The sequence below is a fragment of the Noviherbaspirillum phoenicis genome, assembly GCF_047237965.1.
In the GTDB taxonomy this organism is placed as follows: domain Bacteria; phylum Pseudomonadota; class Gammaproteobacteria; order Burkholderiales; family Burkholderiaceae_D; genus Noviherbaspirillum_A.
The window spans coordinates 397,147-451,695 of the sequence record NZ_JBDFLX010000002.1; the positions used below are offsets into that span (position 1 = coordinate 397,147).

The following is a 54,549-nucleotide window of genomic DNA, read 5'->3' on the forward strand; positions in this document are numbered from 1 at the left end:
TGGCGACAGGTCTTTCTCTACAGAACAGCCCGGCGGCATGGTCCGCCGGATTCAACGTTCATTGATCAGCGGAGGCAAGCATGTCCAGGGTTCTCGTTCTTTACTATTCCAGCTACGGCCATATCGAAACCATGGCGAACGCAGTCGCCGAAGGCGCGCGCGCCACCGGCGCGACGGTCGACGTCAAGCGGGTGCCCGAAACCGCGCCGGCGGAAGTGGCGAAGAACGCGCATTTCAAGCTCGACCAACCGGCGCCGGAAGCCAGGGTGGATGAACTGGAGAGTTATGACGCCATCATCATCGGCGCGCCAACCCGCTATGGCCGCATCCCGTCCCAGATGGCCAGCTTCCTCGACCAGACCGGCGGCCTGTGGGCGCGCGGCGCGCTCAACGGCAAGGTCGGCGGCGCCTTTACCTCCACCGCCACCCAGCACGGCGGCCAGGAAACCACGCTGTTTTCCATCATCACCAATCTGCTGCACTTCGGCATGACCGTGGTCGGCCTGCCGTACAGCTTCCAGGGCCAGATGACGATGGACGAGATCGTCGGCGGCAGTCCCTACGGCGCCACCACCATCGCCGGCGGCAAGGGCGAGCGCCAGCCCAGCCAGATCGAACTGGCGGGCGCGCGCTTTCAGGGCGAACTGATCGCCAAGACCGCCAACAAGCTGTTCGGCTGAACCAGGCGGGCAGACCGGAAGACAGCGCTCTTCCGGCCTGGGGCGGCAAGCGGCGGGCGTTGATTGCCGCTTGCCTACCGCCTCAGATATCTTCGTCCGCCGTGCTCTTTCCGCCCTTTTCCTTGGCTTCCACGTCGCCGCCCTGCACGACTGGATCTTCCCCGGGCACGGTTTCATGCACGATGGTGGGCTGGGCGGCGCGGTCTTCTTCGCCCGGCAGCGGCGGGGTGCGGTTCTCGGTGTCGCGGTTCATGGCAGTCTCCTGTTGATGGAATGGGAATCACTGTCCCGACTGTAGGCCGGCGCGCATCTGCTGCCTATCGGACAAGCAGCGGTTCGGCCGTCGGAATCGGCTGACAGACGGGTTCGCGGTTGTTGCGCCAAACGACGGCGAGGGCGAAATGGCTGAACCGGGGCGCTTCCTGCGGGCTCGACAGGGAGCGGCAATACCGCCGCAGGCGCTCTCCGGATCATTCGTCCGTTGCCGGGAGCAGCCGTTTCGTGGCGATGTCCGCCACAGGGAATTCCTCCATGAACGCAAGCTCTTCCGGCCGGCTCGCCATGCGCGGCACGCTTTACCTGGCCATGCTGGCCGCCGCGGCGTCGCTGGGCGGCAGCACGGTGCAGAACCTGCGCCGTGCGGCGCGCCTGACGCGGCTGAGCAGGCCGTTCCATGCCAGCCCGGAAGCGGCCGAGGCCAGCCTGCTGATCGTCGGCGACAGCACCGCGCTGGGCACCGGCGCCAGCACGCCGCAGGCCAGCCTGGCGGGCCGCATCGCCGCGCAGTATCCGCGGCTGCGCGTGCGCAACCTGGCCCGCGCCGGCGCGCGTTTCGCCGACATTGCCGGACAGTTGCACGATGCCGGGCGGCATGACCTGATCCTGGTGGCCGGCGGCGCCAATGACGTGATGCGCTTTACGCCGCGGCGGCGCCTGGCGCAGGACATCGACCTGACGCTGCATCGCGCAGCCTCCCAGGCGCAGCGCGTGATCCTGGTGCCTGCGCCGAACGTGGGCAATGCGCCATTCTTTCCGCGGCCGCTGTCGTGGCTGCTCTCGCACCGGGCGCGCCTGCTGCACCGGCTGGCGCGGGCCAGCGCCGGCGCGGTGGGCGCGGCCTATGTCGACCTGTACCGCGAGCAGGCCGCCGATCCGTTCGCCCGGGACCCGCAGAGGCTGATCGCGGCCGACCGTCTGCATCCGAGCGATGCCGGCTATGGCGTGTGGTTCGATGAACTGGAACGGCAGGCGCCCTTGTCGCAACTGCTCGGCATGCCTGCGCCGGATACGCGTCAGACGGCCTGGCCAGGCGACTTGTAGAGCGTCAGTTCCCAGCAGTCCTGCCGGCTGTCATGGCGCAGGATGTAGCTGGCCTGGTCGCTGGTGGATACCTTGAAGTAGATATAGTCGGACGCCGGCCAGCGGTCGACGACGTCGAGCACGGTGATCCTGTCGGCGCCAAGCCAGAAGGCAGCCGGCTCCAGCAGGCCCAGCGGGCCGGTGACGGTGTCAACCCTGAGCAGCATCGGTGGGCAGGTGGCTGGTCTTCATGACGGCATCATGCCTGCTGCGCGGCCTTCGATGCTTGATCCGGCGCGTGCCCAGTGCACTTGCATTGCCGGAAGCCGGGATCGGGCCGGCGCCTGACGGGGGCGTTGCCCGGTCATGGCGCTGCTTCCCGATCAGGCATGGCGATGCCCAGGCTTTTCAGGCGCCGGTAAAGCGTGCGCTCGCTCAAACCGAGCTGCCGGGCAAGCGCGCGCCGCGTTCCCGGGAAGCCGCGCGCCAGCCTGGCCAGTTCGGCATCCGGCATGCGCCTGCCCGACGGCGCCGGCAGGCCCGCCTGCGGCGCAGCCGGCGGCCCGCCCGCAATCAGCGCCGGCAGCTGCGGCAGGTCGATGACGCCGTCATCGGCAAACAGGCTGGCCCGCTCCAGCACATTGCGCAGTTCGCGGATATTGCCCGGCCAGTCATGGCCGGCCAGCCTTGCCAGGGCCTGCGGCGTGATGCGCAGCGGCCGCGACGACTGCGCCATGCGCTGCAGGAAGGAATCGACCAGCAGCGCAATGTCGCCGGCGCGGTCGCGCAGGGCGGGCAGCTCGATCGGAAAGGTGCTGATGCGGTAATACAGGTCCTGGCGGAAACGGCCGTCGGCCACCATCTCCCGCAGCGGCTTGTGAGTGGCGGCCACCAGGCGGAAGTCGGCATGCAGGGTTTCCACGCCGCCGACGCGGCGGAAAGTGCCGGTTTCGATCAGGCGCAGCAGCTTGACCTGCATGCCCAGCGGCACGTCGCCGATCTCGTCCAGGAACAGCGTGCCGCCGCGGGCGGTCTCGACCAGCCCGTGCTTGCGGCTTGCCGCGCCGGTGAAGGCGCCTTTCTCGTAGCCGAACAGTTCGCTTTCGAACAGCGTCTCGCTCAGCCCGGAGCAATCGACCACCACGAACGGCCCGCGCGAACGCTCGCTGGCCTCGTGCACCGCGCGCGCAAACAACTCCTTGCCGCTGCCGGATTCCCCCAGCAGCAGCACCGGCAGGCGCGATGGCGCCACCCGCTGCAGCGCTTCCAGCGCCTGCATGAAGCGTGGCGAACGTCCGACCAGGCCTTCGCTGCTGGCGCGGGCCGAGGCCTGGCGCACCGTCACCAGGTGCTCGACATAGCCGATCACATTGCCCGACTCATCCAGGATGGGACGCAGTTCCACGTTCACATGCTCCGGGCCGCGCGGCGTGTGATGGATGTGCAGCACCCGGTCCGGGCCGCGCTTTTCCAGCGCCTTCTTCATCGGGCAATGCTCGCCGGCCAGGTCGCACGGCCGGTCGTAGTGGTGGGACACCCGGAAACACTTTTCTCCGACCACGGACTGCCCCGCCAGGCCGAACTGGCGCCGGTAGGCCGTGTTCGACGCCAGGATGTTGTAGTCGGTGTCGAGCACGATGGCCGGCTGGGCTTCCTGGTCGAGGTAGGAAACGAGCGCCTGCACCTGGGTAACGGGAACGCTGGAAGTCATGGTCGGCATCCATTCGGGAAAGTGGGAAGGGCAGGCTGGCAGGGCGGGAAGCGCTGCCAGGCTTGTCTGCCAATTGCTGCCATTCTCTGCCATTTCAATGTCACTGTCAGTATCGCAACGCCGATGCCGGTTGGCGGACATAACACTTTAATCCTTCATATTCAATCACTTGGATTTAAAAATAACGATTTTCAGCGGCTGGCACGCTGCTTGCGGTACCGGTTGACATCAATGTCAGCGTAACGCTGGAGGACACATCATGAATGGCAACAGCATCCTGCAAGTGGAAGGCTTCTTCGACCCGCACACCTGGACCGTCAGCTACCTCGTGCTCGACCGCGAGACCCGGCAGTGCGCGCTGGTCGACAGCGTGCTGGACTACGACCCGAAATCCGGGCGCACCGGCCACGCCAGCGCCGACCGGCTGATTGCGCGGGTCGGGGAACTGGGCGCCAAGGTGCAGTGGATACTGGAAACCCATGTGCATGCCGATCATCTGTCGGCTGCGCCCTACCTGAAGGAAAGGCTGGGCGGCCGCGTCGGCATCGGCAGCCGGATCACCACCGTCCAGGACGTGTTCGGCAAGCTGTTCAACGCCGGCCCCGGCTTCGCCCACGACGGCAGCCAGTTCGATCACCTGTTCGAGGACGGCGAGGAGTTCCGCATAGGCGGCTTGCGGGCGAGGGCGATGCACACGCCCGGCCATACGCCGGCCTGCATGACCTATGTCGTCGGCGACGGCGTCGAGGACGCCGCCTTCGTCGGCGACACCCTGTTCATGCCGGACTACGGCACCGCCCGCTGCGACTTTCCCGGCGGCGATGCGCGCACCCTGTACCGCTCGATCAACAAGGTGCTCTCCCTGCCGCCGGCCACCCGGCTCTACATGTGCCACGACTACCAGCCCAACGGCCGCGAGGTGCAGTTCGTCAGCACCGTCGCCGAGGAGCGGGAAAAGAATATCCATGTGCGCGATGGCATCAGCGAGGAAGAATTCGTGGCGATGCGGACCAGGCGCGACGCCACGCTGGAGATGCCGGTGCTGATCCTGCCGTCGGTGCAGGTCAACATGCGCGCCGGGCACCTGCCCGAGCCGGAAGACAACGGCCGGCGCTACCTGAAGATACCGATCGACGCGCTATGAACAGCAAGCGCGCAGTTCTTTCATTCGATTCGCTTCCAGGCAGGAGACAACCATGGACATCCGCATACTGACTCCCGAACTTTCCGTGTCGCCGCAGATTGTGCCGGCGGACGTGCCGGCGCTGCAGGCGGCGGGCTACCGCGCGCTGGTCTGCAACCGCCCGGACGGCGAAGGCAACGACCAGCCGCTGTTTTCGGAAATCGAGGAAGCCGCCCGCGCCTGCGGCATCGAGGCGCATTACCTGCCGGCCGAGTCGGGCAAGGTCAGCGACCGGCAGGGCGCGGAATTCGGCGCGCTGTTGGCGCGGCTGCCCAAGCCGGTGCTCGCCTACTGCCGCACCGGCATGCGCTCGACCACGATGTGGGCGCTGTCGCAGTCGGGCAAGCGGCCGCTGTCGGAGATCATCGATGCCGCCAGCCATGCAGGCTTCGACCTGAAGGGCGTGGTGCGGCGCATCGCCAGTGGCGGGCGCACGCCGGTGGAGGTCAGCGAGGCCGAGCACGAGGTGGTGATCGTCGGCGGCGGCGCGGCCGGCATTGCGGCGGCCGCCAGCCTGCTGGCGCGCAGCCCGGGGCTGGACGTGGCCATCATCGACCCGGCCGACGTGCATTACTACCAGCCCGGCTGGACCCTGGTCGGCGGCGGCGTCTTCGATGTGCGCGACACGGTGCGCGCCATGGGCTCGCTGATCCCGCGGGGCGCGCACTGGATCAAGGCCGCGGTCGCCGCCTTCGAGCCGGAGCGCAATGCGGTGGTCCTCGACGGCTGCCGCGTCGTCCGCTACCGGCAACTGGTGGTGTGCCCGGGGCTGAAGCTGGACTGGCATGCGATCGACGGCCTGGCCGAGACGCTGGGCCACAACGGCGTCACCTCGAATTACCTGTACCACCTCGCACCCTATACCTGGGAACTGGTGCAGGGCCTGCGCGGCGGCCGGGCGCTGTTCACCCAGCCGCCGATGCCGATCAAGTGCGCCGGCGCGCCGCAGAAGGCGATGTACCTGGCCGCCGACCACTGGCGCCGCAACGGCCTTCTAGACAAGGTCGACATCGGCTTCTTCAATGCCGGCGCGGCCCTGTTCGGCGTGCCGGACTATGTGCCGGCGCTGATGGAATATGTGGAAGCCTACGGCATCGACCTCCATTTCACCCATGCGCTGACCGCGATCGACGGACCGGGCCGGGTGGCGACCTTCACCCGGACCGCGGCGGACGGCACGAAGGAACTGGTGCAGAAGCCGTTCGACATGATCCATGTGGTGCCGCCGCAGAAGGCGCCCGACTTCATCCGCGTCAGTCCGCTGGCGGATGCGGCCGGCTGGGTGGACATCGACCCGGCAACGATGCGGCACAAGCGCTATCCCAATGTGTTTGCGATGGGCGACGCCGGCAATACGCCCAACGCCAAGACCGCCGCGGCAGCCCGGGCACAGGCGCCGGTGGTGGCGCACAACCTGCTGGCGGCGCTGGGCCGCGCGAAGGGCGAGGCCCATTACAACGGCTACGGCTCCTGCCCGCTGACGGTTGAGCGCGGCAGGATCGTGCTCGCCGAATTCCTGTACGGCGGCAAGCTCGCGCCCAGCTTTCCATCGTGGCTGATCGACGGCACCCGGCCGTCGCGCCTGGCCTGGCTGCTCAAGGAGCGCATCCTGCCGCCGCTGTACTGGGAAGGCATGCTGAAGGGCCGCGAATGGATGGTGCAGCCCGAGCTGGTGGATGCCGCCGCGACCAGGCAAGCCGTCTCCTGAACCACTTTTGTCCAACCTGAAAGGAAGCTGCCATGAAAGCCAATGTCGGAAGCACGGACCGCGGCCTGCGCATCGTCGCCGGCCTGATCATCCTGTCGCTGTATTTCTTCCTCGGCGCAGGAACGCGCTGGCTGGCGCTGATTGGCCTGGTGCCGCTGGTCACCGGGCTGGCCGGCTGGTGTCCGCTGTACACCCTGCTGGGCATCCGCACCTGCCGCACGCCGTCGCGGCAGGGCTAGCTCGACATGCTGCCTGTGGCCAGTGCCGAGCCGTCCATCGCTGCCGGGGCCAAAGCCATCACTGCATATGGACGGCGCATTGCGCATTGCCGGAGTCGACCATGACGCTGTACCTGTTCCTGGGCCTGGTGACAGGCGCCATCCTCGCGCTGACCGGCGCCGGCGGCGGCATCCTGGCCGTGCCGCTGCTGGTGTTCGGCGCGCACATGAGCATGGCCCAGGCCGGGCCGATCGGCCTGCTGGCCGTGGGCATGGCGGCCAGCCTGGGCGCGGCGCTGGGCCTGCGCCAGGGGATCGTGCGCTACCGCGCCGCGCTGCTGATCTCCGGCGCCGGCATGCTGCTGTCCCCGGTTGGGCTGTGGCTGGCGGCAAGGGTGGACAACCGCTCGCTGACCATCCTGTTCGCTATCGTGCTGGCCATCGTCGCCTGGCGCGGCTTCCGCCAGGCCGGCGCCGCCGCCAGACCCGCCCTGCGCCATCCGCCCTGCCTGCGCGATGCCGCCAGCGGCCGCTTCATCTGGACCACGCCGTGCGCGCGCTCGCTGGCGATTGCCGGCGGCATCGCCGGCCTGCTGTCGGGCCTGCTGGGCGTCGGCGGCGGCTTCGTGATGGTGCCGGCGCTGCGCCGCACCACCGACCTGGAGATGGAGTCGGTGGTGGCCACCTCGCTGGCCGTGATCGCGCTGGTCTCGGCCAGCGGCGTGGCTTCCAGCATCGTGGCCGGGCGCCTGGCATGGGCGGCCGCCTTGCCCTTCTGCGCCGGCGCGCTGGCCGGCATGATGGGCGGCCGCATGGTCGCGGCCCGCATCGGCGGCGCCCATGTCCAGCGCGCCTTCGCCGCGGTGGCCGCGCTGGTCGCGCTCGGCATGGTGGCCAGGGTGGCGCTGTCGCTGCCGGCCTGAGCTGGCTGCTTCGGGCCGGCAGCCCGTCTCAGCGCGGCGCGGTGGCGGCCTTGCTGTCGACCACGCCGGGAATCTCTGTGGTCTGCCGGTCGAACTTGCCTTTCAGGTCGTCCACGCCGGACTGGGGCCTGGCCAGCGACTGCAGGTCGGCGCGTTCCCGGCGCTTCTTCCCGGTGTCGGTGCCAAGCGCCTTGTCGCGTTTTTCGACCAGGCCGGGCAGGATCTCGCCGTCGCGGCTGAAGGACCATGCCAGCATCGGGTCGCCCAGCGGCAGCTTGTCGCCGGGCTGTCCGGCCATGCCGGTGTTCCAGAAGTGCCAGGTCTTGCCGTAGCTGTTCATCTTGGTCTTCATCAGCGACTTTTCCGCCGCCCGCGGTATGCCCGGCGCCACCAGCTGGCCGGACAGGATCTCGCCGTTGTGCGGATGCCAGTACTTGCGCTCTTCGTCAGGCAGGGTGGCAAACAGCTTTTCCGAGATGATGTACTCGACGCCATGCATGTTGGCCTTGGCCGTATTGCCGTCGAACAGCACGCACTGGGCAAAGTCCTGGTTGACCTGGCGGCAGTAGTGATGGGCTTCCATCTGGGCCTGCGGCTGGTCCTTCATCGGGTGAAAGCCGACCAGGTAGATATCGAAGCCGCGCAGCGGCGCCTTGCCCTGCAGCAGCTTGGCGCCGGCTTCCAGGGTCCGGGTCCTGGCCGTCTTGGGCTCGCCGCTGACGGCGGTCGCGGGTTCGCTGCTTTCCTGCGCATGGACGGCAGGCGCCGCGATCAGCGCGGCGGCAAGGAAGAGGCGGGCGCTGCCGGCAAGGGGGCGGGGTGTGGTCATGTCATTGCATCCTGTAGTGGTCTGTCGGGGTTAAGTGATGCCGGGCGCTGGGCACGCTGGGTTGGGCCAAGCCATGCACCTGGCATTTCAATCTACAAAAATATATAATATAGACGAGTAAAAAATCAGCGTGCATGTGCCGCTGCCATGACCACGGTCAAGGGGAAACGATGACAAGCACCGCCAATATCGATATCGAGCAGCTGCGCCAGGCCGCCGGCCAGGTCTGCGGCCTGCTGAAGGTGCTGGCCAATCCGGACCGCCTGCTGCTGCTGTGCCAGATGACGCAGGGCGAGTACTGCGTCGGCGAACTCGAGGAAACGACCGGCATCCGGCAGCCCACCCTGTCGCAGCAGCTCACCGTGCTGCGCGACGAGGACATGGTCGCCACCCGGCGCGAGGGCAAGCAGATCTATTACCGCATTGCCAGCCAGGAAGCGCTGGCGGTGATGACGGTGCTTCATGCGCTCTACTGCGCACCGGAACAGGAAAAGGAGCAAGCATCATGAACATCGACTGGACCCATTTCACGCCATGGGCCTCGCTGGCCGGCGGCATCCTGATCGGCGTCGCGGCGGCGGTCTTCATCCTCTTCAACGGCCGCATCGCCGGCATCAGCGGCATCCTCGGCGGACTGCTGCGTCCGGCCAAAAACGACATCCTGTGGCGCCTTGCCTTCCTGGCCGGCCTTGTTCTTGCGCCGCTGCTCTACGCCATGGTCAGTCCGCTGCCTGACACCGTGGTGGATGCCGACGCCGGCATCCTGATCGCGGCCGGCCTGCTGGTGGGCATAGGCACCCGCTATGGCGCCGGCTGCACCAGCGGCCATGGCGTCTGCGGCATCGCCCGGCTGTCGCCGCGCTCGCTGGTGGCGATCGCCTGCTTCATGGCGGCCGGCTTCGCCACCGTGTTCATCGTTCGCCACCTGCTGGCCTGAGGAGATCGTCATGCAGATCGTCATCGCATTGTTCGCCGGCCTGGTGTTCGGCATCGGCCTGATCCTGTCCGGCATGACCAACCCGGCCAAGGTGATCGGCTTCCTCGACCTGGCCGGCGGCTGGGACCCGTCGCTGGCGCTGGTGATGGCGGGCGCCATCGCGGCCGCCTTCCTGCCGTTCCGCTTGGCCGGGCGCCGGTCGGGCGCGCTGCTCGGCGGACCGATGCGGCTGCCGGCGGCCACCCGGATCGACCGCCGCCTGGCGCTGGGCAGCCTGGCCTTCGGCGTGGGTTGGGGACTGGCCGGCTATTGTCCCGGCCCGGCGCTGGCCTCGCTGCTGTCGGGCGGCATCAAGCCGCTGGTCTTCGTGCTGGCGATGCTGGCCGGCATGGCCCTGTTCGAGTTGCTGGAATGGCGGCCGCGGGAAGGCCGGCAGAAGGTTGCCTGAGCGCTTGCCCGAGCGCCTGGCGCATCCGGCATGGTCCAACCCAACCACGGAGTTTTCATGCCGGAAATAATGAAGGTCGCTAGCCTGTTCGCACTGACCGCCCTGGCCGAGATCGTCGGCTGCTACCTCCCATGGCTGGTGCTGCGCGACGCCAGGACGCCCTGGCTGCTGCTGCCGGCCGCGGCATCGCTGGCGGCGTTCGCCTGGCTGCTGACGCTGCATCCCGCGGCGGCCGGCCGCACCTATGCGGCCTATGGCGGCGTGTACATCGTGGTCGCCCTGCTGTGGCTGCGGCTGGTCGATGGCATCGCCCTGAGCCGCTGGGACCTTGCCGGCGCGCTGCTGGCGCTGGGCGGCATGGCGGTGATCGCCTTGCAGCCGCAGTTGAAATGAGCGAATGACCGGATGACCGCGGATGGCCTGGCGCTCCGCCGTGCAGGCGCCGCCATGCTCCCGGCGCCGGGCCGGCTGATATACTGGCGCGCTTTGCGGCGGCGCCGGCAGGGTGGTGCGCGTCGCTTTCATCGACAGCCTGGGGTGAATACGATGCGGCACGGGAGGAAGCCTTCCTGGCAACAGGAGGGCGCGGAACCTGACTACCGGTTCTCGCTGGCCAACGAGAGAACCTTTCTGGCCTGGATCAGGACCGCGCTGTCCATCCTGGCCGGCGCGGTGCTGGTACACCAGTTCGCCAGCCGGCTGCAGCCCACGCGGCTGGTGCTGGCGGGGACGATACTCCTGTGCGCGCTGGCCGCGGGGCTGTGCGGCCTGGCCTATTTCCGCTGGCGGGCCAATGAAATCGCGATGCGCCATGCAGAGCCCTTGCCCTTTCCCCATGTGATTCCGCTGTTGTCCGTGTGCCTGTTCGCGCTGGGCGTCCTGGTCGGCCTGATGATCGCTTTCACCTGAGCGCCGCCGTATCGTGCCCGGCCATCGCGCCCTGCCTCCGTACGACCCCGGCCTTCAAGCCGAACGGACCGTGCTTGCCTGGAGCCGCACCGCCTTCGCCTTCCTGGTCAATGCGATGCTGTGGCTGCGTGCCGGCCTCGCCGATGGCGACAACGCGCTGCTGCTGTTCGGCGCCGTGCTGCTGGCGCTGGCGGCCGGCTTCCATGCCTGCGGCAGGCGGCGGGGCAGGGCATTGACCGCCGGCGGCAGGCCCGTTGCGGCGCATCCCGCGCTGATGCGCGCACTCGCGCTCGGCGCGGCGCTGGCCTGCCTGCTCGCGGCGCTGGCCAGCGCGCATTTCGGCAAGGGCTGACCGGGCATCGCCGGCGCTGGCCGTTGCTGGCTGGGTCCGGCTATTTCCGCGCCACCATGCCGACCAGCGCCGACATGCCGCTGTGCCGGCTGCCCTCGCTGAGCTGCGCATCATAGGACCGCATGTCGACGATGCGCAGGCCCGCGAAGGCCGTCTTGAGCATGTCCTCGGTGTACAGATGCGACAGCACGCCGGGGCCGCCGGTCTTGTATTCGAGCTGCCTGGGCGTGTAGCCCTGCAGCACCAGCAAGCCGCCCGGCTTCAGGGCCTTCACCATGTTGGCGAACAGCCTGTCGCGCATCGCCGGGTCGGCGAACTGCACGAAAATCGCCACCACGCAGTCATAGGCCTGCTCCCGCCAGGCCCAGTCGTCGCAACTCGCAACGTGGTAGGCGACGTCGACGCCGGCCTCACTGGCCAGGCGGCGCGCCTTGTCCACGCCCACCGGCGAAATGTCGAACGCGTCGACGGTCAGGCCTTGCCGGGCCAGCCAGACGCTGTTGCGTCCTTCGCCATCGGCCACCGCGAGCGCCTTCCCGCCCCGTTGCAAGAGGCCGGCCTGATCGGCGAGATAGGCATTGGGCTCGGTGCCGAACACGAAGTCCGGCTCGCTGTAGCGCTGGTCCCAGGTTGCGGCGGATTGAAAGAAGGGTGCATCTGTCATGGCGTCTCCAGGTGAGGTAGGCATTGCGGTCGCCAGCCCGGGCTCATGGGTGCATGCTGGCGGGCTCGTCCGGCGCTGTGCATCCCGGTTTTCCTTCGCGCCGGCGGCGATGAGGAAGTCTACGGCATGAGCACCGCTCCTGTTGCCTGCGTCACAGGCAAGCTGCCGGCATCCAGGACCTGCGCATCGCCGGCCACCCGAAGCGCTGCGCCGTCAGGCGAGTTTCCCCTTGCGGCCAGGGTACCGGGCCGCTCTCTGATATGACGCAAACCCGCGCGGCCGTGCTGCACAAGAATGGTCGTGGTGGATATGCCGGCCAGAACCGGCCCGTGGAACCTGGGGAATCGCGCCATGCCATCGCCTCCAAGCCGCCGCCGTGATGCCGGCGCCGCGCTGCTCTGCCTGCTTGGCCTGCTGCTGGCCGCCTGCGCGCTGGCCGCGCCGCCGCCGGTCACGCTGCTGGCCATCGACGGCCCGATCGGTCCGGCCAGCGCCGATTACGTGGTGCGCGGCATGGCCCGCGCCGCCAGCGACGGCAGCCAGCTGGTGATCCTGCAGATGGACACGCCCGGCGGGCTGGACACCTCGATGCGCGCCATCATCAAGGCCATCCTGGCCTCGCCGGTGCCGGTGGCGGGCCTGGTGGCGCCCGGCGGCGCGCGCGCCGCCAGCGCCGGCACCTATATCCTCTATGCCAGCCATATCGCGGCCATGGCGCCCGGCACCAACCTCGGCGCGGCCACGCCGGTGCAGATCGGCGCGCCGGGCATGGCGCCGGAAGGCGACAAGCCGGCCGGCGACGCCGGCAAGCCTGTATCGGCGCTGGCGCGCAAGCAGGTCAACGATGCCGCCGCCTATATCCGCGGCCTGGCGCAGCTGCGTGGGCGCAATGCCGACTGGGCCGAGCGCGCGGTGCGCGAGGCGGCCAGCCTGCCGGCCGAGGAGGCGCTGAAGCTGAGGGTGATCGATTACCTTGCCCCCGACAGCGAGGCGCTGATGCGGCAGCTCGACGGCAAGAAGGTCACCGTGCTCGGCCGGGAAAGGCAGCTGCACACCGGCGGCGCTGCGCTGGCCCGGCTTGAGCCCGACTGGCGCGTCCGTCTGCTCTCCACCATCACCAGCCCGACCATTGCGCTGCTGCTGTTGACCGTGGGCGTGTATGGACTGGTGTTCGAGTTCATCAGCCCGGGCGCGGTGGCGCCGGGCGTGGTCGGCGGGATCTGCCTGCTGCTCGCGCTATACGGCCTGCAGCTGCTGCCGGTGAACTACACCGGCCTGGCGCTGATCCTGCTGGCGCTGCTGCTGATGGTGGCCGAGGCCTTCCTGCCCAGCTTCGGCGTGCTGGGCATCGGCGGCGTCGCCGCCTTCGTCGCCGGTGCGCTGATGCTGATCGATACCGACCTGCCGGGCTATGGCCTGCCGCCCGCGCTGATCGCCGCGGTGGCGGTGGCAAGCGCGCTGCTGCTTGGCGCCCTCGCCACCGTGGCGCTGAAAACCCGGCGGCGGCCGCGCATGGCCGGGCTGGACGACATGGTCGGCGGCATCGCCGAGGTGGAAGCCGCGCCCGGCGCGCCGCACGGGAGCTGGGTGCGGCTGCGCGGCGAGACCTGGCGCGTGGCCAGCCCGGTGCCGCTGCGCCGTGGCCAAAGAGTGCGGGTGGTGGCGCGCCACGGCCTGCTGCTCGACGTGGTTCCGATCGACGACACACAAGGAGAATCGCCATGCCCGCCACCCTGAGCCTTGGCGCCGGCGCCATCGTCGTCCTGCTGCTGTTGCTGCTGGCCGTATCGATCCGGGTGCTGCGCGAATACGAGCGCGGCGTGGTGTTCCAGCTCGGCCGCTTCTGGGCGGTGAAGGGGCCGGGCCTGGTGATCCTGATCCCGGTGCTGCAGCAGATGGTGCGGGTCGACCTGCGCACCATCGTGCTCGACGTGCCGACCCAGGACGTGATCTCGCGCGACAACGTCTCGGTCAAGGTCAACGCGGTGCTGTATTTCCGCGTGGTCGATCCGGAAAAGGCCATCATCCAGGTCGCCAACTTCTTCGAGGCCACCAGCCAGCTGGCGCAGACCACGCTGCGCGCGGTGCTGGGCAAGCACGAGCTGGACGAGATGCTGGCCGAGCGCGAGCGCCTCAATATCGATATCCAGCAGGTGCTCGACGCCCAGACCGACGCCTGGGGCATCAAGGTGGCCAATGTCGAGATCAAGCACGTGGACCTGGATGAATCGATGGTGCGGGCGATTGCCCGCCAGGCCGAGGCCGAGCGCGAGCGACGCGCCAAGGTGATCCATGCCGAGGGCGAACTGCAGGCATCGGAAAAGCTGATGCAGGCCGCTGAGGTGCTGGCGCGCCAGCCGGGCGCGATGCAGCTGCGCTACATGCAGACGCTGGCCAACATCGCCGGCGACAAGTCGTCGACCATCGTGTTCCCGCTGCCGGTCGAGCTGCTGACCGGGATGGCGGAACAGGCCCGTAGGGCCGCAGCCCGGCCGACCGGTCCGGAACCGGGCGCTTGAGCAGCGCCGGCCGCGCCCTTGTCCACACGCCAACTGTCCGGCCCGCGCCTCCGGTAGGATACGGTTTCCTTTTTCTCTGGCGGCCACCGCGGCCGCCGCCGATTGCCGATGACAGAGCCAGACATTTCCCTTTCCGCCGGCGGGCAGGAAGACGCGCAGGACGCAGCCGGGTCCGCTGAACAGTATGTGAGCGCCGCCGGCGCGCGCCTGGTCAAGCTGGAAGGCCGGGTCTTCGTGCGCTTTGCCGGCGAGGTCGAAGCCGGCCTGCTGCGCATACCCTACGACCTGGTGCCGGCCTATGGCGTGCTGGCCAAGCCGACCAAATGGCGCAAGATGGACGACGACGCCCGGCTCGCGCTGGTGCGGGAACGGGTCACGCCGGAAGCCATGGAAGCGCTGCGCCGGCAGGCGGCGGCCTTCGTGCGCGAGATCGAGGAGCGCGCCGAGGAAGCCGGGCTGGACGCGATGCCCTACCTGCAGTCGCTGGCCGGGCAACAAAGCGCCGACCCGGCGGAATTCGTGTTCGACCGCATCCGCCAGCGCCTGGACCATGCGATCGAGCGGGCGCAGGAAGAGCGGCATGCCGCGCTGACCCGCGAGAGCATCAACCTGGCCGAGTATCCCGATTCCTTCGAGGTGGCGCGCCGCCTGCCGCGCAAGTTCATCGCCGTGCTGGGCCCGACCAACTCGGGCAAGACCCACAAGGCGATGGAGGCGCTGATCCATGCCAAGAGCGGCGTCTACCTGGCGCCGCTGCGCTTGCTGGCGCTGGAAAACTACGAGCGCATGCAGGCGGCCCGGCCGCACGGCAAGGAATTGAAGGTCAGCCTGATCACCGGCGAGGAGCGCCGCATCGAGGAAGGCGCGACCCATGTCGCCAGCACCGTCGAGATGCTGGACAGCCGCACCCGGGTCGAGGTCGCGGTGATCGACGAGATCCAGATGCTGGCCGACCGCGACCGCGGCGCGGCCTGGACCGCCGCCGTCTGCGGCGCGCCCGCCACCACGGTGTACCTGGTGGGCGCGCCGGAAGCGCGCAAGGCGATCGAGGCCCTGGCCGACCGCCTGGAATGCCCGCTCGAAATCCACCTGCTCAAGCGCAAGGCGCCGCTGACGATGGAAGGCCAGGCGGTCAGGAAGCTGCGCAACTTCCGCCGCGGCGACGCCGTGATCGCGTTTTCGCGGCGCGACGTGCTGATGTGGCGCGACATGATCGCCGAGACCGGCATGTCGGTCTCCACCGTCTACGGCAACCTGTCGCCCGAGGTGCGGCGCGCGCAGGCCCAGCGCTTCCGCGACGGCGAGGCCGACGTCGTGGTGGCGACCGACGCGCTGGCGATGGGCCTGAACATGCCGATTTCGCGGGTGGTGATGACGACTGCCGTCAAGTTCAACGGCGTCGAGGAGGAAGAGATTTCAGCGGCGCTGGCGCGCCAGATCGCCGGCCGCGCCGGCCGCTACGGCGTGCACGAGGAAGGCTTCGTCGCCGGCTACGACGAGGATACGCACCAGGTGATCGGCGCATTGCTGAAGGAAAAGCTGGCCCCGGTGCCCGCCACCAATTTCTCGGTCGCGCCGACGCTGGAGCATCTGCACCGGATTTCCTCCGTGACAGGCGAGCAGTCGCTGGTGCGGCTGTTGAAGCGCTTCGTGCACAACATCGACGTGCCGGACGGCTTCTTCTTTCCGCGCATCACCGAGGAGCAGTCGGAACGGGCGCTGTGGCTGGACACGCTGCCGCTGACCATCGCCGAAAAGTTCACCCTGTCCCTGGTGCCCATCGCCAGCCGCGTGCCGACGCTGCAGATGGCGTGGGAGGGCTGGGCCAGGGCATTGGCGAAGAAGCGGGCAATGAAGCTCGAAGTCGATCCGCGCGAGCTTGGGAGGCTGGGCCTGCAGGAGGTGGAAGACCAGTGCCGGCTCTATTCGGCCTATGCCTGGCTGGGCTATCGCCTGCCGGAGTACTTTCCCAGCATCGAGGAAGCGCAGTCGCTGGCGCGTGTTGCTTCCGAGCGGGTGGATGCGATGCTGCAGGCGCAGAATGCGGCGGTAAGGCGGCGGCAGGGGAAGAGGGGGAAGGGGTGGTAAGGGGGCTCTGCCGTTGCGGTTGCTTTTGACGTACGCGCAGCGACCGTTGCGGTTGCTTTTGAAGTGGCCGTTGTCGTTGCAGTTGCAGTTGTCGTTGCAGTTGCCGTTGTAGTTGCAGTTGCCATTGTAGTTGCGGTTGCCGTTGCAGTTAGGGTCCCCGTCTGTGTACCGCCGTGTCGGCGATGCCCGGAGCGGGAAAAGGTGCGGCGTCTGTTTGAGTCAAGCGCAGCTTGGCGAGTTTAGCCGCGCCCCGCTCCGGGCATCGACGGCACGGGAACCCCGCGTAGCGGGGCGGCACAGTCGGGGTCGCCTTTTCTTGCCTACTTCTTTTGGCGAAGCAAAAGAAGTAGGTCGCCTGCCGGGGCGAACACCCGGCCTGGTCATGACGACAGTGCAGTCGGCTTGTTTCACCAGGCGTAAAGACGTCACTGCGAAGCAGCAGTTGCTTTTGAAGTTTGAAGTTTGAAGTTTCAATACGAACGTCAACAACAACTACGACAGTGCTGCCCGTGCCTTGCCGGGTGACGCAATGCGGTTGCACTGCCGTGGAGACAAGCCGGGAGTCCGTCCCGGCGGCCGGGTCACTTTTTTTGCTTCGCTGTATAGACCGGGGACATAGGTTACACATGTGCCGGGACATGGGTAACAGATTTAATCGTGCTTTTCGGCATTGCGCAAGTCGATTTGGCCAAATCGCTGATGCGCAAAGTACAGGTCATAAATGCCGTCCTGGCCTGACAGGGCGCGGGCCGCAATACGATGCCTGTGCAAGGCGCTGGAGACGCGAAAGCTGCGCTTGTGGAACTTCACATGCCCGTTCCACCCGACGGTCTCCACCAGGTCTTCCTGCGGATAAACAATCTCTGGCAATCGCTCGGGATAGGCCAGACGGCTTTGCCGGAACCGGGTTACCGGCGTGGCCATGCCGATGGCTTCATGCGGCCGCTCGTTGTTGTAGATCATTCGCCAGCGGTCGAATGCGTTCTGGACCTCCTCAAGGTCAACGAAGTGACGCCCGTGCAGCACATCTGCCTTGAGCGTGCGATGGAAACGTTCGTCCTTGCCATTGGTCTGTGGATGAGCCGGACGACTGTGACTGATGCGAATGCCCAGCTGAATCAACCAGATGGTGAGCTTGGTGATGCCATGCTCGTGCTGCGACGGACTGCCCCATGGAGAACCGTTGTCAGCGTTGATCCGTACTGGCATGCCGTGATGGCGAAAGGCAGTTTCCAGAGCTGCCTGCACAGTGGCAGTGTCCGGGTTCAGGCAAGCCTGCAGGACGATGTTGTAGCGTGAATGATCATCCAGCACGGTCAGTGGATGACACGTGGCCTGGCCGGTCTGGAAATGGCCCTTGAAGTCGATCTGCCAGAGATCATTGGGCTGGGCATGCTCGAAGCGCTGCCAGGCGGTGCTGTTTGCGCTTGCCTTTTCTGAGATCAAGCCATGTCGATGCAGAATCCGGGTAATGGTGCTGGGGGTTGGCACCTGGATGTGACCCTGATTGAGCAGGCTGCGATGAATCTTGCGGCCGCCCCAGGTGGGGTGTTTCAGACGCACCTTCACTACCAGCTCTTCGTTTGCCTGGCTGGTACGCAGTGGCGTATTGCAGGGTCTGCGCGAGCAGTCCTGCAGGCCAGCAGGGCCCTGCGTCATGCTGCGTTCACGCCATTTGTATCCTGTCTTGCGACTGATTCCAAAACGCGTGCATAGGGCACTGAAGTTCACGCCATCCTGCTGCGCTAGCGCCGTAAATTCTTGTCGAAGGGTCATCATGTCAACGTCTTTCCAGGGCATGGTTAGAGAATCCTTTGGCTTGATATGGAATACGCCAAAGTGTTACCCATGTCCCGGCACAGTTGTTACCCATGTCCCCGGTCTATACACTTCGCCAAAAAAAGTAACCAAAAAAAGGCGACCCGGTGATCGCGCCCCGCTGCGCGGGGTGCCCGTGCCAGCGGTGCCCGGAGCGGGGCGCGGCTAAACTCGCCAAGCTGCGCTTGGCTCAGACAGACGCCGCACCTTTTCCCGCTCCGGGCACCGCTGACACGGCGCGCTCAACGGGACTTCACTGCAACGGCAACGGCCACTTCAAAAACAACGGCAACGGCAACGGCAACGGCAACGGCAACGGCAACGGCAACGGCAACGGCAACGGCAACGGCAACGGCAACGGCAACTGTCGCTGCGCGTACGTCAAAAGCAACCGCAACCGCGACTGTATCTACAACCACCCCGCTTCATCCTGCCCCTTGCCAGCCGCCTCAAGCCAGGCCCCCTCACCGCATCGCCTGCGTATGATCCGGAAACGCATTCGCATCAATGCTGACCGGCCGCACACGCTTGGCCTCCAGCGGCGCGCACTGGCCATCGCGCAGCAACTCCACCACCAACCGCGCCGGGTTGTGTCCCACCGACTGCCGCATGCCGGCATGGGAAACCGTGATGCGCGGATTGACTTCCAGCACGACCGGGCCGTCCGTGCTCATGATGAAGTCGATGCCCACATAACCCCACAGGCCAGGCACCGCGGCCATGACCTGTTCCGCCAGCGCCCTGGCTTCGCGCTGCATGCCGTCGACGCCGCTGACCGTGCTGCCGAGGTAATGCAGCTGGTTGTCGAACACCGCCATGCGCTGTTCATTGACGCTCATCAGCAGGGCCTGCCCGTCTGCGCATACCATCGAGATGCTGCGCGGCTTGCCGTGGATGTAGGGCTGCATCACGTAGCGCGCCGGGTCGTGCTCGGCGATCCAGGTGCGGGCGGCGTCGAGGTCCGGGAAGATGCGGGTGTCGCTGCAGCCGGCGCCGTCATCGGGCTTGACGACCCAGCCGCCGCCGGCGTCGCTTTGCGCCGATGCCGGCGCCTCGTTGAGCCGGAAGGTGTCGGCCACCGGCACGCCGGCCGCGCGCAGGCGGCGCGCGGTCTCGTGCTTGCTCGCGAAGATGGCGACGGCGTCGGGGCGGCAGCCGATCAGCATGCGGTCATGGCGCAGGATCTCGGCCGATGCCAGCCCCAGCGCGCCGGCCGATTCAGGCGCCACCGGCCATACCGCATCGGCCTCGGACAGGCAGGCTGCCAGCGCAGCCAGGGACTGTTCCGATGTGCATGAGATCACCTTGGCCGCTGCCGGCAGATGCAGCGCCGGCAACGCGGCGTCGCGCAGCAGCGTGACTTCCACCCGCGGCAGGCGGCACAGGTCGCCGATCAGGGCCTGCAGCGCGCGGTCGGCCGAAAAGCCGGCGGCCGACAGCAGGCCGCGCGCTTCCCCGTAATGCGCGGTCTGATGGTCGTAGGCCAGTATCTTCACGATGCCTCGTCAGGAAGGGACGCGCGACACATGCGGCATGGGCGCCAGGCGCCTAGCTCCTGGTGCCGTCGAAGGTCATGGTTTCCTCGCTCAGTGTCGCGCCCGCGCCGCTCTTTCCGGCAGGCGCAGCGCCAGGCACCGCCGCGCTCAGCCGGTACACCGAGCCAGGTATCGCGTCGCTCAGGATGAACACATACTGCTTTCCCAGGTACTTCGGCATCTTCTCGGCCATCGGGTCGTTCAGGTAGGGCTGGATAACGACTTTCTGGCCGCGTACCTGGCGGCCGTCGTAATCCACGGTCACGTCCTCGATGCGGGCCTGTTCAGCCAGGGCCATGCGGATGCGCTTGCGGAAATAGCTGGTGGAGCCACCGGTCAGACGCTTCATTTCGGCGATGTCGCGCTCCAGGAATCCCAACAGCGCCGGGTTGCCCTGCGCTTCCTGCACGGCCGGAATCGGAAGCTGCCGTTCGCCATGCAGGAATTCGGAAGAGACCCGCGCACTGCCGTCGCCGTTTTTCGCGGCGACATCGACCAGCACCTCGTCGCTGAAACCGGCGCCCTCGGCATCCTGCCGCACATACCGGTAGCGCAGCACCCTGGGCGCGGCCACGTTCTGCAGGTGGCTGGTCTGGAACAGCAGTTTTTCCGCGGCGGTGATGTCCTGTGCCGCCGCGCTGCCGGCCGCCAGCGCCATCGCGCCGGTGGCAAGGAAGGCGGCAAGCGCCGCCCGGACAGGCCGCGGCAATGGCCGCGGCATCAAGCAGGTATGCATGTTCATCGGCCGATCTCCCTATCGTTTCCGGCTATGCGCCGTTGTCAGCACGGCTTATTTCTGTTCCAGCGGCAAGAGCGGCACGCCATAGTCCTTCAGTATCGCCTCGATCTCCGGCCCGTTGCCGGCGATCAGGCCATTGATGCGGTCGCGCAGCGCCTTGTCGCCATGCCGCACCGCCATGGCGATGCTGAAGTCGAAACGCACGCCGTTCTTGTCCGGCGGCATGAAGGGCACCACCGCGATCGGCGCGGCATCGGCCTTCTTCGCGAAATAGCCGACGATGGGTCCCCAGGCGATGGCGACATCCAGCGCGCCGCTGGCAAGGTCGCGTTCGATCACCTGGCCCGGATACTGGTCGGGGTCGCCGGTCTGGTGCTGGTAGGACACCATCTGGTCGATCAGCCCGTTGTTGAGCAGCCAGTCCACGGCCGGCGTCCTGGCGAAGGCGCCGATGCGCAGCTTCTTCCTGCGCTCGGGCGGCAGCCTGGCCAAGTCTTCCGGGGTAGCCACATCGTCCAGCCCGCGGCCTTTCACATAGGCCAGCGCATAGGTCGAATGGTAGTAGGGCCTGGTTGCCAGTCCCATCTCGAAATCGGTGGAGACGCCGGTCACGAGGTCGCACTTGTACTGGTCGCTGTCGGGCAGCTTGGCGCGCAGGGTATTGCGGATAAAGCCCATGCGCTGCGGGTACCAGGTATGTTCCAGCTTCCAGCCCAGCTTGCCGGCGAGCAGTTCGGCAATCCGGTTTTCGAAGCCGCGCCCTTCCTTGTTGGACAGCGGCAGATTGTTGGGGTCCTGGCAGACGCGCAGCACCTTGTCCCGTTCGTAGCGCTCGTCCAGGCCGCCTGCCGCCGGCGCGCTCACCTGCGCCGCGGCGCTGCCAAGCGCCAGGACAAGCAGCACGCCTGCCGCCGCGCGCGCCGGCAAGGCAGGGAGCCTGTTACCGCCATCGCGTCGCATGGCTCATTTCTCCATGCTCTCGACCCGTCCCGGCTTGATCGCGCCGTCGGACCGGCCCTTCAGATACGCGTAGAGATTGTCGATGTTCTGCTTGACCTGTTCGGAGCCGCCGAAATTGGGCATGCCCTTGTCGACGCGGCCGTTCAGCACGGTTTCCTTGAACTGGTCCTTGGACAGCACTTTCAGGCTGTCGATCAGGGAAGGGCCGACCATGCCTTCCTGATTGGCGCCATGGCAGCGTTCGCATGCCATCGCGCGCCAGGTGCGCCAGCCTTTCAGGGTATTGGCGTCGACCTTGTTGCCGTCGACCACGGTATAGAGTTTGGCCCCGTCGGCCTGCGCCTGGACCTGGGAAGCAAGCAGGCCGGCCAGGCCCGCGATCACTGCTGCAACTGCTGTAATACGCAACCTCATCAATATCTCCTTATCGGGGAAGGCCGGCAGCGCACAGCGCCGGCCTTCCCGCGTTTCTTGTAAAGCGCCGGCCCGTGCGGCCGGCGTCTTGCCTTACGACTTGCCCGGCAGGGTGAACACGGTCAGCACGCCACCCAGTTCGGTGTACTTGGACAGCTCGCGGTAGCCGCCAACTGCGCCCAGGCCCTCATTGTCCTTCTCCAGGCCGGCCGCCATGCCGATGCCGGCCCAGCCGCCGATGCCGGAGAGCACGCCGATGTACTGCTTGCCCTTGTATTCCCAGGTGGTGACGTTGCCGATGATGCCGGACGGCGTCTTGAACTTCCACAGTTCCCTGCCCTGGTTGTCCACGGCCTTGATGTAGCCTTCCAGCGTGCCGTAGAAGTTCACGTCGCCGGCGGTGGCCAGCGCGCCGCTCCAGACCGAGAATTTCTCGGGCTTGGACCAGACGATCTTGCCGGTGCCGGCATCCCAGGCAATGAAGTTGCCCATGCCGCCATGGCTGTTGGGCGCCGGGTACATCGACAGCGTTGCGCCCACATACGGCTGGCCTGCGGTGTAGTCGACCTGGAACGGCTCATAGTCCATGCAGACATGGTTGGTCGGCACATAGAACAGGCCGGTCTTGGGCGAATAGGAGGCGGGCTGCTGGTCCTTGGTGCCCAGGGCCGACGGGCAGACGCCCTTGGTGTTGACGTCGGGGCCGTTCTGCGCGGTGCTGTACTTGGCCTGCACCACCGGACGGCCGGTCTTCATGTCGACGTGGCTGGCCCAGTTGACGACCGGGTCGTATTTCTCGGCCACCAGCAGTTCGCCGCTGACGCGGTCCATGGTGTAGGCAAAGCCGTTGCGGTCGAAATGCACCAGGGCCTTGCGCGGCTTGCCCTTGACCTTGATGTCGGCCAGGATCATCTCGTTGACGCCGTCATAGTCCCATTCGTCGTGCGGCGTCATCTGGTACACCCACTTGGCCATGCCGGTGTCGAGGTCGCGCGCGAAGATGGTCATGGACCACTTGTTGTCGCCCGGGCGCTGGCTCGGGTTCCAGGTGCTCGGGTTGCCGGTGCCGTAATAGACCAGATTGGTTTCGGGGTCGTAGCTGTACCAGCCCCAGGTGGTGCCGCCGCCGATCTTCCACTGGTCGCCCTTCCAGGTCTTGATCGAGGAGTCCTTGCCGACCGGCGCCATCTTGCCGTCGGTCCAGGTCATGGTCTTGTCCGGGTCGATCAGCATTTCATTGTCGGGACCGACGCTGTAGCCTTTCCAGACTTCCTTGCCGGTCTTCAGGTCGTACGCCACCAGCCGGCCGCGCACGCCGAATTCGCCGCCGCTGATGCCGGTGATCACCTTGTCCTTGAAGATATGCGGCGCATTGGTGTTGGTCTCGCCGATTTTCGGGTCGCCGTTCTTGACCTTCCACACTTCCTTGCCGGTCTTGGCATCCAAGGCCACCAGCGTGGTGTCGGCCTGCTGCAGGATGATCTTGCCGTCACCGTAGGCCACGCCGCGGTTGACGGTGTCGCAGCACATCACAGGGATCACGGCCGCGTCCTGCTTCGGCTCGTATTTCCACTTGATGCTCTGATCCTCCAGGCTCAGCGCAAAGACCTTGTTGGGGAAAGGGCTGTGGACGTACATGGTGTCGCCGATTACCAGCGGGCCACCTTCATGGCCGCGCAGCACACCGGTCGAGAATGTCCATGCGACCTGCAGGTTCTTCACATTGCCCTTGTTGATCTGGGCGAGCGAACTGTAGCGATGGTTGGCGTTGTCACCCGCCTGCATTGTCCAGTTCTTCGGGCTCTTCGCCGCCTGCTGCAGATCCTCCGCGGCAACAGCGCTTCCCGTGGCCGATACCGCCCCCGCCAGCAACAGCAAATGCCTTAACCGTAAAGCTGAAACCATGTCTGCCTCCTGTTGTATTGAAGCTTGTGCATCAACGTTGCGATCACTGTCGCCGGCCTGGCTAACCGATCGCTTCCATCCCGGCAGGCATGGAGTAGCAGTTAGCATGCCAGTCCGGCAAGACGCCAGCAGCAGGGGACACCCGATGCATGAAGCCGGGCACATGAGGAGGGAGAGAGGAACGCTGTCCCTGTAAATGAACAAGGCGGGCAAGCAATGTTCCAATTTCGTAGCGGATGCGTTGACGGACGGCCCGCTTCCGGGGCGCACGGCGGCAGGCCCGCTGGCATGGCGCTTGCAGCCGATGTGGCGGGGCTTGCGCCGCCGGCGGCGGCACTGCGCGCGACAGCCGGCACGGGCTCTGGAAAGGAGGGTGGCGATGGGCATGCGCAGCCTTGCCTGCCTGCTGATGAGTTGCTCGCTCTGCCTGGCCGTGCCGGCCGGCGCGGAGAGCGCCGCCCTGTCCATGCGGGAAGTGGCGCCGGGCATCTTCGTGCACCAGGGCCTGCACCAGGAAACCAGCGGCAGCAACCAGGGCGACATCGCCAACATCGGTTTCATCGTCGGGGACCGCTGCGTTGCCGTGATCGACACCGGCGGCAGCGTGGAAGTGGGCGACCGGCTGCGGCAGGCGATACGGCAGCGCACCCGCCTGCCGGTGTGTCATGTGATCAACACCCATGCCCATCCCGATCATGTATTCGGCAATGCCGCCTTCGCTGCCGACAAGCCGGTCTTCATCGGGCACCAGCATCTTGCCGCGGCGCTGCAGGCCAGGTGGCCGCATTACCGCAAGGCGCTGGCGCGCGAGCTTGGCGAGCAGCAGGCGGCGCGCACGGCGATGATACTGCCAGGCCGGTCCGTCACCGGGGAAATGACGATCGACCTTGGCGGGCGAGAACTGCTGCTGCATGCCTGGCCCACCGCCCATACCGATGCCGACCTGACCGTACTGGACCGCAACACCGCCACGCTGTGGCTGGGCGACCTGCTGTTCGAGGAGCGCGTGCCTTCGCTCGATGGCAGCCTGAAAGGATGGCTGGCGGTGATGCAGGCCCTTCGCCCGATGCCGGTGCGCATCGCGATACCGGGACACGGGCCGGTCAGCGGCAACTGGCCTGCCGTGCTTGACCCGCAGGAACGCTATCTGCGCAGCCTGCAGGACGGCACGCGGGCCGCGATCAAGGCCGGCAGCACGCTGACACAGACCATTGCGCAGGCAGAGCATGCGCCGGCGTCCGGCTGGCTGCTGTTCGATGCCTACCACCGCCGCAACGTCACCACCGCCTACACCGAACTTGAATGGGAAAACTGATGCGCCACCACCATGCCGCGGCGGCCAGGCCGACACGCACGCTGCGCAAGGCCTGCAGCGCCGCACTGATCGCGCTGGCGGCAGCAGCCATGCTGCAACCGGCGCATGCCACTGACAACTGGAGCAAGATCAGGCCCGGCCTGTTCCAGAACCGCGTGATCGCCGCCGATGCCGCGCAGCTGGTCGAACTGGTCACGCCGGTGCGGGCGCAGGATGCGGCGGTGGTGCCGATCACCATCAAGACACGGGCGCCGCAAAGTGCCGAGCGCTACATCAGCAAGCTCTACCTGGTGATCGACAAGAACCCGGCGCCGCTGGCGGCGGTGTTCTCGATGACGCCGGACCTGGGCCGGGCTGACATCGAGACCCGGGTCAGGATCGAGGAATATACCGACGTGCGGGTCATCGTGGAGATGAACGACGGCAGCCTGCACATGAGCAGCAACTACGTGAAGGCCTCCGGCGGCTGCTCGGCCCCGGCCGGCAAGGACCCGGCCGAAGCGGCGGCCGGCATCGGCAGGATGAAGCTGGCGCTGGAACAGTCGGGCAGCCTGGACCAGCCGCAGCAGGTGCAGCTGATGATCAGGCATCCGAACTTCTCCGGGCTGGCCATGGACCAGGTAACCCGGCTCTACACGCCGCCGCATTTCGTCAAGCATCTGGAAGTGGCGTACAACGGCAAGCGCATCCTGAGCGCCGAAACCGATATCTCCATCAGTGAGAACCCGAACTTCCGTTTCTATTTCGTGCCGCACAAGGAAGGCACACTGACCGTGGAAGCAATCGATTCACAGGATCTTTCCTACAAGACCAGCCTGGCGGTGAAGGCCAATTAGGCTACTGGCGCGCCGGCTCAGCGGTTGCCCTGTCCCTTCTCCTCCATGCTGCGCACCATGTAGCGGATGCCGCGCTCCCAGCTGGTGTCGGTGTTGCCGCGTATGTCGACCGACTTGTTGAGCAGCGCCTGGCCGGAGGCGACATCGTTGATCTGGATATTGATGTTCAGGATCAGGTTGCTGACCTTCTGCACCCAGGCCGTCATCACCCGGTCCGCGCCCAGCGCCCGGCCGATGTCGATGTCGCAACCGTTGCAGTCATACAGCATGAAGCGCGACTTCAGGTCGTCGATCATGGCCTGCTGCGGGGCGGTGTCGAGCACCCGGTAGAAACCCTTGTCGATGAACTGCTGCCGCAGCAGGGCGGAAATCTTTTTCAGCCGCTCGCGCTGGGCCTGATCGGAGGCGCGGTCCAGGGTCGGGTCGATCAGTTCGAAGTCCAGCATCACGATGCTCTTCAACGGCGCATCGGCTGCCCTGGCGGCAAGCGGCGACAGCAGCAGGCAGGCTGCCAGCGCGAGCAGCCGGCGCCGCGTGCCGTGCTTCATTTCATCAGGCAGGCGTCGCCGGCCTGCTGCTGTATCGCCTTGTAGTGCCTGGCCATCTCGCGCACCTTGGGCGGGTCGCGGAACTCGCTGCCGCGTTCGCCGGCCATCGACTGGTGCCGCAGCGCAGTCGACGCTTCGAGGTAATCGTCATACTTCAGCTTGTCGGCGATCCTGTCGACCGCGCAGGAGCATTTGTACAGGAACTCGTATTTGCCGCCATGGTCCTTCATGCATTCCAGCACGTATTCCATGCGCGCCGTGGTCGGAAAGTCATTGGCCGCGGCAATGCCGGGCACGAGGATTGCAGCGCAGAGCGCTGCGCTGGCTACCGTGAACGTGCTTTTCATCTGGTCTCCCTTTCGATATGTGCCACGCCGGCGCTCCACAGCAGCGAGGCTCGCTACGTGATGAAGGTTGCTCTAGCAAGATTGTTGCCACGCCTCTGCGCCGTCCTCGCCAGCGCTGCGCTGTGCGCCGCCGCCGTCGCCGCGGCTGTTCCAGAACCGGAACAGCTTGCGCCAGGGGTGTACGCCGTCATTGCCGCGCCGGAGGACGCGGCGCCGTCCAACCATGGCGTGGTCGGCAACATCGGCATCCTGGTCGGCGACAGCGGCGTGGTGCTGATCGACACCGGCACCAGCGCCCGCTACCTGCGGCAGCTGCTGGCGCAGATACGGCGCATCACGCCGCTGCCGGTGGTGCTGGCCATCAACACCCACCAGAACCCGGCCCATGTGTTTGGCAACGGCGTCCTGCGCGACATGGGCGTGCCGGTGCTGGCGCACCGTGACACCGACGCCTTCATCGCGGCCCGCTGCCAGCGTTGCCTGAAGCAGCTGGTGCAGGCGCTGGGCGAGGCGGAGATGGAAGGCACCGTCGTCACGCGGCCCAGCCGGCTCATCGACGGTCCGGCAACGATTTCGGCGGGCGGCCGCACGCTGGACCTGCTGTATTACGGCCCTACCTCCGCGCCCGGCGCGATCGCCGTGCTGGACCGCGAGAGCGGCACGCTGTTCGGCGGCGGCATGGTGACGATGGACCGGATTCCGGACCTGAAGGATGCCGATCTCGGCCAGTGGCAGGCGGCGCTGCGCAGCCTGGGACGGATTGCGCCGGCGCGCATCGTGCCGGGCGCGGGCCCGGTGTTCGATGCCGCAAGGCTGCCGGAGCTGGCCGGCTACCTGGCCGCAATCAGGCCGGCGGTGCAGGCAGCCTTCCTGCAGCGCGTCAGCCTGGGCGAAGCTGCCGCGTCCGCGCCGCTGCCGGCGTATCGGGACTGGGCGCTGTATGACAGCATGCATAGGAAGAATGTGGAGCAGCTCTACCTGCGTCTGGAGAATGCCTACCTGAATGCGCCGTGATTGCGCTGGGGCGATGCGTACGGAATATCGTTTTCTGCGGGCGTTTTTAAGGATGCTCCTCCGGAATGGCTATTGATCCAGCTGCTTTTGACGTACGCGCATCGACCGTTGTCGTTGGGGTTGCTTTTGAAGTGGCCGTTGCAGTGAAATCCCGTTGAGCGCCCCGCTCTGGGCATCGCCCAATACTGTCCGGCACACTGCCTGCTATGGCCCTGAAGGTTGCCTGCTGTTCTCGCTGAGGTGTCGTTGCAGTTCCTCTTCCGTGGCCCATCCGGCCATGTAATGGCGCACCATCTCGAAGGTGCGCCTGGTCGGCTGCTGATTGGTCCAGATGGATAGCAGCAGGCTGGCGATCAGGCGCGCATAGACTTGCATGCGCAGGGCATTGAGCGACTCGCCGAGCAGATGACGGCAACCTAGAATGCACTTGAACCAGCGGAAGAATGACTCGATGCTCCATCGATAGCGGTACGCCAGCGCAATCAGATCGGCGGGCATTTGCAGTTGGTCCGTCAGCAACACCAGGCGACTGGTACCGGTTTGTATCTGCACAAGTTGCACAGACTCGAAGAGCTTGCGCATGCCGCGCAGCGTTCTTACGGTCGGGTTGAAGAAATACAGAAGCAACAAGCCGACGTACTGATCGCAGAAAAATTGCCGGTTGTTGGCCTTGTCGTGTGCGGTTCCAACCTTGTGCAGCTTGGCCAGGCAGGCGGCCATCTGTTCCAGGGACTTGGAGCCGCGCAATGGGACGCGATCGAGAATGATTTGATCCTGGTACATCAGGCCCCCTCGCGGCAAGTACGCAGGTACCGCTGCCAAGCGACACAGCTTACGCCTACATGAGTCGTAAAGCATGTGTTGTGCCGGACAGTATTGAGCGGTACCCGGATCGGGGCGCGGCTAAACTCGCTCCGCTGCGCGGCGCTCAAACAGACGCCGCACCTTTTCCCGCTCCGGGCATCGCTGATACGGCGCGCTCAACGGGACTTCACTGCAACGGCCACTTCAAAAGCAACCGCAACGACAACGGCCACTTCAGAGGCAACCGCAACGGTCGCTGCGCGTACGTCCAAAGCAACGGCAGACGCAATGTCAACGGCGCCGGTAGCGCCAGCCTCCGCCGCCGGCAAGGCGAACCGGACCCCACCCCTACCGCCTATCTGCCTCTCCACATGGCTTCTTCCCATCTGAAAGATCGATATTGAGCCGCTCCAGCTTGCGGTACAGCGTATTGCGCCCCACGCCCAGTTCCCTTGCCACGGTGCTGATGTTCCAGCGCGCCCGCTTCAACACCTGCAGCAGGGCCTCGCGTTCGGCCGACTTCAGGGGATTGAGCTGGCATTCCTGCTGCTGCATTGCCTCCTGCGGCGGCGCCGGCTGCGCCTGGCGGGCGCGCAGGATGTCCGGCGGCAGGTCGGCCAGGGTCAGCAGGTCGGCACGGCGCAGCGCCACCATGGTGCGCAGCACATTGCGCAGCTGCCGCACGTTGCCGGGCCAGCGGTACTGGTCCAGCGCATCCACCAGTTCCGGCGTCATCGACAGCTCGCCGCAGTCGGTCTGCTCGCTGCGCAGCAGGTGCTCGATCAGTTCGCGCCGGTCGCCGCGTTCCCGCAGCGGCGGCATGGTCAGCGTCAGGCCCTGCAGCCGGTAGTACAGGTCTTCCCGGAATTCGCGGCGCTCGATCTTTTCAAGCAGGTCGCAGTGGGTGGCGCTGATGAGGCGGATGTCGATGCGCACCGGCATCTCGCTGCCCAGCGGCGCAACCTCGCGCTCTTCCAGCACCCGCAGCAGACGCGCCTGCAAGGCGAATGGCATGTCGCCGATTTCGTCGAGGAACAGCGTGCCGCCGTTGGCCTGGAAGATCTTGCCGCGCTGGCCTTCCTTGCTGGCGCCGGTGAAGGCGCCCGACTTGTAGCCGAACAGTTCGCTCTCGATCAGCGACTCCGGTATCGATGCGCAGTTGATCGCCACGAAAGGCTGGCCGGCGCGCTGGCTGGTCTGGTGCAGCGCCTTGGCGAACATCTCCTTGCCGGTGCCGGTTTCGCCATACAGCAGGATAGGCACGTCGCGTTCCAGCACCCGGCTGGCGGCGTCGATGTTGCGGCTCATGGTCGGCTCATGGCCATAGCGCAGGCGCTCCAGCGGCGTGCGGCAGCCATGCTCGTCGGCGTCGCAGCCGCTGGCCGGCAGCCCGGCGCAAGGCAGCACGCAGTTCCTTGCCGTTGCTGCGCCATAGGCATAGAAGCGCCGGCCGAAGCGGGCGTCGAAGATGGGGGCCACCGGCTTGGCCAGCTTGCTGGTCTCTCGGCTCAGGGAGTCGAACGATACATTGAAGAATTCTTCCAGCGGATGGTGCAGCAGTTCGCAGGACTTGACGCCCAGCTGAAGCAGCGCATGCCGCGTGGCGGCGACGATACGGTCGTCGTCATCCAGCGCCAGAATGCCGGCGTTGACGGTGCCGACGAATTCCGGGCGGCTATGAAAATGCATGAAGCGCCGGCCCTCGAAGGACTTCAGGAAGATCCGGTTCTCGATGGTGTGCACCGACATGTTGACCAGGTCCAGCACATGCTTGGGCGCAAGGTGGGTTTCGCCCGAGGCGTCCAGCACCGCCAGCACGTCGCCGTTGGTATCGAAGATGGGCGCCGCGGCACAGGTCAGGCCGGTGTTGCGGAACAGGAAGTGGTCATACTGCTGCACCATGGTCGGCCGTTTTTCCAGCAGCGCAGTGCCCATGCCGTTGGTGCCCTGGTAGCGTTCCGACCAGACCGCGCCAGGCATCATGCCGGTCTTGGAAGCGGCATGGGTAAAGCCGAGGTCGCCAAAGTAGTTCATCAGCACGCCGTCGGCATCGGTCAGCATGATGGCATAGCCCGAGCCGGCGATCTGCTGGAACAGGTTGGTCATTTCCGCCTTGGCCGCGCTCAGCACATGGGACAGGCGGTGCTGCCTTTCCTGCAGCTCGGCCTTTTCCACGATGTAGGGTTCGATCACGATGGCCGGATCGAGCTGGTAGTCCCGCATGCAGCGCATCCAGGAATCGGTGATGTGATTGGGCACTGCGACGGGCGCGCTCGAAATGCGTTCAACGGCCGACTGGATGCGGCTGCGATGATGCTCTTGCGTCAACATGTCTCGTCTCCATGAGCTGTCCTTGCGGACGCCCTGTTTTTTTCGCCTCCCTGACCGCGTCCGAGTTCTGGTGGCTCGGTTTTTGCTGATGGTGCCGATCAAGGCCCCTGCAACGGTGCTTGATAGGGGCTGTAAGGCTGTGCTGAGCTTAGATGAACTGGCGTCTTCGTGTAAACACCTAATTTGCTTTTTTGAACTGTTCGATAAACAAGACAGGAAGGCGGCAGATGTCCCGAATTCAGCTCAATCCGGGCTGCGTTCGTCCAGCCTTGCAGTCGAGTGTATGCCCGTTTTTCAGCTGGCTGTTTTTTCCAAATCAATCCTCAAGGAGTTTTACATGGATGTACGAGCCGCAGTAGCCCACAAGGCGGGCGCACCGCTGACGATAGAAACAGTGCAGCTGGAAGGCCCGCGCGCAGGCGAGGTGCTGGTGGAGATCAAGGCCACGGGCATCTGCCATACCGACATGTTCACGCTGTCGGGTGACGATCCCGAAGGCATCTTTCCGGCCATCCTGGGCCATGAGGGCGCCGGCATCGTGGTCGAGGTTGGCGAAGGCGTCAAGAGCCTGAAGCCGGGCGACCATGTGATTCCGCTGTACACGCCGGAATGCCGGCAATGCGAGTACTGCCTGTCGCAGAAGACCAATCTGTGCCAGGCCATACGCAGCACCCAGGGCCGCGGCGTGATGCCGGACGGCACCAGCCGCTTCAAGCTCGGCGGCAAGGAAGTGTTCCATTACATGGGCACGTCCACCTTCGCCAACTACACCGTGGTGCCGGAAATCGCGCTGGCCAAGATCCGCGAGGATGCGCCCTTCGAGAAGGTGTGCTACATCGGCTGCGGCGTGACCACCGGCATCGGCGCGGTGATCTATACCGCCAAGGTGGAGCCGGGCTCGACGGTGGTGGTGTTCGGTTTGGGCGGCATTGGCCTGAACGTGATCCAGGGCGCGAAGATGGTCGGCGCCAACATGATCATCGGCGTCGACATCAACCCGGCGCGGGAGGAACTGGCGCGCAAGTTCGGCATGACCCACTTCGTCAACCCCAAGGAAGTGCAGGGCGACATCGTGCCCTACCTGGTGGACCTGACCAAAGGCGGCGCCGACTACACCTTCGAATGCATCGGCAATGTGAACCTGATGCGGCAGGCGCTGGAGTGCTGCCACAAGGGCTGGGGCAAGAGCACCATCATCGGCGTGGCCGGCGCAGGCCAGGAAATTTCCACCAGGCCGTTCCAGCTCGTCACCGGGCGGGTCTGGCAGGGCTCGGCCTTCGGCGGCGCGCGCGGCCGCACCGACGTGCCCAAGATCGTCGACTGGTACATGGAGGGCAAGATCAACATCGATGACCTGATTACCCATGTGATGCCGCTGGAAAAGATCAATGACGCCTTCGACCTGATGCATGAAGGGAAGTCGATCCGCTCGGTGGTCACGTTCTGAAACGGGCTTGTGAGCGGCAATCCGGCCGCGCGGCCGGAGCTCCTGAATGGCTGGCAGGGCTGTGCCGCGGCCCGGCGCCGGCGCCGGTTCATCAACAATGAGGAGACCAATATGAGCAGTGAAGTGAAAATCCATCCAGCGGTCGACAACGGCATCCAGCCGGCATCGCCCTCGTTCTCCGGCGGCAGGCTGGTGTGCCATTGCGCGCAGGACAAGGTGGAGGTCGAGATCGGCGCCCAGACCGCGCACAACCATGTCTGCGGCTGCACCAAGTGCTGGAAGCCGGAAGGCGTGCTGTTCTCGCAGGTGGCGGTGGTGTCGCGCGACAAGGTGAAAGTGGTGGCCCACGAGGAGAAGCTGCAGGTGGTCGACCCCAGCGCCACCATACAGCGCCATGCCTGCAAGGAGTGCGGCGTGCACATGTTCGGCCGCATTGAAAACAAGGCGCATCCCTTCTACGGCCTGGACTTCGTGCACACCGAGCTGTCGCCGGACAAGGGCTGGGCGGCGCCCGAGTTTGCCGCCTTCGTGTCCTCCATCATCGAATCCGGCGCCGATCCGGCCAACATGGGCGCGGTCCGGTCGCGCCTGAAGGAGCTGGGCCTGGAGCCGTATGACGCGCTGTCGCCGCCGCTGATGGATGCGATCGCCACGCATATCGCCAAGGCTTCGGGTAAGCTCGCGGCCTGAGCCAGGCCGGCCGGGCTGCTTCAGCGGCCCGGCCATTCGGACTGCCGGCCTGCATCGGCATCGATCGGCATCCATCACTATCCACCAGCAACAACCAGCGCGAGAGACAGAGACTATCCATGAGCATCAAGACCATTTCGGAAAACAAGTGCTTCGACGGCATGCAAACCGTGTTCAGCCATGACTCGGCGGCAACCGGCTGCCCGATGCGCGTGGCGATCTATCTGCCGCCGCAGGCGCAGCAGGCCAAGGTGCCGGTGCTGTTCTGGCTTTCCGGGCTGACCTGCACCGAGGAAAACTTCACGGTGAAGGCCGGCGCGCAGCGGGTGGCGGCGCAACTGGGCATGGCCATCGTCGCGCCCGACACCAGCCCGCGCGGCGTGCGCTTTCCGGGCGACGATGCCAGCTATGACTTCGGCCTGGGCGCGGGCTTCTATGTCGATGCGACCGAGGCGCCGTGGTCGGCCAACTACCGCATGTATTCCTATGTCGCCCGGGAGCTGCCGGACCTGGTGGGCGCACACTTTGCGCTCGACCTGTCGCGCGCCGGCATCGCCGGCCATTCCATGGGCGGCCATGGCGCGCTGACCATAGGGCTCAAGAACCCCGAGCGCTTCCGCTCCATTTCCGCCTTCGCGCCGATCTCCTCGCCGATGCGCTGCCCCTGGGGCGAAAAGGCTTTGACCGGCTACCTTGGCGCGGACCGCGCCGCATGGGCCGATTACGACGCCACGGCACTGGTGCAAAGCCGCGGCTGGAAGGGAGGACCGATCCTGGTCGACCAGGGCAGCGGCGACCAGTTCCTGGCCTCGCAGCTCAAGCCCGAACTGCTCAGTGCCGCCTGCGAAGAGGCCGACGTGCCGCTGCACCTGCGCATGCAGCCCGGTTATGACCATAGCTACTACTTCATTGCCACCTTCATCGAGGACCACCTGCGGCATCATGCCGCGCAACTGGCTTGACCGGCGTCGCAAGCCCTGCGCTCATAGCAGGAACTTCGGCCCCCGGTCCGTATCGAAATTGCATTCTTTAACGGAGCGCATCATGAAGCCAACCTTATCGCGTATCGGCCTGGCGCTTGCCTGCGCCGCGGCCTTAGGCATCAGCACCAGCGTGCAGGCCCAGAACAGCACGGGCGGCGATGCGTCGACTTCGTCGCAGTCGGGCAAGCAGCCCAAGTCCAAGGCCAACGCGACCAGCAATGCCGACCGCTCGGTAACCAATGGCGCCGACCGGCCTTCCACCTCGGGTTCCGGCTCGGTCGGCACCGCGACCTCGGGCGCGCCGGGCGTGGGCGCGATGCCAGGCAGCACCGGCACTGCGGGCGCTACCGGCACGGGCACCACATCCTCAGGTACCTCGGGCAGTGCGCCCAAGACCGGCGCCTCGGGCGGACCGGGCGTATCGGGCTCGCCGGAAACCGGCGTTCCGGGCACCGGCGCCGGAAGCAAGAAGTAGTTCCGCGACAGGCCCGGCGGCGCTATCAGCAAATGCCGGGAATGAAGCGGTAAGGCACCTGCGCCATGTAGGCGCGGTAGTCCGCGTGCCTGGACAGGTGCCGCTCCTCGCAGAGTGCGCGCAGCAGGTAGATGGCGCTCCAGCCGCCGATGCAGAACAGCGTCCAGAAGAATTGCCTGGGCGATGTGTGCAGCAGGCCGGCCAGCAGCGGCAGCGCGCCGGTCCACCATGCCAGGTTCTTGAACAGGTAGGCCGGATGCCTGATGTGCCGGTAGAGCCCGGTGCGTACCACGCCGCGGTGCATCAGGTTGCAGCTCTTGAAGCCCAGCGACACGCTGGCCGATGCATAACAGGCGAACAGCGCCAGCAGCAGACCATTGAGCGCCAGGTGCGTGGCCTGGGAAAACGCCGGATAGGCTGGCGCCAGTTCCACCACCTGCCATGGCAGCAAGGCCACCATCGCGACATTGAAGGGCGGATAGCAGGCCAGGCAGGCCACCCACCCGCGCAGGCTGGGGTCGACGCTGACGACTTCGTTGTCCAGGCAGCGCGCCTGCACCAGGTAGCCCACCACGAAGGGAAAGAAGTCCACCAGGAAGATCAGGTTCAGGACGAAGTAATGCAGGTGGCTGTTGTACAGCGCAAACCATCCCTGGCCATTGCCCTGCCTGAATACGGCCGCGAGGTCGAGCAGCTGGTCATTGGTATAGGCCAAATAGGCGAGCAGGCCGTGTATGCAGAAGGGCATGAAGATCCACTTCAGCAGCAGGCACAGCATCGCCTGCCGCTCGCTGTCGGTGGCGACAACGGCCGCGTGGACATTGCGGCTGGCTTTCCAGCGGCGGTACAGGTAGCCCGCCATGGTGGCCGCATTGCTCCAGCGGCCCCGGCGCAATGCGTAATAGGGCAGCAGCGCGACCGCATACACCGCGGCGCAGGACCACAGCGCCAGCTTCAGGTCGATGGTGAGAGGCGATACGTGGCCGGCCAGCATCGGCCGCCAGCTGAGGCGGTATAGCCAGAGGTAATAGGGACTGAGGGTTGTGTAGAAGGAGAGGCCGGCCAGGATGACCGCGATGCTGGCCGCATAACTGCCCAGGATGCGCCTGGACTCCGGCAGCGGCGGGAGCGGGGCGGCGCGTTGCACCGGCGCGGCAGTCAGCAGTTCAGGCCGCGCGTCCATTGCCGCCTGCCCGCGCGATTGCTGCCGACTCTGGCATGTCACCTCCGTCTTGGCAGGAAGCCGGGATGGCCCTGCTGCAGACTAGGGTAACGGCCGGCGCCGGACTGTCAAGCGCGGCGGCAAGGACATCAGCGGCAAAGCAATCCGCGGCGCGATTGCCTTGCCGGGAAAGACATCAGTAGGCGAATGCGTCAGCCTGGCTGCAGCCGCGGCTGGCCATCTCGGCACGCAAGGTCCAGACGTCGTTGGCGATGGCATGCAGCGCGCTGTCGCGCTTGCTGACGCCTTGATGGAAGTCGGCAGGCGTGGCCTTGACGGTATGCACCGGGTTATGGCCGTCGGCATTGATCTTAACGAACTCGGCGGTCTTCTTCTGCAGCTGCTGGGACAGTGCGGTGCAGGTACTCGTATTGGCGGCCATGGCTGGCGCGGCGAACAGGACGGCGGCGAGCAGGGCGAGTGAGGAAGCGAAGCGTTTCATGGATTTTCCTTTTTGAACCGGCAATGTTCCTGTCGGAAAGCCTGCCGGAAGCGTAAATGTGTTGATGCGGAGAACTTTATTGTTGCGGTGCAGTATAAACCGGAAAAGTTGAATCCCGGCATTTTGATCCGCAATGTCGGTCATACACCTGCTGAATGTACGTAGAGGGCCGTTGCCTGTTCGCCTTCGGTTAGCAGAGAGGATGACTGCGCTTGTCGATAGCGCTGCAAGCGATGCCGGCCTCGACCGCGGGAACGCGACTTTTACCGGAGTGCTGAAATAAACGGCAAAAGTTACGCACAAAATCCGTGGGTAAGCTTGTGGATATCTTGGGTGGATAAATCATATGTCGTTGATTTTGAAAAAGAAAATTGGTGTGCTCAAAAATCGTCGCAAGCGACTTGTCCACAGCCATTTCCTCCGGACCATCCACAACAATTGAATGCGGGTAATGCAAAGGATCTGCACACATCAGTCCACTTTCCGGCGGGAAATTTTGTCGCCAGCCCGGGTTGAGACCGATCAAGGCAGGAAGCAGGGGCCGTTTTAGTCTGGTTGCGCTTCCTCCGACAACGAAGGCACCGCGTGGCGCGGCCGGGCAGGCGGTCTGGTGGAGCAGAAGGGAGGAACGCGATGGAAAACGCAGGCCAGATTGCATCGAACATGTTTGCGATGGTGCTGCATCGCCCCGGCGAGCCGCTGCGGGGCGAATGGCGGGATGTGCCTGTGCCGGGACCGGGGCAGGTGCTGCTGCGCGTCGGCGCCTGCGGCGTCTGCCGTACCGACCTGCATATCGTCGACGCCGAACTGCCGCCGCACAGGCTGCCCCTGGTGCCCGGCCACGAAATCGCCGGCATAGTGGTGCGGGCGGGCGAGGGCGTGGATGCCTCGCTGGTCGGCCGGCGCGTCGGCGTGCCCTGGCTGGGGCATACCTGCGGCGTCTGCGACTTCTGCCGCATGCACCGTGAAAACCTGTGCGACCAGGGCCGCTTTACCGGCTATGACATCGACGGCGGCTATGCGCAATACACGGTTGCCGACGCCGCCTACTGCATTGCCCTGCCCGACGCGTATGACGATATCGAGGCCGCGCCGCTGCTGTGTGCCGGCCTGATCGGCTTCCGGGCCTATTCCATGGTGCAGAAGGAAGCGGCGCGCATCGGCATTTACGGATTTGGCGCGGCCGCCCACATCCTGACCCAGCTTGCCCTGCAGGACGGCCGCGAAGTGTTTGCCTTTACCCGTCCCGGGGACAGCCGCAGCCAGCAGTTCGCGCGCTCGCTGGGCGCGGCATGGGCCGGCGATGCGCTGCATCCGCCGCCGGCAGCGCTGGACGCCGCCCTGCTGTTCGCACCCGACGGCGCGCTGGTGCCTGCCGCACTGTCCCACGTGCGCAAGGGCGGCGACGTGATCTGCGCCGGCATCCACATGTCCGACATTCCCGCCTTCCCCTATGCCCTGCTTTGGGGAGAGCGCCAGCTGCGCTCGGTTGCCAATCTGACCCGGCATGACGGGGAAGCGTTTTTCCAGCGCGTTGCCCGCCGCCGCATTCACACCAGGTCGGTGCCGTTTCCCCTCGACCGGGCCAACCAGGCGCTCGATGCCCTGCGTGCCGGCGCCTTCGATGGCGCGGCCGTGCTGGTGCCGCCGACGGGACAGCGTTAAGGCATGCATGGGACGCTGGCGGTTAACGGCGTGGGCTATTGCATTAAGGGAAACGTTTTTGTTCTGAACGGCTGCGTTAACCCGGCCTTTTATTGATCCATTCGCCGGTTCCGAACCGCGAATCCCAGTTTTATGGTGCACTGCAGTATATTAAAGGCGCGAGTCGAAATGCCCATAGCATGGTACTGTTTCGTTTCCGCGCGGCCAACATTGTTACGCAGTCCACAGCACACCATGAGTTTCCTGAACCTTGATCTGAATCTTCTACGGGTATTCGACGCGGTGATGACCGAGTTGAATCTTACCCGCGCAGCCGACCGGCTCGCCACCACGCAGCCGGCGGTGTCCAATGCGATCAAGCGCCTGCGCGCCGTGGTGGACGATGAACTGTTCGTCCGGACCGCCCATGGCGTGAAGCCGACGGCACGCGCCGAGGATCTGCGGCCGGCCGTACGGCTGGCGCTGGCAACGCTGGAAGCCGCGCTGGGCTCGGAGCCCAGGGACCTGTCCAATATCCAGAAAACCCTGCGGCTGTGCATGGCCGACTCGACCGCTTCGCTGGTGCTGCCGCCGCTGATCAGGCTGGTCAAGGACGTCGCGCCCAGGCTCACGCTGCAGACCCTGCCGCTGTTGAGCCGCGACCCGCGCCCGGCGCTGCTGCGCGGCGAAATCGACCTTGCGGTCGGTTCCTTCCCCGGCATCGTGGCCCAGCTGACCACCGACCAGGAAGTGGAGTCGGGCGTCTGCCATGCCGCGCTCTACAGCAGCGAATATGTCTGCATCATGCGCCGGGGACACCCGCTGGCGGAGCGGGAAATGACCCTGGACGAGTACTGCGCAGCCGACCATGTGCTGGTCAATTTCTCGGGGCGCCTGCAGGGGCAGGCGGACAAGATCCTGGCGGAGATGGGGCGCGAGCGGCGCGTGATGCTGACCGTGAACCAGTTCGCCACCGCGGGCCAGATCGTCGGCTCCTCGGACCTGCTCTCCATCATGCCGGTCCACCTGATCGACCTCTGCAGGATGGAATCGGTGCTGGTCTCCAAGCCGCTGCCATTCGTCCTCCCCGGTTTGAAGATCGACATGCTGTGGCATGAGCGCGATGCGCGCGACCCGGCGCTGAAATGGGTCCGCTCCACCCTGCAGGCGGTGACTTCCCCGGATGCCAGGCTCAACATGGAGCAGGCCGCAACGGAGCCCGCGCTGCAGCAGCAGGCGCAGACCGAGACCGCGGACGCCGCCATCCAGTAAGGCAGGCGGCGCGGCGGGCTGCCGCATGGAAGCAATGTTTGTCCATGCGCAACGGCAGCGCGGCATGGAGGCGCAACGAAGGCGGGAAAGCAGGGTCAGACCACGCATCTCCTGTTTGCCGGGCTGTCCATGAATCCATCCGATGCATCTGTCTTGCCGCAAGACCTTTCTCCATCCGATCGACGCGCTGGCAGGCGCACCTTCCTGAAATATGCGGGCGGCATCGCGGCCGGCATGGCGCCGCTTGTCGTGGCGCAGGCACAGGGACAGGCCTCCGGCGGGCCTGCCAGGGTCGACTTCCCGCCCGACCATGCGCAGTCCGAAGCGCCTGAAAAGATGCCCGAACCCAGCCTGCCGCCGTCCGAGCGCATCGGTTATGCCGTGGTGGGGCTGGGCAGGCTGACGGTCGGGCGCCTGCTGCCCGCGCTGGCCAAATGCAAATACTCCCGGCTCACCGCGCTGGTCAGCGGCGACCGCGCAAAGGCGCAGAAGCTGGCGCAGCAGTACGGCCTGTCCGAGCAGTCCATCTACGACTATCGCAGCTTCGACCGCATTGCCGACAATCCGGATGTGCAGGTCGTCTATATCGTGCTGCCCAACAGCATGCATGCCGAATTCACGATACGCGCCGCGCGGGCCGGCAAGCACGTGCTGTGCGAAAAACCGATGGCCAACAGCGTGGCCGAATGCCGGCAGATGATAGAGGCCTGCCAGCAGGCGCGGAAAAAGCTGATGATTGCCTACCGCAGCCAGTATGAGCCGCTGGCCAGGTCGCTGCTGAAGATGGCGCGCGAAAACAGGCTGGGGCAGCTGAAGGAATTCATCTCTGCAAACTCGCAGAACATGGGCGACCCGGGCCAGTGGCGCCTGAAGAAGGCGCTGGCCGGTGGCGGGCCGCTGCCCGACGTCGGCATTTATTGCATCAATGCGGCCCGTTTCCTCTCGGGCGAGGAACCGGTCGAGGTGCTGGGCAGCATGCGCAACAATCCGGCCGACCCGCGCTTCAAGGAAGTCGAGGAAAGCGTGCAGTTCACCCTGCGCTTTCCGTCCGGCTTCAGTGCCACCTGCAGCAGCGGCTACAACAGCCACAAGTCGCAGTTCCTGCGGCTGCAGGGCACGTTGGGCTGGGCCGAACTCGATCCCGGCTATGCGTACGAAGGCAACCGGCTGCGCTACGGCCTGCTGGAAAACGGACGCGAAGTGATCCACGAGCCGTCGATCGCCGCCTCCGACCAGTTCATGCTGGAAATCGATCACATGTCGCAATGTGTCCGGCAGGACCGCCAGCCGCATACGCCGGGCGAAGAGGGCCTGCAGGACCAGCGCATCATCGAGGCAATCTATGCTTCCGCTCAGGCGGGGCGGGTTATCAGGCTAGACACGCCCGGCAATACCCGCGGCCCGGAGCCGCAGCAGGAACCCTGAAGCAGGATAGCCGCGGCGCGCTTCAACGCTAACGGTGGGCCGTGACGCCGACCTGCCGGCACATGTCGCGCACCGGACAGGTCGAGCAGTGCGGCAGCTTGCCGGTGCACACGTGCTTGCCGAATGGCACCAGCAATTCATTGATTTCAATCCAGTGTTGCGGCGGCAGCGTCGCCTCCAGCGCCAGCAGGGCCTTCTCTGGCGTCGCCGCGCTGATATAGCCCCAGCGCGCGCTGACCCGATGCACATGGACATCGACGCTGATGAAGGGCGTGCCGCAGGCGATGCCCAGCACGAGATTGGCGCACTTCGGACCGACGCCCGCGAAGGACAGCAGCACCGAGCGGTCACCGGGAAGGACACCACCGAATTCCTCGTCCACCTGCCGCGCGATTGCCAGCATCTGGCTTGCCTTGCGCTCGTGGAAGGTGGAAGGGCTGATCAGCGCATCGAGCTCATCGTAGCCAAGCCGGGCGACATCGCGCGGCGTGCGGACGCGCTCGAACAGCTTGCGCGAGACGGGAAGGGTCACCTCATCGTAGGTGCGTATCGAGATGATGCAGGCGAGCAGCTGCTCGAAGGTGGAACGGTATCCTTCGTCAGCCAGCTGGAACAGCGCCGCCTTCGGCCATGGGCGCACGGCGGCGCGTATGCGCTCCAGCGCAACACCGACATCGAATGCCTTTTTCTCCATGCTGCCGATCTCCTACCTATCCATGGCGACCTATTCCGGCGGCCGGCGCCGCCCGCCACGGGAAGCCATGCGCATTTCCGGTATAGCTGTCGCGGTTTATGCAGGTGTTGCGCGGAAACACGGTTGTGTCCTTTTCACCGCTGCCGTCCTCTTTTTTGCGTGGATTCGCAAGCATAGGTTGAGAAAAATCCACAAAGCAACAAATTTCCATATGGATACACCTGGAATCCCCGATAATTCATACTTTCGGCCTATCGGGCGCACCAACAGATACGAGTTATGGCAGAGCTGGCTACCGACGATTACGAAACATTATTGCAATTCCTGTATCGGACCCCGATCGGTCTGATGCAGACCGCCAGCAATGGCGACGTGGAAATGCTCAACCCGATGGCGTCGCGCCTGCTGATGCCGCTGGCAAGGCAAGGCAACCTCGACAATCTTTTTACGGTCATGGAGCCTTATGTTCCGCAACTGCGGCAGATGATCCGCGACTTTGCACCGGCTTCCGGCATCGTTTGCGAGGCGGTGAAAGTCGAGCTGGGCATCGGCCTGCCACAGGAACGGGCGCCCACCGTCCTCGCGCTGAGCGTTCTGAAGCTCGACAACGCGCGGCTGATGATCTCGCTGACCGACGTCACGCTCGAAATGCGGCGCGAGCAGGACCAGCTTGCCCGCGAACTCAGCCATGCGGCGCGGATCGACGCGCTGACGGGCATACCGAACCGGGTCGAACTGATTGAACACCTGCAGTCGATGTTGGACAGCGGTCCGGCGGCGGCGCGACGCGGCGCAGTGCTGTTCCTGAACTGCGACCGCTTCCGGCAGGTCAACGACATGCTAGGCACGGCCGCCGGCGACGATATCCTGAGGATGATGGGTGAGCGGCTGCGCACCGCCTTGCGCCAGCATGCGCTGACCGATGCCGAAGCCGTGGGAACCGGCGACCTGGTCGCCCGGATCGGCAGCGATGAATTCGTGGTGGTGGTGGAGGGCGTGCGTACGCCGGACCTGGCCGAACGCGTCGTGCAGCGGCTGCTCAAGGCGCTTGCCGTGCCTTACACCGTGGGCAGCAAGCAGATCGTCTGCCATTTCAGCATGGGCATCGTGATTCTGGACGGGCAGTCCAGCGGCGCGGAACGCATGCTGCAGGATGCCAGCATTGCCATGCGCGAGGCCAAGCGTTCAGGCGGCGCGACCTACGTGCTGTTCGACCACGCGATGCGCGGCCGCGCTGAACACAGGGGCGACATTGAAGTGGCGCTGAGGCGGGCACTGGCGGAGAACGAGCTGTTTGTCGTCTATCAGCCCGTGGTGGGCTTCCGGCCGGATGGCGTCATCGAGCAGGCCGCCGGTGTCGAAGCCCTGGTGCGCTGGCAGCACCCGGTGCGCGGCCTGGTGCCGCCGGTGGAATTCATCGGCATTGCCGAGGAATCCGGGCTGATCGGCGCGCTCGGGCATTTCGTTCTGGCGACCGCGTGCCAGGAATTCATGCGCTGGCAAGCCGAACTCGGGTCACGCGCGCCACGCAGGCTGGCAGTGAACCTGTCGCGGGCGCAGCTGGCGCAGCCGGATCTTGCCGACAGCGTGGCTGCGGTCCTGCAGGCGACCGGCATGCCGGCCGGCATGCTCCAGCTGGAGGTGACGGAAAGCCTGGCGGCGCAGGACGCGGAAGTGCGCGACTGCCTGGTGAAGCTGCAATCCCTGGGCATACAGCTGGCGCTGGACGACTTCGGCACCGGTTATTCCTCGCTCGCCTGCCTGCACCAGATGCCGGTGAATACCGTAAAGATAGACCGTTCCTTCGTCTGCCACGCCGACACCAGCATGCACCACCGGGTGCTGATCGAGGCTACCGTGATGGTGGCCCACAGCCTGGGCATGGACACGGTGGCTGAAGGCATCGAGACCACGGCCCAGGCTGCCGTCGTCATGCAGCTCGGTTGCGACAAGGGACAGGGCTACCTGTACGGCAAGCCCATGAAAGCGCGGGAACTGGCTGCCTGGGCGCTTGAAGACCTTGCGGCTGCGCCGGTGCCCGGTTGACGCCTCGGTCCATCGGTTGAATGTCGCCCGCCCGGCCGTTGCGTTCGACCCGGCTGCATGCCGACAGGGCGGCATTGGACAGTGCCGGCGCTTCGGTGCATCGACCCCAATCAGCGTAGAATCACGGCTTTTTGCCGGCCGGGCAGGGGATGTGGATGGTTAAGTGGAGCGTAGTGAAGTGGGATAACGCAGGCGGGATGCAATTGCTCGCGACTGCGCCGATTGCCGCCGGCGAGGAGATCCTGCGCGAAAAGCCCCTGGTGGCGGTGGCCGGCAGCGACCTGGAACTGGGCAGCCCGGCCTGGGACCTGACCCACCGGCTCATTGCCGATACCCGGCTGCGCGACGTCTACTATGCATGGCAGCAGCGCAGCACCAACGCGCATGAGAGCAATCGCCAGGACCGGGAAATCGAGCGCCTGATGGCGCGGCGCTATGGCTTGCCGCCAGCCATGGTCGGCAAGCTGCATGCCGGCGTCGGCGCTTATCAGGTCGGCTACGGTCCCGGCGAAGGCGAGCACCTGGGACATGGCCTCTACCAGACGCTGGGCCGCGTCAACCACTCCTGCGATCCGTCGGCCGAACTGACGCTGATCGACGGCGCCAGCGGCGAACAGGGCCTGCGCGCGCTCAAGGACATACAGCCCGGCCAGGAAATCACCAGAACCTATATCGACGACGCCAGCGGTTTCCTGGGCCGTAATTTCCTGGTGCGCAACGTGACGCTGGTCAGCCGCATGGGCTTCGTGTGCCGGTGCCCGCGCTGCCACAGCGAGCGTCCGCAGGATCTGAAGAACGTCAATCTCCTGCAGTTCTTCAAGTCCTTCCTGAAGGAGCAGGCCGAAAAGGAAGCGATGAAGGCAGCCAGCCAGGGGCCGGCCAAGCATTGACGGCGCCGGCGCCGCGCGGCGGCCCGATCCGGTCAACATGGGCGCGATCCGTGCGCCCTTGTTGGCTGGGCAACGGCATCGCTCCGGAAAATCAGGCGGCTGGCCACGGGAATGAGGCCTGGCCCTGCTCTTCTGCGCCTGCTCAACGCCTTGGCGTCTGCGCGGCTGCGTTACTGTCCAGAGCAACTAGAATGGGCAGCAATCACAAGGCTGCCTTCACCCTGTGCGCAACCAGCTTCCTGACCGGTTGACTCGACCTGCAACGTTCAGAGGCGAAGGCGGTTAGACCAAGCTTCATTCCTATGGGAGTCCGACAAGATGCGAACCCGCAGCCTGCTTTCCTCCGCTTTGATTGGCGCCGTGGCGAGCGCACGTTCAATGACGCCCATGGCCGCCATTGCGGCAGCCCGCCTTGCGGGGCGTCGCACAAGCGGGGAACTGCTCCTGCTCGATCACCCTCTGGTCAGATCCGGCGCGCTGGCCATGGGGGTTGGGGAACTGTTCGGCGACAAGATGAAGACCGCGCCTGACCGCACCGTATTTCTGGGACTGCTGGCGCGTGTGATGAGCGCCGGGATCGCCGGCGCGGCATTGGCGCCGCGTGGCAGGGAGCAGGCTGGCGCCGCCGTCGCGGTGGCCGCCGCGGTGCCGCTCGCCTACCTGACGCTGGCCGGCCGCAAGCAGGCAATGGCGCGTATCGGCCAGACCCGCAGCGGGCTGATCGAAGACGCGCTGATCGTTGCCGCGGGGGCCGCTGTCGTGGCGCTTGCCACCAGGTCAAGGAACGATTGAGGCACTCCGGCCCGACGCGCAATTGCCGCGCCGGGCCGATGACGGGCATCGCCGACGGCTACCCATGCCGATGGCAGGCCGGGCGGCCGGTCAGTGGCCGGTGACCAGGGCGCCGTCATCCTTGTCGTGAACGCCAAACCTGCCGACCATCGTGGCGCTGGCCTCGTTCAGGCCGTGCACCTCGACCTCGGCGCCGGCACGCCTCAGCTTCAGCACCACCTTGTCCAGCGCCCCCACCGCGGTGATGTCCCAGAAATGGGCATGGCTGACGTCGATGTGAACCTGTCGGGCGGTCTCGTTGTAGTCGAACGAGTGAAACAGCTGGTCGGACGAGGCGAAGAAGACCTGGCCGCTCACCTCGTACCGGCGCACGCGCCCGCCGTCCTCGACATGCGAACTCACGCTCAGCATCCGGCTGACTTTCTGCGCAAAGAAGACGCCGGACAACAGCACGCCAGTCAGCACACCCTTCGCCAGGTCGTGGGTCAGCACGGTGACGACGACTGTCGCGACCATCACGACGCCCGAGCTGGCCGGGTGCGCACGCAGGTTCCGCAGCGACTGCCAGTTGAAGGTGCCGATCGATACCATGATCATCACTGCAACCAGGGCGGCCATGGGAATGCGGCTTACCCATTCGCCGAGGAAGACGACCAGCACCAGCAGGACAACGCCGGCAGTCAGCGTGGACAAGCGGCCGCGCCCGCCGGAAGTGACGTTGATCACGGACTGCCCGATCATTGCGCAGCCTGCCATGCCGCCGATGAAGCCGGTGGCGATGTTGGCGATGCCCTGGCCGACGCACTCGCGGTTCTTGTCGCTGCGCGTGTCGGTAAGGTCGTCCACGATGGTTGCCGTCATCAGGGACTCCAGCAGTCCCACCACCATCAGCGTTGCCGAATACGGCAGTATGATCCGCAGCGTTTCCAGGTTGAGCGGCACATCCGGCATCAGGAAGGACGGCAGGCTGTCGGGCAGCGTGCCCATGTTGCCCACGGTGCGGATGTCCAGTCCGAGCGCCATCGACAGCGCGGTCAGCACGACGATCGCCACCAGCGGCGACGGTATGGCGCGCGTCAGGCGGGGAAGGCCGTAAATGATGGCCAGCCCGGCCGCGGTCACCGCATAGACATGCCACGTGACATTGGTCAGCTCGGGCAGCTGGGCCATGAAGATCAGGATGGCCAGGGCATTCACGAAGCCCGTGACCACGGAACGCGAGACGAAGCGCATCAGGCGGCCAAGCTGCACCCAGCCGGCACAGACTTGCAGGATGCCCGTCAGGATCGTGGCAGCCAGCAGGTAATTCAGGCCGTGTTCCTTGACCAGGCTGGTCATGACGAGGGCCATTGCCCCGGTCGCCGCCGAGATCATGCCCGGGCGGCCGCCGAAAAAGGCGATCAGGGTCGCGATGGAGAACGAGGCGTACAGGCCGACCTTGGGGTCGACGCCGGCGATGATGGAAAACGCGATGGCTTCGGGGATCAGGGCGAGCGCGACCACGAGGCCGGCCAGAAGATCGTTGCGGACATTGGAAAACCAGTCCTGGCGGATTGTTTGTAGAGACATAGGTATCCTTTCCGCCAACACGAACGGGCGGAAAACGAGTAATTGGGCGCACTGTACGTGCGAGGCGATAGGGAGCGCCGGCATCGACGTCATGGGAGGACGTCGGCAGGCAAGCCAGGGAAGCAGGCGCTAATTAAGGCGGAGTGACCGAGCAGAAATGGCCGCGCGGCAGTCCGGCGCCCGGGAAGGAAGCGGCCTCCAGGCACTTGCGTCGGAAGCAAGCCCTGCCGGCGCTGTCGGGCGCATGCATGTTGCAGAAGGGAAACCTGGCGGAAACGGTCATAGGGCCGCATTTTGCAGCGCAGCATAGTCTCGCGTCAAGGCGTCTTTGCTGTAGCCGCCGATATCGCGCCGGCGTCCGTCCAAACGCCGGCTTCGGGTCGGGGCGGGCCGGCAGGCCAGCCCGAAGTCCATTTCAGCGGCTTTCAGCGGCGCCGCCGGTGTCGCCCTCGTTCCAGAACGATGCAATGTCCGGCGCAATCCGCAGGGCCTGGACCAGGCCTGCCCTGGCGCTGGGCGCGCAGCGCGCCGGGTCGAGCACGTTGTCCGTCATGGCCCGCGTGGAATAGCTGTCGGGAACGACGACGGCGACCCGCGCGCCGCCATCCTGCAGCATGCGCACTTCCGCACGCAGATGGCCGCTGACGGGATTGTCATCCGCATAGCCAAGCGGCGCGATGATCAGCACGCATTGCGCCGGCGCCGCAAGATCGGCATTGCTCAGCGACCGGATGCCGCCGTCCATCCATGCACGGCCGTCGATCGGCACCGCCGGCCATGCGCCGGGGACGGCGCAGCTTGCGGCGACGGCATCGATGAAGTCCACGCCGCTGTCGCGGTCGAAGGTCGCGTGTTGGCCAGTAGCCGTATCGACGGCGACCACGCGCAAGGCGCGCACCGGCCATCCGGCCTGGGGCAAGCGCGCCGAGATAATCTCCCGGCGGTGGGCGAGCGGCACGGTGGCGCTGCGCAGCGCGTGGGCGCCGATGTGCTTGCGTGCTGCCGTCAGGTCGCCACTGACCTTGTCCATCAACGCGCGGTTGCGTGCGTTGGCCTCCTGTTGTGAAAAGGGTTGCGCCTGCTCGCGCGAGCTTGCCGGCGGCGTCAACTGCTGCGCGAGTAGCGTCTCGGCGCCGACGCCGGATGCGAGCTGCGCGCCCACGACCGAGCCGGCCGATGTGCCGATGAAGACGTCGGCTTTTCCGATGTCCACGCCCTGCCGCGCCAGGCCGGCGGCGACGCCGGTGGCCCAGGCGATGCCGGCAACGCCGCCGCCGCCGAGCACGAGGGCGCGCGTCATATCACCTCGGCGTCGGTCAGTGCCGCCACATCCTGGTCGGACAGGCCCAGCAGGCCGCAGTAGATCTCGCGGTTGTGCTGGCCGAGGTCCGGCGCCGGCTCGATCGGCTTTTCCTCGCGGTCGGGAAACTTCGGCACGACGCCGGCCATCTTCACCGGGCCGATCTGCGGGTCCGGCACGGAAGCGATCGTCCCGCGCGCCTGGTAATGCGGATCGTTCATGATGTCTTCGATGCTGTAAATGAACGAATAGGCGAGCTTGGCGTCGTCGAGCGCAGCGCACAGCGCTTCCACTGGCTGACCCTCGATCCATGCGGCCAGCGCCGAGTTGAGTTCGTCGACATGCTGCCAGCGCTGCTCGTGCGTGGCAAAGCGCGGATCGTCCAGCCAGTCGCCGCGGCCCATGGCGCGGGCCAGCCGCTGGAAGCCCGCATCCGCCGATACGGTGAGGATGATGTAGCGGCCGTCGGCGGTGCGGAAATGCTCGCCGGGCGCGGCGGCGAAGTGCTTGTTGCCGCGCCGCTCGCGCACCGTGCCCAGCCTGTCGTAGGCCGGCACCAGGACTTCGGTAAAGCGGATGATGGACTCATACATCGCCAGGTCGATCTGCTGTCCCTCGCCGCCATGGAGGTCGCGGTGATAAATGGCCATCATCAGCGAGAACGCACCCAGTATCGCCGACTGGTAGTCCGCGATCGAGGTGCCGATGCGCACTGGCGGACGATCCGGAAAACCCGTGATGCCCATCAGCCCGCCGAACGCCAGGGCGATGCGGTCGTATCCGGCGCGCTCGCGGTACGGGCCGGTTTGCCCGAAGCCCGAGATGCGCAGCAGGATCAGGCCGGGATTGCGCGCCTTCATCTCGTCCCATCCCAGCCCCCATTTCTCGAGGGTGCCGGGACGGAAGTTTTCCACCACGGCGTCGGCCTGCTCGATCAGCTTAAGCAGCAGCTCCCGGCCTTCCGGCTTGCGCAAGTCCAGCGTGATCGACTTCTTGTTGCGGTTTTCCACGCTCCAGTAAAGGCATTTCCCGTCCACGAACGGGCCGAGGTCGCGCACCGTGTCGCCCCGGCGAGGCACCTCGACCTTGATGACTTCGGCGCCGAAGTCGCCAAACAGCGTGGCGGCGACCGGACCGGCAACCATGGTGCCCAGGTCGATGATGCGCAGTCCGCTCAGCATGTGCGGTCCATGCCCGGCATAGCGCGGCGCGCTCATGACGCTTCTCCCGCGGCGCAAGCCCGAGCGTCGGCGGCCTCTTCGCGTGCCGGCTTCTGCGCCGGATTGCCGCGCATGACGTAATCGGCCAGCCCGGAGTTGCGCGTCATGTGCCAGTAGTCGTCGTTGCGGAAAGGCGTCGGCGCCACCACGCGTCCGCGGGCGTTGCGATACCAGTTCGACATGCCCTTGTGGGTCCAGATCATTTTCGCGTGCGCCTGCTGGACCCGATCGTTATAGGCGTCATGGATATCCTTGCGCACCTCGATCTCGAAATCGCGGCCGTGGCTTTGCAGCGCGGCCTTGAGCAGCGACATCACGTACTGGACCTGGGTTTCGAGCAGCGCGACCACGCTGCCGCCATGTCCGAGCGCGGTGTTCGGCCCGGCCAGCATGAAGAAGTTGGGAAAGCCTGGCGTGGCCACGCCCAGATAGGCTTGCGCACCCTCGGCGTCCCAGTGCTCGCGCACATTGCGGCCGTCACGCCCGATCAGCGTAAACGAGGACAGCAGGTTCACCGCATCGAAACCCGTGCATACCACCAGGATGTCGGCTTCGTGGCGTTGCCCATCCTTCGTGATGATGGCGTCGCTTTCTATTCTCTCGATGCCATCGTTGACGATACGCACGTTGTCGCGCGTGGCGGTACGGAACCAGCCATTGTCCATCAGCATGCGCTTGCCGAACGGCGGATAGTCGGGCAGCACATCGGCCAGCAGCGCCTGCTTGGCGCCAAGCTCCGCCTTCACGTAGTCGATGAAGAATTCGCGATGCTTGTCATTGCGCCGGTTGATGGCGCGCTCGGGATGCGGCCATTCGGGATCGATCTGCAGCGATGCATGGATGCGGTCATTGAAGATCCACGCGAGGCGCTGCCGGTACCATTGCTGATAGAACGGCAGTTCCTTCAAAAGAAAGCGCGCCGTCGGCGGCACCGGTTTCTGGAAACGCTCGAAAGGCGCGGCCCACTGCTTCGATCGCTGGAACACGGTAAGTTGCGCCACCTCGGGCGCAATCGCCGGCACGATCTGCATGGCGCTCGCGCCATTGCCGATAATGGCCACGCGCTTGCCGCGCACATCCAGCCCCTGCGGCCAGCGCGCGCTGTGGAAACACGGGCCTGCGAACGTGTCCAGTCCCTTGATGGCGGGCATCTTGGGCACATTGAGCAGGCCAACGGCGCTGATGACGACCTTGGCCCGCAAGGTCTCGGTGCGGCCCTCGCGGTCTGCCACCGCGACATCCCAGGCCATCGCCTTGTCGTCATAGACGGCGGAGTCGACGCTGGTATTGAAGCGGATGTGAGGGCGCACGCCAAATCGATGGGACACATCGACGAAATAGGCCTGGATCTCCTCGCGCAGCGCGAAATAACGGGTCCAGTCGGCCTTGGCGAACGAGTACGAGTAGATATGGTTGGGCGTATCGACGCCGGCGCCAGGGTAGCGGTTCTCATACCAGGTGCCGCCGACTTCGGCATTTTTCTCGATGACCGTATGGGCAATGCCGGCGCCATGCAGGCGGATCGACGCGCACAGGCCCGCCACGCCGGCGCCGATGACGATCACATGGAAATCGTCCGGCACGTCGTAGCGGCCCTTCTGGTCGATCTCGAATTCCTGATCTAGGCCGAGCCATGCGCCCACCATGGGACCGTATGACGCCGGCACTTCCTCGCCAACGCTGTGGCGCAGCATGTCGACCAGCTGCTCCAGTTCCGGGGCCGGCTGGGCGGCAGGACGGCCAGCCTTCCACGCCAGCACGGCATCGCGGGCGGCATCGCGGACTTCCTGCTGCACGTCCGGGGGCAGGCCTCCGCTGTCATGGTCGTCAATGCCGCGGATATGCGTGCATTGGTAGCGTTCGGACAGCCAGCGCCGGTCGCCTGTCAGGTGCACGAGCACCATGAGCAGCGTGGGCACATTGGCGGAAGGCAGGGCCGCATCGAAGCGCGCGGTCCAGTCTTGTTCGGGGGACGTCGGATTGGTCATCTTTAATCTCTTTTTTCAGGCGATGGAAGTCCCGGCGGCAGGCCGGGCAGGCCGCCGGTCAAATCGATGGGAGGGCGGTAAGGTAAAGCCGGAGCGGGCTACCTGGCGGTCATGCCGGAGGCGCGAACCACCTCGCCCCATGTCGCGTATTCGGCGGCGACGGTCTTCTGCATGAAAGACGGCGTTCCGGGCCAGGGCTCGAAGCCCAGCGCTTCGAGTTTCTTGCTGATCTCGGGGGATTTAAGGATCTGCTGCAGCTGGCCGTTCAGCTTTTCCACGATGGGCGCCGGCATGCCCCTTGGGGCGAGCAGCGCGGCCCAGCCGACCGCTTCATATCCCTTGACGCCGGCTTCCGCCATCGTCGGTATCTCGGGCATGATCTGCGACCGGGTGCTGTCGAGCACCGCCAGCGGCTTCAACTTGCCGGACTTGATGTTTCCCTGCTGCGCGCCGATGGTGTCCACCATCAGCTGGGCGCGCCCGGACATCACGTCGATCGATGCCGGCGCGCCTCCCTGGTAGGACACCGTCGTGATATCCACATCGGCCTTGGACTTGAACAGTTGCAGCGCCAGCTCGAAAGCTTGCGCGCCGGATGCAAACATCACTGCGCCAGGGCGCTTTTTTGCATCGCGCACCACCGCGTCCACAGTGTCATAACCGCTGGAGGGGCTTGCCAGGAGCACCATCGGCGTTTTTGCGAGCATGCCGACGGGCTGGAAGTCGGTCAGGGGATCGTACAGCTTGACGCTCTGCAGATGAGGGCCGGTGGTCAGGCTGCCGCTGACGCCCAGTCCAAGCGTATAGCCGTCCGCCGGCGCCTTGGCGACCAGGCTCATCGCCAGCATGCCGCCGACGCCGGGCCGGTTTTCTATCACGAACGGCTGGTTGTTCATGCGGGACAGTTCCTGCCCGATCAGCCGGCCTATGGTGTCGGAAGCGCCGCCGGGGGGGTAGCCAACGATGAGCTTGACCGGCTTGCCAGGCCAGTTCTCCGCCGGCTGGGCCGCGGCCATCAATGGGAAGAGCAGCGCAATGCCGGCCGCGAAGATGCGCGATGTCGCTTTCATGTCATGTCTCCAGATCTTGTGTGCTGTCTTTGGTTGACGGTGTAAACAGTATCGGCATTGAGCCTGTCCGACGGCAACCCCGGGATATCGATTAGTTCATAATGTGAACACGCTTATAGCTTTTTCAGACGCCGCTGGCTGACAATCACGGACTTCCTACCAATAACGTGGCAAAAGGATTCATATTGTGAACATCATGGAAGACAGCAGCCGCATGCCGGGCGCGCAGTCCGTGTTCCGCGCTATCCATCTTCTGAAGCTCGTCGGCCTGAACCACGAATCCGGCATCTCGCTGGCCTCGCTCGTGGCGGCGACCGCGCTCGATCGCGCCACCGCCTACCGCCTGCTTGGCGCGCTCGTGCAGAGCGGGATGGTGGCGCGCCACGGCGACAAGCTGTATCGGCTGGGGCCGGAGGCGATGCAGCTCGGGCTGGCGACGATGAGCCGCGTACCCATCATGGAGCGGTGCAGGCCCATGATGATCAGGCTGGCGCGCCGCACTGAGGACACGGTTTACCTGGTGGTGCGCAACGGCGATCATGCCCACTGCGTGCATTACGAGCAGGGCGCATTCCCGATCAAGGCTCTGGTGCTGCAGGTGGGCGGCTTGCGGCTGCTGGGCGTGGGGTCGGCCGGGACCGCGCTGATGGCAACGCTATCCGACACCGAGCTTGAAGGATTCCAGGCCAGGCATGCCGCCGAGCTGGCGCCCGAGCGCAAGTCGCTGGCGCAGTTGCGCAGCCTTTCCGCGCAGATTCGGCAACAGGGCTACGTCAGCACCGATAACTTGGTCGCCACCGGCGTCAGCGGGGTGGGCGTGTCGTTCCAGGTAACGCCGGGCACCTACGCGGCGATCAGCGTCGGCGCGATTCGCAGCCGCATGGACAGGGAGCGGCGCGAGTGGATTGCGGAGTTGATGAAGGAAGAGCTGCGCAATGCCGGCTGGTCGCTGATGGCGGCGCCGGCAAAATCGCGGGTGGGAAATCCGCGCGCGCCGGGTGCGCAGGATTAAGGGTATGCGCCGTGTCGACGAACCGACGTCGTCACGGCCTGAACAGTTCCTAGCGTATGCCGGCACGCATGAAGGATTGCACGAACTGGCGCTGGAACAGCAGAAAGGCCACCAGCAACGGCCCGGAGGTCATCAGCGTGGCGGCGGTGATGATGGACCAGTCCACGCCCTGGTCGGTGGACGAGAAGACCTGCAGGCCTACGGTCAGCGGGCGGGATTCCACCGAGTTGGTGATGATCAGCGGCCACAGGAAGTTGTTCCAGTGGGTGCTGACCGAGACCAGTCCAAATGCCAGGTAGATCGGCTTGGCCAGCGGTACATAGACCTTCAGCAGGACCTGCAGCGCGCTCGCGCCTTCCACCGTCGCCGCTTCGTCGAGTTCGCGCGGCACCGACTTGAAGGTCTGGCGCAGCAGGAAGATGCCGAACGCGGAAGCGAAGTAGGGCAGGCCGATGGACAATATCGTGTCGCGCAGGCGCAGGCTGTTCATCGTCGCGTAGTTCTCCACGATCAGGATGTCCGGCATCACCATCAGTTGCATCAGCACCAGCATGAACATCAGGTTGGCGCCGCGGAAGGAGAAGCGGGCGAAGGCATAGGCGGCCATGGTCGACAGCACGATCTGCGCGGCCAGGATCATGGTCACCAGCAGGAATGTGTTGAGGAAGTAGCGCGGGAAGGGCGCGGCATGCCAGGCATTGACGAAATTCTGCATCGTCAGCGGCGCGCCCAGCGCGAAGCGGGTGGCGAACTCGGCTGGATGGAAGGCGGTCCAGGCTGCATACAGCAGCGGCAGGATCCAGAGCAGGCCAAGCAGCCATGCGGCCAGGGTTTCCAGCAACGGGCTGCGCTGGCCGAATTGCGCGGGTTGGCCGCTTGCGGAGGAATGGTTCATTGGTAATGGGTCCTGCGGTCAAGTATGCGGAACTTGAGGATGGCCACCGCGGCCAGCACGACCAGCAGCACCACCGTCAGCGCGGCCGCATAGGCGGAATCCCAGAACGAGAATCCCACTTCATAGATGTAATACAGCAGCAGCGAGCTGGCGTTGTCCGGTCCGCCCTTGGTCATGACGACGATATGGTCGACCAGGCGGAAGGAATTGATCAGCGCATTGATCAGCACGAACAGCGTGGTTGGCATCAGCAGCGGGAACTGCACGCGCCAGAAGTACTGCCAGCGCGACGCGCCCTCCAGGCTCGCCGCCTCGGCCAGCACCGGCGAGATCTGTTGCAGCGCGGCCAGGTAGAAGATCATGAAGAATCCCGCTTCCTTCCAGATCGCCACCAGGATCAGGCAACCCAGCACGGTGTCCGGGTTGCCCAGCCAGTTAT

The 54,549-nt window shown here is 65.8% G+C and carries 57 protein-coding genes (1 of these 57 only partly in view); 29 read left to right on the plus strand and 28 right to left on the minus strand.

Going from position 1 to position 54,549, the window contains the following annotated elements; translation table 11 throughout:
• The first annotated feature begins 80 nt into the window (after nt 1-80).
• Nucleotides 81-680, plus strand: coding sequence for an NAD(P)H:quinone oxidoreductase (gene wrbA / locus ABC383_RS21385; RefSeq protein WP_413017022.1), 600 nt, complete (start codon nt 81-83; stop codon nt 678-680).
• An 82-nt stretch (nt 681-762) separates the two neighbouring features.
• On the opposite strand, the gene ABC383_RS21390 is transcribed toward wrbA, so the two are convergent.
• Nucleotides 763-933 carry a hypothetical protein gene (locus tag ABC383_RS21390; RefSeq protein ID WP_413017023.1) on the minus strand — a complete coding sequence of 57 codons (171 nt, stop codon included), beginning with the start codon at nt 931-933 and terminating at the stop codon, nt 763-765.
• Nucleotides 934-1,211: 278 nt separating this feature from the next.
• Between ABC383_RS21390 and ABC383_RS21395 the strand changes: the two genes are divergently transcribed.
• Nucleotides 1,212-2,000, plus strand: a complete 789-nt coding sequence (locus ABC383_RS21395; protein WP_413017025.1) for a GDSL-type esterase/lipase family protein — start codon at nt 1,212-1,214, stop codon at nt 1,998-2,000.
• Here the strand turns inward: ABC383_RS21395 and ABC383_RS21400 are convergent.
• Complete coding sequence (locus ABC383_RS21400; RefSeq protein WP_413017027.1) at nt 1,973-2,206, minus strand: hypothetical protein; 234 nt, start codon at nt 2,204-2,206, stop codon at nt 1,973-1,975. The genes ABC383_RS21395 and ABC383_RS21400 overlap by 28 nt on opposite strands.
• A 137-nt stretch (nt 2,207-2,343) precedes the next feature.
• Entirely contained in the window at nt 2,344-3,690 is a 1,347-nt protein-coding gene (locus ABC383_RS21405) for a sigma-54 interaction domain-containing protein (protein ID WP_413017029.1), read from the minus strand.
• Nucleotides 3,691-3,949: 259 nt separating this feature from the next.
• Here ABC383_RS21405 and ABC383_RS21410 point away from each other — a divergent pair, with 259 nt between their 5' ends.
• The 4 genes from ABC383_RS21410 to ABC383_RS21425 all read left to right on the plus strand — a co-directional run bounded on the left by ABC383_RS21410 (nt 3,950) and on the right by ABC383_RS21425 (nt 7,722).
• Nucleotides 3,950-4,834: an MBL fold metallo-hydrolase gene (locus tag ABC383_RS21410; RefSeq protein ID WP_413017031.1), complete on the plus strand. Its 885-nt coding sequence runs from the start codon at nt 3,950-3,952 to the stop codon at nt 4,832-4,834.
• Nucleotides 4,835-4,886: 52 nt separating this feature from the next.
• Entirely contained in the window at nt 4,887-6,581 is a 1,695-nt protein-coding gene (locus ABC383_RS21415) for a bifunctional protein tyrosine phosphatase family protein/NAD(P)/FAD-dependent oxidoreductase (protein ID WP_413017033.1), read from the plus strand.
• 32 nt (nt 6,582-6,613) lie between these two features.
• Nucleotides 6,614-6,820 (plus strand): YgaP family membrane protein, encoded by a 207-nt coding sequence (locus ABC383_RS21420; RefSeq protein ID WP_413017035.1) that lies wholly within the window; start codon nt 6,614-6,616, stop codon nt 6,818-6,820.
• A 101-nt stretch (nt 6,821-6,921) separates the two neighbouring features.
• The gene (locus ABC383_RS21425; RefSeq protein ID WP_413017037.1) at nt 6,922-7,722 is read left to right on the plus strand and encodes a sulfite exporter TauE/SafE family protein; all 801 of its coding nucleotides are present in this window, start codon (nt 6,922-6,924) and stop codon (nt 7,720-7,722) included.
• A gap of 28 nt (nt 7,723-7,750) precedes the next feature.
• On the opposite strand, the gene ABC383_RS21430 is transcribed toward ABC383_RS21425, so the two are convergent.
• Nucleotides 7,751-8,551 (minus strand): OBAP family protein, encoded by an 801-nt coding sequence (locus ABC383_RS21430; protein WP_413017039.1) that lies wholly within the window; start codon nt 8,549-8,551, stop codon nt 7,751-7,753.
• Nucleotides 8,552-8,721: 170 nt separating this feature from the next.
• Here ABC383_RS21430 and ABC383_RS21435 point away from each other — a divergent pair, with 170 nt between their 5' ends.
• The 6 genes from ABC383_RS21435 (at nt 8,722) to ABC383_RS21460 (ending at nt 11,197) form a co-directional block, all read left to right on the plus strand.
• Complete coding sequence (locus tag ABC383_RS21435; protein WP_413017041.1) at nt 8,722-9,060, plus strand: ArsR/SmtB family transcription factor; 339 nt, start codon at nt 8,722-8,724, stop codon at nt 9,058-9,060.
• Nucleotides 9,057-9,488, plus strand: a complete 432-nt coding sequence (locus tag ABC383_RS21440; RefSeq protein ID WP_413017043.1) for a YeeE/YedE family protein — start codon at nt 9,057-9,059, stop codon at nt 9,486-9,488. Before ABC383_RS21435 ends, ABC383_RS21440 begins: the two co-directional genes overlap by 4 nt.
• A 10-nt stretch (nt 9,489-9,498) precedes the next feature.
• Nucleotides 9,499-9,936, plus strand: a complete 438-nt coding sequence (locus ABC383_RS21445) for a YeeE/YedE family protein (protein ID WP_413017045.1) — start codon at nt 9,499-9,501, stop codon at nt 9,934-9,936.
• Nucleotides 9,937-9,993: 57 nt separating this feature from the next.
• The gene (locus ABC383_RS21450; protein WP_413017047.1) at nt 9,994-10,329 is read left to right on the plus strand and encodes a YnfA family protein; all 336 of its coding nucleotides are present in this window, start codon (nt 9,994-9,996) and stop codon (nt 10,327-10,329) included.
• Nucleotides 10,330-10,482: 153 nt separating this feature from the next.
• Nucleotides 10,483-10,845 (plus strand): YidH family protein, encoded by a 363-nt coding sequence (locus tag ABC383_RS21455; protein WP_413017394.1) that lies wholly within the window; start codon nt 10,483-10,485, stop codon nt 10,843-10,845.
• 13 nt (nt 10,846-10,858) lie between these two features.
• Nucleotides 10,859-11,197, plus strand: coding sequence for a DUF202 domain-containing protein (locus ABC383_RS21460; RefSeq protein ID WP_413017049.1), 339 nt, complete (start codon nt 10,859-10,861; stop codon nt 11,195-11,197).
• 40 nt (nt 11,198-11,237) lie between these two features.
• On the opposite strand, the gene ABC383_RS21465 is transcribed toward ABC383_RS21460, so the two are convergent.
• Complete coding sequence (locus tag ABC383_RS21465; RefSeq protein ID WP_413017051.1) at nt 11,238-11,861, minus strand: class I SAM-dependent methyltransferase; 624 nt, start codon at nt 11,859-11,861, stop codon at nt 11,238-11,240.
• A 119-nt stretch (nt 11,862-11,980) separates the two neighbouring features.
• Nucleotides 11,981-12,214: a hypothetical protein gene (locus ABC383_RS21470; protein WP_413017053.1), complete on the minus strand. Its 234-nt coding sequence runs from the start codon at nt 12,212-12,214 to the stop codon at nt 11,981-11,983.
• On the opposite strand from ABC383_RS21470, the gene ABC383_RS21475 reads away from it, so the two are divergent.
• The 3 genes from ABC383_RS21475 (at nt 12,213) to ABC383_RS21485 (ending at nt 16,468) form a co-directional block, all read left to right on the plus strand.
• Complete coding sequence (locus tag ABC383_RS21475) at nt 12,213-13,598, plus strand: NfeD family protein (protein ID WP_413017055.1); 1,386 nt, start codon at nt 12,213-12,215, stop codon at nt 13,596-13,598. The genes ABC383_RS21470 and ABC383_RS21475 overlap by 2 nt on opposite strands.
• The gene (locus ABC383_RS21480) at nt 13,583-14,380 is read left to right on the plus strand and encodes a slipin family protein (protein ID WP_413017057.1); all 798 of its coding nucleotides are present in this window, start codon (nt 13,583-13,585) and stop codon (nt 14,378-14,380) included. Before ABC383_RS21475 ends, ABC383_RS21480 begins: the two co-directional genes overlap by 16 nt.
• A 108-nt stretch (nt 14,381-14,488) precedes the next feature.
• Nucleotides 14,489-16,468, plus strand: coding sequence for a helicase-related protein (locus ABC383_RS21485; protein ID WP_413017059.1), 1,980 nt, complete (start codon nt 14,489-14,491; stop codon nt 16,466-16,468).
• Nucleotides 16,469-17,119: 651 nt separating this feature from the next.
• Here the strand turns inward: ABC383_RS21485 and ABC383_RS21490 are convergent.
• The 7 genes from ABC383_RS21490 to thdT all read right to left on the minus strand — a co-directional run bounded on the left by ABC383_RS21490 (nt 17,120) and on the right by thdT (nt 23,839).
• Nucleotides 17,120-18,268: an IS481 family transposase gene (locus tag ABC383_RS21490; protein ID WP_413012297.1), complete on the minus strand. Its 1,149-nt coding sequence runs from the start codon at nt 18,266-18,268 to the stop codon at nt 17,120-17,122.
• A 260-nt stretch (nt 18,269-18,528) separates the two neighbouring features.
• Nucleotides 18,529-18,705 carry a hypothetical protein gene (locus ABC383_RS21495; protein WP_413017061.1) on the minus strand — a complete coding sequence of 59 codons (177 nt, stop codon included), beginning with the start codon at nt 18,703-18,705 and terminating at the stop codon, nt 18,529-18,531.
• Between the two features lie 45 nt (nt 18,706-18,750).
• The gene (locus ABC383_RS21500; RefSeq protein ID WP_413017063.1) at nt 18,751-19,782 is read right to left on the minus strand and encodes an ATP-grasp domain-containing protein; all 1,032 of its coding nucleotides are present in this window, start codon (nt 19,780-19,782) and stop codon (nt 18,751-18,753) included.
• A 52-nt stretch (nt 19,783-19,834) separates the two neighbouring features.
• Nucleotides 19,835-20,563 (minus strand): hypothetical protein, encoded by a 729-nt coding sequence (locus tag ABC383_RS21505; protein WP_413017065.1) that lies wholly within the window; start codon nt 20,561-20,563, stop codon nt 19,835-19,837.
• Nucleotides 20,564-20,611: 48 nt separating this feature from the next.
• On the minus strand, nt 20,612-21,520 hold the full coding sequence (locus tag ABC383_RS21510; RefSeq protein WP_413017067.1) for a quinoprotein dehydrogenase-associated putative ABC transporter substrate-binding protein: 909 nt from the start codon (nt 21,518-21,520) through the stop codon (nt 20,612-20,614).
• Nucleotides 21,521-21,523: 3 nt separating this feature from the next.
• The gene (locus tag ABC383_RS21515) at nt 21,524-21,934 is read right to left on the minus strand and encodes a c-type cytochrome (RefSeq protein WP_413017068.1); all 411 of its coding nucleotides are present in this window, start codon (nt 21,932-21,934) and stop codon (nt 21,524-21,526) included.
• A 93-nt stretch (nt 21,935-22,027) separates the two neighbouring features.
• Nucleotides 22,028-23,839, minus strand: coding sequence for a thiol dehydrotransferase (gene thdT, locus ABC383_RS21520; RefSeq protein ID WP_413017070.1), 1,812 nt, complete (start codon nt 23,837-23,839; stop codon nt 22,028-22,030).
• Between the two features lie 379 nt (nt 23,840-24,218).
• On the opposite strand from thdT, the gene ABC383_RS21525 reads away from it, so the two are divergent.
• The gene (locus ABC383_RS21525; protein ID WP_413017072.1) at nt 24,219-25,154 is read left to right on the plus strand and encodes a quinoprotein relay system zinc metallohydrolase 2; all 936 of its coding nucleotides are present in this window, start codon (nt 24,219-24,221) and stop codon (nt 25,152-25,154) included.
• Nucleotides 25,154-25,990, plus strand: coding sequence for a quinoprotein dehydrogenase-associated SoxYZ-like carrier (locus tag ABC383_RS21530; RefSeq protein ID WP_413017074.1), 837 nt, complete (start codon nt 25,154-25,156; stop codon nt 25,988-25,990). Before ABC383_RS21525 ends, ABC383_RS21530 begins: the two co-directional genes overlap by 1 nt.
• A gap of 17 nt (nt 25,991-26,007) precedes the next feature.
• Here the strand turns inward: ABC383_RS21530 and ABC383_RS21535 are convergent, their stop codons facing one another.
• Entirely contained in the window at nt 26,008-26,538 is a 531-nt protein-coding gene (locus tag ABC383_RS21535; protein ID WP_413017076.1) for a DUF3280 domain-containing protein, read from the minus strand.
• Entirely contained in the window at nt 26,535-26,885 is a 351-nt protein-coding gene (locus tag ABC383_RS21540; RefSeq protein ID WP_413017077.1) for a hypothetical protein, read from the minus strand. The genes ABC383_RS21535 and ABC383_RS21540 overlap by 4 nt, the downstream gene beginning before the upstream one ends.
• Before the next feature lie 60 nt (nt 26,886-26,945).
• Between ABC383_RS21540 and ABC383_RS21545 the strand changes: the two genes are divergently transcribed.
• On the plus strand, nt 26,946-27,899 hold the full coding sequence (locus ABC383_RS21545; RefSeq protein ID WP_413017079.1) for an MBL fold metallo-hydrolase: 954 nt from the start codon (nt 26,946-26,948) through the stop codon (nt 27,897-27,899).
• 204 nt (nt 27,900-28,103) lie between these two features.
• Here the strand turns inward: ABC383_RS21545 and ABC383_RS21550 are convergent, their stop codons facing one another.
• Nucleotides 28,104-28,682, minus strand: a complete 579-nt coding sequence (locus ABC383_RS21550; RefSeq protein WP_413017081.1) for a transposase — start codon at nt 28,680-28,682, stop codon at nt 28,104-28,106.
• A gap of 369 nt (nt 28,683-29,051) precedes the next feature.
• The gene (locus ABC383_RS21555; RefSeq protein WP_413017083.1) at nt 29,052-31,034 is read right to left on the minus strand and encodes a sigma-54-dependent Fis family transcriptional regulator; all 1,983 of its coding nucleotides are present in this window, start codon (nt 31,032-31,034) and stop codon (nt 29,052-29,054) included.
• 337 nt (nt 31,035-31,371) lie between these two features.
• Between ABC383_RS21555 and ABC383_RS21560 the strand changes: the two genes are divergently transcribed.
• The 4 genes from ABC383_RS21560 (at nt 31,372) to ABC383_RS21575 (ending at nt 34,629) form a co-directional block, all read left to right on the plus strand.
• Nucleotides 31,372-32,481 (plus strand): S-(hydroxymethyl)glutathione dehydrogenase/class III alcohol dehydrogenase, encoded by a 1,110-nt coding sequence (locus ABC383_RS21560; protein ID WP_413017085.1) that lies wholly within the window; start codon nt 31,372-31,374, stop codon nt 32,479-32,481.
• Nucleotides 32,482-32,592: 111 nt separating this feature from the next.
• Nucleotides 32,593-33,171 (plus strand): S-(hydroxymethyl)glutathione synthase, encoded by a 579-nt coding sequence (gene gfa / locus ABC383_RS21565; protein WP_413017087.1) that lies wholly within the window; start codon nt 32,593-32,595, stop codon nt 33,169-33,171.
• 119 nt (nt 33,172-33,290) lie between these two features.
• Complete coding sequence (gene fghA / locus ABC383_RS21570; RefSeq protein WP_413017089.1) at nt 33,291-34,133, plus strand: S-formylglutathione hydrolase; 843 nt, start codon at nt 33,291-33,293, stop codon at nt 34,131-34,133.
• Nucleotides 34,134-34,215: 82 nt separating this feature from the next.
• On the plus strand, nt 34,216-34,629 hold the full coding sequence (locus ABC383_RS21575) for a hypothetical protein (protein ID WP_413017091.1): 414 nt from the start codon (nt 34,216-34,218) through the stop codon (nt 34,627-34,629).
• A gap of 25 nt (nt 34,630-34,654) precedes the next feature.
• On the opposite strand, the gene ABC383_RS21580 is transcribed toward ABC383_RS21575, so the two are convergent.
• The 3 genes from ABC383_RS21580 to ABC383_RS21590 form a co-directional block, all read right to left on the minus strand.
• Entirely contained in the window at nt 34,655-35,812 is a 1,158-nt protein-coding gene (locus tag ABC383_RS21580; RefSeq protein WP_413017093.1) for a methyltransferase family protein, read from the minus strand.
• A 175-nt stretch (nt 35,813-35,987) separates the two neighbouring features.
• Nucleotides 35,988-36,293 (minus strand): hypothetical protein, encoded by a 306-nt coding sequence (locus ABC383_RS21585; RefSeq protein WP_413017095.1) that lies wholly within the window; start codon nt 36,291-36,293, stop codon nt 35,988-35,990.
• Nucleotides 36,294-36,483: 190 nt separating this feature from the next.
• Nucleotides 36,484-36,951 carry a hypothetical protein gene (locus ABC383_RS21590; protein WP_413017096.1) on the minus strand — a complete coding sequence of 156 codons (468 nt, stop codon included), beginning with the start codon at nt 36,949-36,951 and terminating at the stop codon, nt 36,484-36,486.
• A 5-nt stretch (nt 36,952-36,956) separates the two neighbouring features.
• Between ABC383_RS21590 and ABC383_RS21595 the strand changes: the two genes are divergently transcribed.
• The 3 genes from ABC383_RS21595 to ABC383_RS21605 all read left to right on the plus strand — a co-directional run bounded on the left by ABC383_RS21595 (nt 36,957) and on the right by ABC383_RS21605 (nt 40,634).
• Complete coding sequence (locus ABC383_RS21595; RefSeq protein ID WP_413017396.1) at nt 36,957-37,958, plus strand: zinc-dependent alcohol dehydrogenase family protein; 1,002 nt, start codon at nt 36,957-36,959, stop codon at nt 37,956-37,958.
• A gap of 234 nt (nt 37,959-38,192) precedes the next feature.
• Nucleotides 38,193-39,209, plus strand: a complete 1,017-nt coding sequence (locus ABC383_RS21600) for a LysR family transcriptional regulator (protein WP_413017098.1) — start codon at nt 38,193-38,195, stop codon at nt 39,207-39,209.
• Between the two features lie 153 nt (nt 39,210-39,362).
• Entirely contained in the window at nt 39,363-40,634 is a 1,272-nt protein-coding gene (locus tag ABC383_RS21605; protein ID WP_413017100.1) for a Gfo/Idh/MocA family protein, read from the plus strand.
• A gap of 28 nt (nt 40,635-40,662) precedes the next feature.
• On the opposite strand, the gene ABC383_RS21610 is transcribed toward ABC383_RS21605, so the two are convergent.
• Nucleotides 40,663-41,328, minus strand: a complete 666-nt coding sequence (locus tag ABC383_RS21610; RefSeq protein ID WP_413017102.1) for an endonuclease III domain-containing protein — start codon at nt 41,326-41,328, stop codon at nt 40,663-40,665.
• A 279-nt stretch (nt 41,329-41,607) separates the two neighbouring features.
• On the opposite strand from ABC383_RS21610, the gene ABC383_RS21615 reads away from it, so the two are divergent.
• The 3 genes from ABC383_RS21615 to ABC383_RS21625 all read left to right on the plus strand — a co-directional run bounded on the left by ABC383_RS21615 (nt 41,608) and on the right by ABC383_RS21625 (nt 45,056).
• Complete coding sequence (locus ABC383_RS21615) at nt 41,608-43,374, plus strand: putative bifunctional diguanylate cyclase/phosphodiesterase (protein WP_413017104.1); 1,767 nt, start codon at nt 41,608-41,610, stop codon at nt 43,372-43,374.
• A 197-nt stretch (nt 43,375-43,571) separates the two neighbouring features.
• Nucleotides 43,572-44,264, plus strand: coding sequence for an SET domain-containing protein (locus ABC383_RS21620; protein WP_413017106.1), 693 nt, complete (start codon nt 43,572-43,574; stop codon nt 44,262-44,264).
• Between the two features lie 318 nt (nt 44,265-44,582).
• Nucleotides 44,583-45,056, plus strand: coding sequence for a hypothetical protein (locus tag ABC383_RS21625; protein WP_413017108.1), 474 nt, complete (start codon nt 44,583-44,585; stop codon nt 45,054-45,056).
• A 90-nt stretch (nt 45,057-45,146) separates the two neighbouring features.
• Here the strand turns inward: ABC383_RS21625 and ABC383_RS21630 are convergent, their stop codons facing one another.
• The 5 genes from ABC383_RS21630 to ABC383_RS21650 form a co-directional block, all read right to left on the minus strand.
• Nucleotides 45,147-46,625, minus strand: coding sequence for a SulP family inorganic anion transporter (locus tag ABC383_RS21630; RefSeq protein WP_413017110.1), 1,479 nt, complete (start codon nt 46,623-46,625; stop codon nt 45,147-45,149).
• 415 nt (nt 46,626-47,040) lie between these two features.
• Nucleotides 47,041-47,925, minus strand: coding sequence for a patatin-like phospholipase family protein (locus tag ABC383_RS21635; protein WP_413017112.1), 885 nt, complete (start codon nt 47,923-47,925; stop codon nt 47,041-47,043).
• The gene (locus tag ABC383_RS21640) at nt 47,922-49,142 is read right to left on the minus strand and encodes a CaiB/BaiF CoA transferase family protein (protein WP_413017114.1); all 1,221 of its coding nucleotides are present in this window, start codon (nt 49,140-49,142) and stop codon (nt 47,922-47,924) included. The genes ABC383_RS21635 and ABC383_RS21640 overlap by 4 nt, the downstream gene beginning before the upstream one ends.
• The gene (locus ABC383_RS21645; protein WP_413017116.1) at nt 49,139-51,133 is read right to left on the minus strand and encodes a flavin-containing monooxygenase; all 1,995 of its coding nucleotides are present in this window, start codon (nt 51,131-51,133) and stop codon (nt 49,139-49,141) included. The genes ABC383_RS21640 and ABC383_RS21645 overlap by 4 nt, the downstream gene beginning before the upstream one ends.
• A 98-nt stretch (nt 51,134-51,231) precedes the next feature.
• Complete coding sequence (locus tag ABC383_RS21650) at nt 51,232-52,203, minus strand: Bug family tripartite tricarboxylate transporter substrate binding protein (protein ID WP_413017118.1); 972 nt, start codon at nt 52,201-52,203, stop codon at nt 51,232-51,234.
• 196 nt (nt 52,204-52,399) lie between these two features.
• Between ABC383_RS21650 and ABC383_RS21655 the strand changes: the two genes are divergently transcribed.
• Nucleotides 52,400-53,215 (plus strand): IclR family transcriptional regulator, encoded by an 816-nt coding sequence (locus tag ABC383_RS21655; protein ID WP_413017398.1) that lies wholly within the window; start codon nt 52,400-52,402, stop codon nt 53,213-53,215.
• Nucleotides 53,216-53,264: 49 nt separating this feature from the next.
• Here ABC383_RS21655 and ABC383_RS21660 read toward each other — a convergent pair whose 3' ends face one another.
• Both ABC383_RS21660 and ABC383_RS21665 read right to left on the minus strand, forming a co-directional pair.
• Nucleotides 53,265-54,110 carry a carbohydrate ABC transporter permease gene (locus tag ABC383_RS21660; RefSeq protein ID WP_413017120.1) on the minus strand — a complete coding sequence of 282 codons (846 nt, stop codon included), beginning with the start codon at nt 54,108-54,110 and terminating at the stop codon, nt 53,265-53,267.
• Nucleotides 54,107-54,549 carry the 3' portion of a carbohydrate ABC transporter permease gene (locus tag ABC383_RS21665; protein WP_413017400.1) on the minus strand. Its footprint extends 433 nt past the window's final position, so only the last 443 of its 876 coding nucleotides appear in the window; its start codon lies off the right edge, out of view — the gene reads right to left on this strand; it ends in the stop codon at nt 54,107-54,109. Before ABC383_RS21665 ends, ABC383_RS21660 begins: the two co-directional genes overlap by 4 nt.

Bases quoted from the DNA above. Each gene is read 5' to 3' on its own strand.
- wrbA (WP_413017022.1), top strand. From the start codon at position 81: ATGTCCAGGGTTCTCGTTCTTTACTATTCCAGCTACGGCCATATCGAA.
- ABC383_RS21390 (WP_413017023.1), bottom strand. From the start codon at position 933: ATGAACCGCGACACCGAGAACCGCACCCCGCCGCTGCCGGGCGAAGAA.
- ABC383_RS21395 (WP_413017025.1), top strand. From the start codon at position 1,212: ATGAACGCAAGCTCTTCCGGCCGGCTCGCCATGCGCGGCACGCTTTAC.
- ABC383_RS21400 (WP_413017027.1), bottom strand. From the start codon at position 2,206: ATGCTGCTCAGGGTTGACACCGTCACCGGCCCGCTGGGCCTGCTGGAG.
- ABC383_RS21405 (WP_413017029.1), bottom strand. From the start codon at position 3,690: ATGACTTCCAGCGTTCCCGTTACCCAGGTGCAGGCGCTCGTTTCCTAC.
- ABC383_RS21410 (WP_413017031.1), top strand. From the start codon at position 3,950: ATGAATGGCAACAGCATCCTGCAAGTGGAAGGCTTCTTCGACCCGCAC.
- ABC383_RS21415 (WP_413017033.1), top strand. From the start codon at position 4,887: ATGGACATCCGCATACTGACTCCCGAACTTTCCGTGTCGCCGCAGATT.
- ABC383_RS21420 (WP_413017035.1), top strand. From the start codon at position 6,614: ATGAAAGCCAATGTCGGAAGCACGGACCGCGGCCTGCGCATCGTCGCC.
- ABC383_RS21425 (WP_413017037.1), top strand. From the start codon at position 6,922: ATGACGCTGTACCTGTTCCTGGGCCTGGTGACAGGCGCCATCCTCGCG.
- ABC383_RS21430 (WP_413017039.1), bottom strand. From the start codon at position 8,551: ATGACCACACCCCGCCCCCTTGCCGGCAGCGCCCGCCTCTTCCTTGCC.
- ABC383_RS21435 (WP_413017041.1), top strand. From the start codon at position 8,722: ATGACAAGCACCGCCAATATCGATATCGAGCAGCTGCGCCAGGCCGCC.
- ABC383_RS21440 (WP_413017043.1), top strand. From the start codon at position 9,057: ATGAACATCGACTGGACCCATTTCACGCCATGGGCCTCGCTGGCCGGC.
- ABC383_RS21445 (WP_413017045.1), top strand. From the start codon at position 9,499: ATGCAGATCGTCATCGCATTGTTCGCCGGCCTGGTGTTCGGCATCGGC.
- ABC383_RS21450 (WP_413017047.1), top strand. From the start codon at position 9,994: ATGCCGGAAATAATGAAGGTCGCTAGCCTGTTCGCACTGACCGCCCTG.
- ABC383_RS21455 (WP_413017394.1), top strand. From the start codon at position 10,483: ATGCGGCACGGGAGGAAGCCTTCCTGGCAACAGGAGGGCGCGGAACCT.
- ABC383_RS21465 (WP_413017051.1), bottom strand. From the start codon at position 11,861: ATGACAGATGCACCCTTCTTTCAATCCGCCGCAACCTGGGACCAGCGC.
- ABC383_RS21475 (WP_413017055.1), top strand. From the start codon at position 12,213: ATGCCATCGCCTCCAAGCCGCCGCCGTGATGCCGGCGCCGCGCTGCTC.
- ABC383_RS21470 (WP_413017053.1), bottom strand. From the start codon at position 12,214: ATGGCGCGATTCCCCAGGTTCCACGGGCCGGTTCTGGCCGGCATATCC.
- ABC383_RS21480 (WP_413017057.1), top strand. From the start codon at position 13,583: ATGCCCGCCACCCTGAGCCTTGGCGCCGGCGCCATCGTCGTCCTGCTG.
- ABC383_RS21485 (WP_413017059.1), top strand. From the start codon at position 14,489: ATGACAGAGCCAGACATTTCCCTTTCCGCCGGCGGGCAGGAAGACGCG.
- ABC383_RS21490 (WP_413012297.1), bottom strand. From the start codon at position 18,268: ATGCCCTGGAAAGACGTTGACATGATGACCCTTCGACAAGAATTTACG.
- ABC383_RS21505 (WP_413017065.1), bottom strand. From the start codon at position 20,563: ATGAACATGCATACCTGCTTGATGCCGCGGCCATTGCCGCGGCCTGTC.
- ABC383_RS21510 (WP_413017067.1), bottom strand. From the start codon at position 21,520: ATGCGACGCGATGGCGGTAACAGGCTCCCTGCCTTGCCGGCGCGCGCG.
- ABC383_RS21515 (WP_413017068.1), bottom strand. From the start codon at position 21,934: ATGAGGTTGCGTATTACAGCAGTTGCAGCAGTGATCGCGGGCCTGGCC.
- thdT (WP_413017070.1), bottom strand. From the start codon at position 23,839: ATGGTTTCAGCTTTACGGTTAAGGCATTTGCTGTTGCTGGCGGGGGCG.
- ABC383_RS21525 (WP_413017072.1), top strand. From the start codon at position 24,219: ATGGGCATGCGCAGCCTTGCCTGCCTGCTGATGAGTTGCTCGCTCTGC.
- ABC383_RS21530 (WP_413017074.1), top strand. From the start codon at position 25,154: ATGCGCCACCACCATGCCGCGGCGGCCAGGCCGACACGCACGCTGCGC.
- ABC383_RS21535 (WP_413017076.1), bottom strand. From the start codon at position 26,538: ATGAAGCACGGCACGCGGCGCCGGCTGCTCGCGCTGGCAGCCTGCCTG.
- ABC383_RS21540 (WP_413017077.1), bottom strand. From the start codon at position 26,885: ATGAAAAGCACGTTCACGGTAGCCAGCGCAGCGCTCTGCGCTGCAATC.
- ABC383_RS21545 (WP_413017079.1), top strand. From the start codon at position 26,946: ATGAAGGTTGCTCTAGCAAGATTGTTGCCACGCCTCTGCGCCGTCCTC.
- ABC383_RS21550 (WP_413017081.1), bottom strand. From the start codon at position 28,682: ATGTACCAGGATCAAATCATTCTCGATCGCGTCCCATTGCGCGGCTCC.
- ABC383_RS21555 (WP_413017083.1), bottom strand. From the start codon at position 31,034: ATGTTGACGCAAGAGCATCATCGCAGCCGCATCCAGTCGGCCGTTGAA.
- ABC383_RS21560 (WP_413017085.1), top strand. From the start codon at position 31,372: ATGGATGTACGAGCCGCAGTAGCCCACAAGGCGGGCGCACCGCTGACG.
- gfa (WP_413017087.1), top strand. From the start codon at position 32,593: ATGAGCAGTGAAGTGAAAATCCATCCAGCGGTCGACAACGGCATCCAG.
- fghA (WP_413017089.1), top strand. From the start codon at position 33,291: ATGAGCATCAAGACCATTTCGGAAAACAAGTGCTTCGACGGCATGCAA.
- ABC383_RS21575 (WP_413017091.1), top strand. From the start codon at position 34,216: ATGAAGCCAACCTTATCGCGTATCGGCCTGGCGCTTGCCTGCGCCGCG.
- ABC383_RS21580 (WP_413017093.1), bottom strand. From the start codon at position 35,812: ATGGACGCGCGGCCTGAACTGCTGACTGCCGCGCCGGTGCAACGCGCC.
- ABC383_RS21585 (WP_413017095.1), bottom strand. From the start codon at position 36,293: ATGAAACGCTTCGCTTCCTCACTCGCCCTGCTCGCCGCCGTCCTGTTC.
- ABC383_RS21590 (WP_413017096.1), bottom strand. From the start codon at position 36,951: ATGCAATCTGGCCTGCGTTTTCCATCGCGTTCCTCCCTTCTGCTCCAC.
- ABC383_RS21595 (WP_413017396.1), top strand. From the start codon at position 36,957: ATGTTTGCGATGGTGCTGCATCGCCCCGGCGAGCCGCTGCGGGGCGAA.
- ABC383_RS21600 (WP_413017098.1), top strand. From the start codon at position 38,193: ATGAGTTTCCTGAACCTTGATCTGAATCTTCTACGGGTATTCGACGCG.
- ABC383_RS21610 (WP_413017102.1), bottom strand. From the start codon at position 41,328: ATGGAGAAAAAGGCATTCGATGTCGGTGTTGCGCTGGAGCGCATACGC.
- ABC383_RS21615 (WP_413017104.1), top strand. From the start codon at position 41,608: ATGGCAGAGCTGGCTACCGACGATTACGAAACATTATTGCAATTCCTG.
- ABC383_RS21620 (WP_413017106.1), top strand. From the start codon at position 43,572: ATGCAATTGCTCGCGACTGCGCCGATTGCCGCCGGCGAGGAGATCCTG.
- ABC383_RS21625 (WP_413017108.1), top strand. From the start codon at position 44,583: ATGCGAACCCGCAGCCTGCTTTCCTCCGCTTTGATTGGCGCCGTGGCG.
- ABC383_RS21630 (WP_413017110.1), bottom strand. From the start codon at position 46,625: ATGTCTCTACAAACAATCCGCCAGGACTGGTTTTCCAATGTCCGCAAC.
- ABC383_RS21635 (WP_413017112.1), bottom strand. From the start codon at position 47,925: ATGACGCGCGCCCTCGTGCTCGGCGGCGGCGGCGTTGCCGGCATCGCC.
- ABC383_RS21640 (WP_413017114.1), bottom strand. From the start codon at position 49,142: ATGAGCGCGCCGCGCTATGCCGGGCATGGACCGCACATGCTGAGCGGA.
- ABC383_RS21645 (WP_413017116.1), bottom strand. From the start codon at position 51,133: ATGACCAATCCGACGTCCCCCGAACAAGACTGGACCGCGCGCTTCGAT.
- ABC383_RS21650 (WP_413017118.1), bottom strand. From the start codon at position 52,203: ATGAAAGCGACATCGCGCATCTTCGCGGCCGGCATTGCGCTGCTCTTC.
- ABC383_RS21655 (WP_413017398.1), top strand. From the start codon at position 52,400: ATGGAAGACAGCAGCCGCATGCCGGGCGCGCAGTCCGTGTTCCGCGCT.
- ABC383_RS21660 (WP_413017120.1), bottom strand. From the start codon at position 54,110: ATGAACCATTCCTCCGCAAGCGGCCAACCCGCGCAATTCGGCCAGCGC.